Origin of the sequence: Lawsonella sp., from assembly GCF_011525565.1 — a bacterium.
Classification (GTDB): Bacteria; Actinomycetota; Actinomycetes; order Mycobacteriales; family Mycobacteriaceae; genus Lawsonella; species Lawsonella clevelandensis_A.
Genome location: NZ_WVRS01000001.1, coordinates 1 through 57,671 on the forward strand (window position 1 = coordinate 1; position 57,671 = coordinate 57,671).

Here is a 57,671-nt window from a genome sequence, read left to right on the forward strand (position 1 = left end):
GTCGCTGCCGAACTTTAACGTTGTGCTGTGGGGAGTCTCTTTGAGGCTCCCCACAGTTTTTTTATGTAAACTAAAAATCACAAAAGATTACGGATCAAGGAAATATGATGGCAGAGTACGTGAATAATAAAGGGTCCCACAAGGGAAAGCGCTCTTCTAGTACATCATTCCATCATCCTTCTTCTCGAGTTGCTCATTCCCAACGCTCTACTAGAGGAACAAGAGAGTCTGGAGAGCAAAGACAATCTCGTTCTTTCGAAAATAGGAGAAGGAACGATAGAAAAAACTTTAATTCAAGAAATTCTGATGTCAGAAGTTCTGACCATAAATATAAACGGGGTAATCAACACAGTAAATGGGATGACCGTACGGATAGCAACGGTTTTCGTCACCATGATTCTCACAATAAACGGTTGGATAAATCGTCTTCTACGGGGAATGAGCGTCGTTTTCGAGGGGGAAAGAGAAATTCTTACTCTTCAACGAAGAAGCGCTACTCACCGGATCAGAACTATCGTTCACGAGATGAGCGGTCGTCTAAACGGGCTAATAAAGATCCTCAGATTCCTGAATGGGTAGATCCACGCGATCTTCCTAGCGATATACGAAGAGATCTTCACATGCTCTCTAGAGAAAATGCTAACCGAGTTGCAAGCCATATGATTGCCTCGTATGCACTTATTGATGAAGATCCGAAAGAAGCTTTAGCTCACGCGAAGGCAGCTCGCGATCATGCTGGCAGAATTGCAGTAGTACGAGAGCATACGGGCATCATTGCTTATCGTACAGGGCACTGGCAAGAAGCACTTAGTGAGTTACGTACAGCTCGGCGTATAGGTGGAGGGCCAGGCATGCTCAGTTTGATGGCTGATTGTGAACGAGGATTGGGGCGCCCAGAACGCGCAATCGAAATGCTTAACAGTGAATATGTTAAGGATTTAGATGAAACTGCTTTAGCTGAACTCCGCATTGTCGTTGCGGGAGCTCATGAAGATATGGACGAGTATGATGCTGCTATTGCAGTTTTGGAAAAGGGCAATCTTGATCCGTCACAAGTGGGGGATACTGCGGTCAGATATTTTTACGCCTATGCAGACGCACTTTTGGCAGCTGGAGATAAAGATAAAGCTATTGACTGGTTCCAACGTGTTGTAGCAATTGATGATGAGGTTCTTACCGATGCCGTTGATAGGCTTGAAGAACTTGAGAATTAAGGTAATTCCGCTGTGGCACAATCGAGTTATGACTCTTTTCTAGTTGATCTAGACGGTACCGCCAACATCGGTGATTTACCTGTTCCCTACGCTGTTGATGCTCTTAATACATTCGGAGACTGCGTTGTTTATGTAACAAACAATGCTTCACGTTCTCCGGATACGGTGCATCACCGACTTAAGCGTATTGGCTATAACACGGATGTCCAGCATATTGTGACCAGTGCACAGTTAGCGGCACAAGTAATGAAGAAGGACCTTGTATCGGGAGCAGAAGTTCTTGTTCTCGGTACTCCTTATCTTGAACAGGTAGTTCGCGAAAGTGGATTTTCTACAGTCCGAGATAATTCGTGTCAGACGAAGGCAGTTGTACAAGGGCATTCAGATGCCACAGGCTGGAAACAACTGTCTGCTGCAGCGAGGGCTATCAGGAATGGTGCTCGGTATTATGCAACGAACAAAGATACATGCCTCCCCAGTGAACAAGGTCTTAATGTTGGTAACGGTGCGATGGTTGCTGCAGTTGAGGTCTCTACAGGTGTACGTGCTATTACTGCAGGTAAACCGGCTGCACAAAGTATGCAGCAAGCAGCTCATCTCGTAGAGGGACAAAATCCTCTTGTTATTGGCGATAGACTAGATACTGATATTGAGGGGGGTAATAATGCAGGCTACGATACTCTTTGCGTGCTCACCGGAGTAACTAGCATTACAGATATTTGTAATGCTAGTAAGAAACAGAGACCTACATATGTAGTGCCAGATCTGCGGTTCTTAAAGGATCTTGTGTGTTCCCCTAAAGATTTCAATCTTCCTCATTATTCGCGTGCATATGCAAAAGAGATTCTTTTGCTTGACGTTGATTGTAGCGGAGTAGCTACCGTTAGATTTCTGAATAAACATGCTTCCCACGTAGAAAAAATAGCTGCTCTTATTGTGCAAGCATGGGACAATACTCAGTGCGTAAAAGTAGTAAAAGGATTTGATACAACTGATACGGAGGAGCTTGTATCATGGTCGACTCTATGAGCTCAACTAAGTCAATGAGTTCAGCTAGTCCTGCTTCACTTGCCTCCAATGCACAGAAATTTGCTGGTGTTACTCCCGAAATAATCTATCAAGAAGTTGCTCAGTATCTCTCGAAGAGTCTTGAGTGCAATGATGATACTGATAGTGCTATTAGCTTTTTGAATGATGCTCATGATCTACTAACACAGGCATTGGATGCTGTCGAAGACGAATTAGACTAGTGGAAGGATCTACCGATGGTGCACCGTCTCCGTGCCGACGCCGAGCTAGTGCGCCGTAAACTCGCTCGTTCCCGTGAACATGCCGCTGATCTGATTAAAGCTGGGTGCGTTACATGTAACGGCATGCCGGTTAAAAAACCGGCTAGTGTAGTCTCTTCTGATGCCCCACTAGTTGTCGAAGAATTAGAAGAATATAAGTGGGCTAGTAGAGGAGCGCACAAATTATTGGGCGCTCTTGCTGCGTTTGGACCGCAAGGTCTTACCGTAGAGGGAAAACGCTGTCTCGATGCCGGTGCTTCCACTGGTGGTTTTACTGATGTACTGCTCGAAAATGGGGCTTTGCATGTTGTAGGCGTAGATGTCGGATATGGGCAGATGATATGGCGTCTGCAAAATGATCCGCGTGTAACAGTACTTGATCGTACTAATGTGCGTTCCATCGATGCAGCTAGTATTGGTGGTCCTGTAGATCTAGTTGTATCGGATCTTTCATTTATCTCTTTGACTTTAGTGCTCGATGCACTTCTTGCATGTTGTACCGATGACGCACAAATGATGCTTATGGTAAAGCCTCAATTTGAGGTAGGAAAAGATAATGTCGGAGCAGGAGGGGTCGTTCGAGATCCTGCACAACGTCAGAAAGCAATATGCCAAGTAGCCCAAAAAGCGCTTGATCTGGGCATGGGTATTCGGGATATTGCTGCTTCTCCTCTTCCTGGACCATCTGGAAATGTAGAGTATTTTCTCTGGATTGAAGCGTACCCTCACTCGCAGTGCGGTAGTGAAGAGAACGATACTGATTCGCTTACACGGCCATTGTGTATCGTAGGAAATGACGATGAAGCACTATTCCAAATATCTGCTTTAGCAGCTGAAGCAGTAGAAAAAGGACCTCAATAATGTCGAAGATACAACGTTCTGAGCATAATCATGTGGGTTTTACTCCCAAATCTGTGCTCATTGTTGGTTACTCCTATGATGCACCTCAGGTTGCTCATGAGGTTGCTGATTATCTTCGTAGTAGAGGCATCACCAGTAGTATTTTGAGCACAGATCCATGGAATGAACCTCCAGGAGCCTGCTCTGCTTCCGTTATTGATGAGGCCCGCAGTACGGCTTCTTCTAGCGATCTCATAATTGTTTTAGGCGGCGACGGTAGTTTCTTACGAGGTACAGATCTTGCACATGGTGCCGATATACCCATAATTGGTATCAATATGGGGCATGTTGGTTTTCTGGCAGAGCTTGAAGCAGATAACATCTGGAATGCGCTCGATCGACTCATATCAGGAGATTTCACAGTTGAAGATCGCATGACTATTGACGTCGGAGTTGTTTCAGATAATCGTGTTCGTACTGGTAGCTGGGCTATTAACGAACTTAGCTTAGAAAAAGCAACGCATCGAGGAATTCTTGAAGCCACATTAGCAATTGATAATCGGCCGGTCTCTAGTTATGCGTGTGACGGTATGTTTGTCTCGACACCGACAGGTTCTACGGCACATTCCTTTTCTGCGGGAGCACCCGTTGTCTGGCCGCAGATGGCTGCTATGCTCGTTATGCCGAATAATGCACATGGTCTTTTTACACGACCACTTGTTGTCTCTCCAGATTCTTTAGTGACAATTGATATTCACTGTGGGCGTGGTCTCGCGATGGCTTATCTTGACGGATACCGCGGAATTCGTGTGGAAAATGGTGAGCGTATTGAAGTGCGAAAAGGCTCTCGTCCAGTTCGCATGATTCGCCTTGATAACAGTCCTTTTGCTGATAAATTGGTACGGAAATTCCATCTTCCCGTCCAAGGATGGAGGGATGTTTCTCCGCATGCAGCTCCCCACAAAAATGCGTAGATCAGTTAATCTAGCCTTGTGTTAAGCGAACTACGAATTACAAATTTAGGTGTTATCGCGGAAGCGGATCTTGAACTACACCCGGGTTTTACTGTTGTCACTGGTGAAACAGGTGCTGGAAAGACGATGGTAGTCTCATCGCTCCAGCTTCTTACTGGGCAGAGGGCCGATTCATCACAAGTACGTAATACGGCGGATGAGGATATTAGCGAAGCCCGTGTTGAAGGCCGTTTTTATGTAGATGGATTACCTGATGAGTTAGCTCATCAAACAAGCGAGCTGCTTGCCGGGTGCGGTGCTGAAACCGATGACGACGAATCAATTATCGCTTTACGAACGATACGGTCCGATGGACGCTCTCGCGCGCATTTGGGAGGACGAAGCGTTCCTGCCGGTATCCTTGCTGAATTTAGCCGTCCTCTGCTGACTATTCATGGACAGCATGATCAGTTACGGTTGCTGAGTTCGGCACAACAGCGTGAAGCACTCGACCAGTACGGTGGTGATGAGATTAGTGAACTGTACACGGTTTATCGAAAGCTATGGGAGCAGTGGAAAGTATGCTCTCGGGAACTTCGCGAACGCCAAAGTCAGGGCCGCGAACGTGCCCGTGAGGTTGCTCAATTACGAGAATCTGTCGCAGAAATTAATCAGGTAAATCTTTCTTCCGGAGAAGATAGGCAGCTTCAAGAAGAGATTCGCCGGTTGATGGATGTAGACGAACTACGAGATATTGCCAGTCGTGCTTATTTTCTTGTCAGCGGAGATGTTTCCTTCTTGTCAGGGGATGGGCTGAGTTCTCTTCCCGACCATAGCTCTCCGGCGGCTATTAGTTCTTTGGGGGAAAGCCGTGATGTTTTACACGGTAGCAGTGATGCAGTTCTGGAAGAGTCAGCGGAACAGCTTGACGAAGTACTGTCTATTCTTGAAGAACTTTCCTCTGGTCTTCATTCTTATCTTGAAGCTCTTGATGCAGATCCTGTTGTATTAGAAGAAAAATTAGCTCGTCAAGCAAGTATCAAAAACATTATTCGTAAATACGGAGTTGATGCTGATGATGTCTTGCGATGGAAGAATGACGCAGAGAAGCGTATCGCTGAACTTGATACGTCGGAAACGACTCTCGACCAACTCCAAAAAGAAGTTGATCGATTAGCTGGAGAGCTTCATGAGGCGGCTCATACTCTTACCCTTGCTCGTAAAAAATATGCTCGGACTTTACAAAAATTAGTAACGTCTGTTTTACATACATTGGCGATGGATAAAGCAACTTTTACTATTGATATTTCGCCTCTGGACGATGCTGCTACCAGTGATAGTACAGAACATTTTTCAGAATATGGTGCAGATAGTGTCACTTTCCTCCTGGCTGCGAATAACGGTTCCATCCCGCAACCTATTTCAAAAGCAGCTTCTGGAGGTGAACTATCACGAGTGATGTTGGCTTTAGAAGTTGTTCTTGCACAAAAAGACTACGGTCGTACTCTTATCTTTGATGAAGTTGATAGCGGGATTGGTGGTTCAACGGCATTGGAGATAGGGAGGTGTCTTTCCCGTTTATCACGAACTCATCAAGTGTTCGCTGTCACACATCTTCCGCAAGTAGCTGCTTTTGCGGATTCTCACCTTACCGTCACGAAAGATAATTCCACACAGGTAGCAGTAACAACCGTTACTCATCTAGATGACGATGAACGGATACTGGAGCTTTCAAGGATGCTGGCAGGTATAGGAGATACGGAAACAGGTAAAGCACATGCCAAAGAACTATGGGAAACTGCTAAAAAATTAAAAACTGCAGATTAACCGTTATAAACTCGGCGCGCCTCTACTATCCAATTGACATATTCAGAAATAATAACTGGTATGAAGTGGCCTATTTCTCGTTCCGATAGTAACTCTGATCCTGGAATTACCGGGATCGCACGAGTGGATGGTTCTCTCGCGCGTGTGCTTCATCGAGTAAAACCGGGTGATATCGTCGTCATCAATGAGCCAGACCTTACACAAGCCACAGCAGAGGATCTTCTTAAAGCCGGAGTTGTGGGAGTAATTAACGCTGCATCGGCACTGTCGAATAAATATCCCACCTATGGAACCCTTACGTTATTGCAAGCAGGTGTAGCAGTAGTTGATGAAGTAGGGGAGACCATTTTTGATGTTGTTCGAGAAGGTCATCCACTTTCCATGGATACCGGAACTATTTGGGTGAAAGGCGAAGCCGTAGCGCACGGTAACGCACTTACTCTCCCAGAGGTTTCACGGAAGATTGAAGAACGCCGTACGCGTGTTAATGAACAATTAGCTGCTTTTGCGGGTAACACTGCGGAATTTCTTTCAACAGAGTCGCCTCTTTTACTAGAAGGTATCGGTGTGCCCGATGTCGATTGCAATATGGTCGACCGTAAAGTAGTTGTTATTGGGAATAGTAGTGAAAGTGCCGCTCAGCTTCGTTCTATCCGCTGGTTTATTAAAAAGTATAAACCGGTTTTAGTCGGTGTTGATGCAGGTGCCGAGCTCCTCGTAGATGCAGGATATAAGCCTGATTTATTAGTTGGAGACCCCCGCAGTATGACTAATGAAACTCTACAATGTGGAGCCCAATTAGTCCTTCCTGCCTCCCCGGATGGGCATGCAGAAGGTCTAGAGAGAGTACAGGACCAAGGGGTTTCTGCAATTACTTTTCCAGCGGTTGCAGATGCAGAAGAACTTGCACTTCTACTCGTAGATTATGCAGGAGCGTCTCTTGTTGTTGCCGTCGGGCTAACAATGAGTTTGCAGGACTTCTTGGATCCAGATTCTATATGTACTAGTGCCGCGGCCTTTCTTACCCGGTTAAAAGTTGCGCATTGTCTTGTTGATGCGCAAGCTATAAGCTCGCTCCGACCTGACCAAACAGTGAGCTGGTGGGCCGTACTGCTAGTTGTAGTAGCTGTTATTTTTGCTGCTTTTATGGTGTATCTCTATGGTTTTCCAGATGCTCCAGGTGCCTCAACCATTATCGATGGATGGAATAGCTTTGCTACTACTGTCCAAGGCTGGTTCTAGTTGTTCCATGACCGCTATTCCTAGGGAAGATAAAAGATGAAAAAGGGAAACGGAATTGCTCTTACCATTGCTGCAGTGTTTGCTGCACTTGGCATTGGCATTATTACCGGAGGAACACTAGTCTCTTCAGATAATTCAACATCTACTACTGCCACACAGACAGAAGATGTTGTACCAGATGTACCTGTACGGGCTCTTGCTAATAGAAAAGTACTTATTATCGCTACTCCTGCGGCTAATCGTGAGACAATTGCCCAAATTCAGAAGCAAGTGACATCTGCTGCTGGTCGACTAACAGGATTTATCACCCTGACACCAAAATTTGCTGCCACAGAAAATGATGCTGAACTTTCTACCCTTGTTACTAATGCTCTTCCCAAAGGAGTTGAGTTACCAACAGATAGAGATCAGAATTCAGGCCGTTTAACGGGCTCTATTCTGGGATCATTATCTGTACAAGCGGATACTCCAACAGTAGATGCAGCACGTTCTACTTTTATGGATCGGCTGGCAGCTAATGGTTTTGTGACTCCCGATAGTTTTCTCGGGGAAGCTGACTGTGCAATTCTCGTATCCGGAGGAGCCAATAACAGTTCAGCACCTAACTCCGAAGATGGAGTACGAGGGATAACGATAGCGAAAATTGCGGAGGGATTAGCGCAACGAAAAGTTGCTACCGTTGTTACCGGTGCAACAGGTGCTGAACATGTGAATGGTCCTCTTACAGCAGCAAAAACTTTTACGACAAAGAAACTTGCTGTTGTAGGCAAAGCAGATAAGAAATCTGGCCAGGCAAATATTGTGTTACGTCTTGTCGAGTTAACGAAGACAAAGTGACCCCAGCAACACCGCTATGATAATCTGAAATCCCGTAGGAAAAGTGTGCTTTTTTAAAAAATGCACACGAAACATACGGGAGTTTTCGTGCTAAATAGACTAAATAGAACTGATAAGCGCGCGTGTAAACACATTATTGTTACAGGTGGGGTTGTATCATCCCTCGGTAAAGGCCTTTCGGCAGCTAGTCTTGGACAGCTTCTTATTTCCCGTGGTCTTTCCGTCACCATGCAAAAACTGGATCCTTATCTCAACGTTGATCCTGGCACTATGAATCCTTTCCAACATGGTGAAGTGTATGTTACTGAAGATGGAGCGGAGACTGATCTTGATCTCGGCCACTATGAACGATTTTTGAATGTACCCATGTCACAGCGCGGTAACATCACTACTGGGCGCATTTATACCAATGTCATAGCTAAAGAGCGGCGTGGTGGGTATTTAGGGGGAACCGTACAGGTAATACCGCATATTACTGATGCCATTAAAGAAGCTATCCTTGCGATGGAAGAACCCGACGAGAACGGTATCTCACCAGATGTCGTTATCTCTGAAATTGGTGGCACGGTAGGCGATATTGAATCACAGCCTTTCCTAGAAGCTGTTCGACAGCTACGCCATGATGTTGGACGAGAAAATATTTTCTACTTGCACTGCTCATTAGTGCCGTATATTGCCCCATCGGGAGAGTTAAAGACAAAACCAACTCAACACTCTGTGGCGACTTTACGCAGTATCGGTATTGTTCCCGATGCGTTAGTATTGCGAGCTGATCGACCGGTACCGGACGCATTGAAAAACAAGATTGCGCGTATGTGCGATGTTGATGATGAAGGCGTTATTTCTTGTCCCGACGCACCATCCATCTACGATATCCCTAGAGTTATTTATGATGAGGGTCTGGATACCTACGTCATCCGTAAACTTGAGTTGCCGTTCCGCGACGTAGACTGGACCATATGGGGAGATCTTCTTGACCGTGTTCATCACCCCCAGAGTGAAGTTACTATAGCGATTGTTGGCAAATACATTGATTTACCAGACGCATATCTGTCTGTTATTGAAGCAGTTCGTGCAGGTGCTTTTGCCGAATACAGTAAAGCGAATATTAAATGGATATCCGCTGATGAATGCGAGGACCCAGACACTACAGCTGAGCTCTTTGCCGATGTAGACGGTATTGTTGTCCCAGGCGGCTTCGGAATACGAGGAATTGAAGGAAAAATAGGCGCTATTCGCTATGCTCGTGAACATAAAATACCGCTGCTAGGTCTATGTTTAGGCTTGCAATGCATAGTACTAGAAGCTGCTCGTTCGGCGGGTATTGATGATGCGTCATCTACTGAGTTCGACCCCGATACGACACATCCAGTAATTCATACGATGGCTGAGCAAGAAGAGATTGTGGCAGGCAATGCTGATATGGGCGGTACTATGCGACTGGGATCGTACCCTGCAGTGTTGAAAAAAGACTCGCTTGTTGCAGAAATCTACGGTAGAACATCCATTACCGAACGACATCGCCATCGTTTCGAAGTCAATAACGACTATAGGGACGATATGGAAAGTGTCGGACTACATATCTCTGGTACAAGTCCAGACGGTAAATTAGTCGAATTCGTTGAATATGATCGCTCGTTACATCCTTTCCTAGTTGCTACACAAGCACATCCGGAATACAAGTCTCGTCCCACCCAACCACATCCATTGTTCCATCGACTAGTAGTAGAGGCACTGCGTTACCATCACAATAAGAACGCTTGATGGTTATCAAGGAGCACACCATGGTTAACGCACCTAGTACACATGACTTTGAGGTTGTGGATTCAAGGACTCTTTATGAAGGAGCAATTCTTGCGCTGCGTAAAGATCCTGTAAGAATGCCCGGAGGAACTATAGCAACTCGAGAAGTCGTAGAACATTCCGGTGCTGTGGCTATTGTTGCTCTCAATGAAGAGATGAAAGTGCTACTTGAGTATCAATACCGACATCCAACAGGACGACGTTTATGGGAAATACCTGCTGGAATACTAGATATTCCGGGAGAAAAGCCACTTACTGCAGCACAGCGTGAACTCTGTGAGGAAACATCGTATGCAGCTGAAGAATGGCATGCTATTGCAGATACTGTTACTTCTCCAGGATTTGCGGACGAATCTGTGCGAATTTTTTTAGCGCGTGGAATCTATTCCGTCGATCGTCCATCACCAGAGGAGGAAGAGGCTGACATGAGATTACAGTGGATGCCCCTTTCGCAAGCTGTGCAGCATATTTACTCTGGTGAGATTGTTAACAATATTGCGATAGCTGGCATTTTAGGAGCAGCCTATGCTTTAGCAACTAATTCCGTCGGTATGCTCCGCTCAACTGATGCAGACTGGGATACCAAAGCATGGCGTTTTGCGCAGCGGAAAGGATGGCAGAAGTAACACCATAGTACGTGTAAATATGGTGAAATTGACTGCGTGAGTAAAGAAAAGGAAGCCAGTGATGTCAGACTTTACAACACCTGTCGATTCCTATTTTGATTTTCTCGCAGTGGAACGAGCGGCCTCCAACAATACACTGCAGGCATACCGGCGGGATATCGATCGGTATATTTCTTTCCTTACGTGCTATCCAGTGAATTCTTTAGGGGAAGTTACCCAAAACCATCTCGAGGAGTTTCGAGATTCTTTAGTAGCTGGAGATAAAAAGTTAGGATATGCGCCGCTTGCGGCCAGTTCGGCGGCACGCGTCATGGTCTCTGTTCGAGGACTACATAAATTCGCTTTCCGGGAAGGAATAACAGAGAGCGATCCAGCGGCTACAGTACCTCCTCCAAAAATTGCTCAGCGTCTTCCCAAAGCATTACCGGTGAATACTATTTTTAAACTTTTAGAAGGAGCAGGGGATGGGTCCTCTCCCGATCCAGTTCGTGCATTACGCGATCGGGCACTTTTAGAAATGCTTTATACAACTGGCGCACGAATCTCTGAAATTACTGGCCTTAATATTGGCGATATAGACATTGAGAACGCTTCCGTTCTCTTGCATGGTAAAGGGGATAAAGAACGCATAGTGCCAGTGGGAGGACCAGCACTTAAGGCATACCAGGAGTATCTCGTACGTTCGCGTCCTGCATTGTCGAAAGGGAAAACTCATGCAGCTTTTCTTAACTTGCGAGGTAATCGTTTAAGCAGACAAAGTGCCTGGCAGATTATTCAAAATACAGCTGATCAAGCGCATATTACAGAAGACGTCTCTCCCCACACGTTACGACACTCTTTTGCCACACACATGTTAGAAGGCGGCGCAGATGTTCGTGTCGTGCAGGAATTATTAGGACACTCGTCAGTGACTACCACTCAGATCTATACGATGGTGACAGCAGAATCTTTACGCGAGGTTTGGGCAGAGTCACACCCGCGCGCACGGTAGGCTAATAGGGAACAGTGAAAGGAGAACTCCACCATGGCAGTTCGGTTGCAGGATCCAGGAAAAAGTAGCGATCAAAAGAGCGCTACAACTGGTGCTACAAAACTTGGACCTACTGGGCGACCGATTCGTGAGATCCCAACCCCCCAACCAAAGACTAGCCATGGGCCTGCTGTCGTCATCTCCATGTGTAACCAAAAAGGTGGTGTGGGGAAAACTACCTCCTCTATTAATCTGGGCGCTGCACTTGCAGAAACTGGACGTCGTGTACTTCTCGTCGATCTGGATCCGCAGGGAGCGCTTTCTGCTGGTTTAGGCATTCAGAGCTATGAACTGGATACAACGATCTATAATCTCTTAGTTGATACATCTGTCAGCGTTGATGAAGTTATCGTTCATACACACACGGAAAACCTCGACGTTATTCCTGCCAATATTGATCTCTCTGCGGCAGAAATTCAACTGGTATCTGAAGTAGGGCGAGAGCAGGCGCTTTATCGAGCAATTTATCCAGTTATGGATCGTTATGACTACATATTGGTAGATTGTCAGCCATCTCTAGGGTTACTAACGGTGAATGCTTTAGCATGCTCCGATGGAGTCATCATTCCAATGGAATGTGAGTTCTTCTCTATGCGAGGTCTGGCTCTTCTCACTGACACTATGGATAAAGTACGAGCGCGCCTTAATCCCCGTTTGTCTCTTACCGGGATTCTCGTCACCCTTTATGATGGTCGCACTCTGCATGCCCGTGATGTTATGTCGCGGCTTATGGAAGCTTTTGGGGATACTGTTTTTGAAACAGTTATTACTCGAACCGTACGATTTCCAGAAACGTCGGTGGCTGGAGAGCCCATTATTACGTGGGCATCCTCGTCACCAGGCGCACAACAGTATCGCCAGTTAGCTGCTGAAGTTATTGAGCGGATTGAGCATTAAATTGTGAATGAGGACGGTTTCCAACTTCGGCTAAGAAACTTTGAAGGGCCATTTGACCTGCTGTTACAGCTTATTCAAGACCGTAAATTAGACATTACCGAAGTGGCACTTCATGAGGTTACTGATGAGTTTGTAGCCTATACGCGGAGTCTAAGTGAAGAAAAAGGCCTGGATGCTGTCACAGAGTTTCTTGTTGTTGCTGCGACTCTTCTTGATCTTAAAACTGCCCGGCTCCTCCCACAGGGAGATATGGTCGATCCCGCAGATCTTGAATTACTAGAAGCACGGGATCTTCTTTTTGCCCGTCTTTTCCAATACAAGGCTTTTAAAGAGGTTGCGCAACAGTTTGCCCGATGGCAGCAGGAAGCGCCCCATCGATACGCGCGCTCAGTGGCACCTGAAGAACATTATCTTCACCTGCTCCCGCCAGTTGATCTAGGAATGAGTGCAACGGAATTTGCACTACTTGCTGCGGTAGCTTTCCGTCCTAAACCCGTTCCGAGCGTGAGTACTACGCATGTGCATGTTCCCGTCGTCTCAGTTAAACAAGAAGCTCAGTACATTGTGAGAGCACTATCAGGATTACACCGTGGCGAGAGAATGGACTTTGCACAGCTTGTCGCTGACTGTTCGCAAAATATGACAGTTGTTGGTCGATTCCTCAGCTTATTGGAACTGTACAAACTAAAAGCTGTTGATTTCGACCAGGAAGATCCTTTAGGGAATCTCTATGTTGAATGGACTGGTAAAACATTTACCGACGATGAGCTAGAAAGAGCAATGGGGGAATAGCGGATAACTATGGATAAGAACGACATCAACAATACGGAATCTACTCTGCCCGGCACTTTGCGTGGCGCTATTGAAGCGGTTGTGCTTATTGTTGATACCCCTATTACTACCTGCGATTTAGCACGAGCTGTTGATAGTGATGAAGAGACTGTACGAAATATTCTCGTACAGTGGTCCGATGAATTGAATTCTGCCCATAGTGGTATTGATCTACGAGAAATGCCCGATGGGTGGAGGCTTTATACTCGCGCAGAATATGCACCCTATGTTGAAAAAGTATTGCTTGACGGTAGTCGTGGAACATTATCACGGCAAGCTTTAGAGACCTTAGCTGTAGTGGCTTACCGTCAACCAGTTACCCGTTCTCAAGTCTCTGCCGTACGCGGAGTGAATGTCGAAGGGGTAATGCGGACACTGCAAGCGCGCGGACTTATCGTCGAAAATGGTCACGATCCAGAAACTGGAGGAATGCTGTTTTGTACAACATCACTTTTTCTCGAACAACTTGGGTTAACGGATCTTTCCGCACTACCCGATTTAGCACCTCTATTGCCTGATGTAGAACGTATTGATGAAATAGATGATGAGGCACGTCTAAGTTTTGAAGCGCATCGTGCTAAAACCGGACAAACGGATACTAGAGCGGAAGACGAGTTTGGTGATGACAAAGGTGACGGAGCCCCTTCAAAATGAGACAATGGCCACGTTAACCTGATTCATCTCAGCACTAAACATGATGCTGAATATGGTGTAGAAAAGAGAACATTGTGAACCGACCCGCTCGCCGTGATGGCACACCGGCAAGGAAGAGTCCTCGAAAAAATTCTTATTCATCACATTCTTCTGTAGTAAAGAAGAATCTCCCACGTACATCCTCGGCTCGGCCCAGTCGGCATCACATGGTAACGGCGGACAACCCTGTTGACGTTTCCGTATCTTCTTCTCATCCGCCGCAAGAAATGCGGCTACAGAAATATCTGGCGCAAGCAGGTGTCGCCTCACGGCGTGTTTCTGAAGAGCTCATTGCGGCAGGACGCGTACAAGTGAATGGTAAAGTGATCCGTCAGCAGGGTGTAAAAGTTAATCCTGCCAACGCTGTAGTACATGTTGATGGGGAACGTGTTATTGCGAGAGAAGAACATGTTTATCTTCTCCTTAATAAACCCCGTGGTTACCTGTCGGCTATGTCTGATGATCATGGACGTCCGTGCGTAGGCGATATCGTTGCAGACCGTATTCGCGCAGGACAGCGGCTTTTTCATGTAGGTAGGTTGGATCAAGACACAGAAGGACTGTTACTTCTCACCAATGATGGGGAATTAGCTCATCGTCTTATGCATCCCTCCTACGAGGTCCCAAAAACGTATCTCGCTACTGTACGAGGAGTAATGGGACAACGTGAGGCGCGTAAGCTGCGTCAGGGGATTGACCTTGATGATGGTCCAATTAGTGCAGATGAACTACAGATCATCGATAAATTGGATGGAAAAACTCTGGTGAGAGTTGTGGTTCACGAAGGTCGAAACCGAATCGTGCGACGGATGTTGGCTGAAATAGGCTTCCCCGTTATTGAGCTTGTCCGTACACAACTAGGGAGAGTAGCGCTCGGGAATCAGCGTTCTGGTTCTCTCCGTAAGTTATCCAGTAAAGAAATTGCATCACTCTACGAGGCGGTACAACTATGACGTTTTATATTGCTGTAGATGGACCCAGTGGAGCCGGAAAATCCACTGTTTGCCGAGCTGTTGCACAAGAATTGGGTATGGCTTATCTCGATACTGGAGCCATGTACCGCATTATTACCTTGGCTGTTTTACGGGTGGGACTTAGCAGCGATGATACAGCTGCAATTGTGAAGCTCCTTGATGAGACTGATATCAGTGTGTCGTCTGACCCGAATAAAACGTATTTTTATCTCAATGGTGAAGACGTTACTGCGGAAATTCGTGAGGCGGATGTGACCGCACACGTATCTGCAGTGTCTGCTATCCCTGAAGTACGTGAAAAGCTGGTTGAATTCCAACGTAAACTAGCGTGTAGTGGATGTGGTGCCATCGTTGATGGGCGTGATATTGGAACTGTTGTATTGCCCGATGCACCTCTCAAGATTTTCCTTACTGCGTCTCCTGAAGAACGCGCACGTCGTCGATTAGAACAGGATCTTGCAGAAGGGCGGACAACAACCTTTGATGAGGTACTGTCTTCTGTCCTCGCTCGTGATAAAGCTGATTCCACTCGGGCTGTATCGCCCTTACGGCAAGCAGAAGATGCCATTGTGGTGGATTCTACTGGTAATGAATTTTCGCAGACCGTTTCCATCATTGCTCAGTTAGCTCGTGAAAAACAGGCTGCTGAAGGAGACTGCGGGGATGAAAATGTTGAGTCGAATGACTCTTCCTATGATGCTGATTTGGGGGAGTATGACGCATCTACTGAAGAAGCATGGGAGCGTTTAGCAGCTGATTACCTCACTGATGAGGATATTGACCACACACAAGAAAAAGAGCTACTTCCGGTAGTCGCTGTGGTGGGGCGCCCCAATGTAGGGAAATCTACGCTAGTTAATCGTTTTATTGGCCGTCGTGAAGCCATTGTGGAAGATTTTCCTGGTGTTACCCGTGACCGTAACTCCTATGAAGCGCTGTGGAATGGACGGCGTTTTATGGTGACGGATACCGGTGGGTGGGAACCAGACGCAAAAGGTATGAATAAGGAAATCGCCAAGCAAGCAGAATCTGCCATGCAAACAGCAGATATTATTGTACTCGTTGTCGATTCCACAGTAGGCGTCACTATCACGGATGAAATTGCCGCTCGGAGTCTGCTGCGCTCAGATATTCCGGTTCTTGTTGCTGCGAATAAGTCTGATTCTCCTAACGCTGATGGGGATGCAGCTGACTTTTGGTCGTTGGGTCTGGGAGAGCCACATCCAATTTCAGGGCTGCATGGGCGTGGTGCTGCCGATCTTCTGGATGAAATTGTTACGTTGCTACCAGAACACCCGCGTCGTGGTGAAACGGCGCTTACAGGAGTACGGCGTGTGGCACTTGTTGGAAAGCCCAATGTCGGTAAAAGTTCGTTACTCAATAAACTGTCTGGGGAAAATCGTTCAGTGGTGGATGATGCATCGGGCACTACTGTTGACCCAGTTGATTCACTTGTTGAATTAGATGGTCAGCTCTGGCACTTTGTTGATACTGCTGGGTTACGCAAGCGTGTAGGCCAAGCACAAGGCCACGAATACTACGCATCATTGCGGACGAAAGCAGCTATTGAGACGGCAGAAGTTGTCATTATGCTTATTGATGCTTCACAGCCCATCACTGAACAAGATCAGCGCGTTGTTAATATGGTTCTGGAAGCTGGCCGTGCTGTTGTTCTTGCCTATAATAAGTGGGATCTTGTCGATGAAGAGCGACAACGCGAATTAGAACGAGAAATTGAACGCGATCTACAACAGTTGAGTTGGGCTAAGCGTATTAATATTTCTGCCGCGACTGGTCGATCCTTGCAGAAACTTGTACCCGCTATTGAAGAAGCACTGGAGAGCTGGGACAAACGTATTCCAACAGGACAGCTCAACCAGTGGCTAAAGGAAGTTGTGGCGGCTACTCCGCCCCCGATGCGTGGTGGCAGACTTCCACGTGTTCTTTTTGCGACACAAGCAGCTACTCGCCCTCCTACATTTGCTCTGTTTACGACGCGTTTCTTGGAAGCTGGATATCGGCGTTTCCTGGAACGTAAGTTACGTGAAAGTTTTGGATTTAGTGGTTCTCCTATCCGTATTAGCGTACGAGTAAGGGAGAAGCGTCGTTAGTAGAATAACGAAAATCCATAGTGATTATTTCTATGGAAATAACTGTCTTGCAGGCGATTGGGAAAATCTATACTTCTCGTTATAGAGTAGAGAAGCTGTCACAGACAGTGGACGGGCTATGGCGCAGTTTGGTAGCGCACTTGACTGGGGGTCAAGGGGTCGTGGGTTCAAATCCCGCTAGCCCGACAAAGATAGATATTAGACGGCGGCCTACGCATGTAGGTCGCCGTCTAATATTTGTTATGCGTCTCAGGTATCCATGCCATGCTCAAGCATTCATACCCACTACTGAGACTGTTGTTGTGGTGTTGTAAAAATTCTTGTTTTTAGTCAAAAGCCATGCGTGGCTCAATTTTCGCAAAGAATAACTCTAAAACTTTCTTAGAAATGTCGTTTTGTCTTCCCTATAGCTAAACTGATTCTGTAGGCTGGCAAAGTCAGCATAGCTCAGCATTCAGCTGTGGCGAATACGTCGTTAGCTAAGCGACAGAGGAGGAGTTCCTGTGAAAGGTTTCGGAAAGTTCTGGAAACTTCTGGGAGCTTCGACCTCAAAAAACCGGGAAGAAGCGGAATCTGCTGTTTCCCTTTCGCAAAAATATGATGAATGGGCGTCTTCTCTCAAAGATGATGAATTCGCTGATGCCGCGCACGCACTGGATCTTCTGTCTGATGATGCCCCGGAGTATCCACGGTTTTTAGCTTTAATTCGCGAAGCGGCGGATCGTAGTCTCGGATTGAGGCCCTTTGATGTTCAGCTAGAAGGCGCCTTGCGTTTGCTAGATGGCGATGTCATCGAGATGGCGACGGGTGAAGGTAAAACACTTTCTGGAGCTATCGCAGCCGTGGGATACGCGCTCAGTGGACACGCTGTTCACGTTATCTCGGTGAATGACTATCTAGCCCGACGCGACTCCATGTGGATGGAGCCGCTTTTTAATATCGTTGGTTTACGTTCTGGCTGGATCAATGAATCCTCTACGCGGGAAGAGCGTGAAGCAGCTTATGCCTGCGATATTACGTATGCTCCGGTAAATGAGATTGGTTTTGACGTTCTCCGAGATCAGCTTGTTACACGTGCAGATGATCTTCTTGCCCCCAAGGCGGATGTCGCCATTGTTGATGAGGCTGACTCAGTACTAGTCGATGAAGCACTCGTTCCTTTGGTGCTTGCGGGTTCCACAGCAGGAGAGATTCCTTCAGAAGATGTTGTGGACATTGTTAAGCAGCTGCAGTCACATCGGCATTACAAGACAGATGCAGAAAAGCGCAATATCTATCTCACGGATGAAGGATCGCGCTTTGTAGAAAAGCAACTAGGTGGTATTAGCCTCTATGACGATGAGCATGTAGGCACCACTCTTGTACAGGTTAATGTTGCTCTACATGCACATGTACTGCTGCAACGAGACGTACACTACATTGTTCGTAACAATGAAGTGAAGCTTATTGATGCTGCACGTGGTCGTGTTGCAGAGCTACAGCGTTGGCCGGATGGTTTGCAAGCGGCAGTTGAGGCAAAAGAAGGACTCCCCATCTCGGAAGCTGGGGAAGTGCTCGACACCATCACTATTCAGGCTCTTATTGGTCGTTATCCAACAGTATGCGGCATGACAGGAACAGCACTTGCTGCGGGTGAGCAGTTCCGACGCTTCTATAATCTAGAAGTTTCTCCCATTGAACCGAATAAGCCATGTATTCGTGTTGATGAAAAAGATCGTGTTTACGATACTGCAGGTAATAAGCAAGCAGCTATTGTGACGTTCATTAAGAACGTGCACGAAAAAGGCCAACCTATTCTTGTCGGTACGCAGAATGTGGCAGAGTCAGAAGATCTGGCTGATCAGTTGCGTGCTGAAGGACTGCACTGCAACGTATTGAACGCTAAAAACGATGCTGCGGAGGCAAAAGTCGTCGCGGAAGCAGGCGCCTATGGAGCTATTACTGTTTCCACGCAGATGGCTGGTCGTGGTACTGATATTCGCCTGGGTGGCTCCGATGAAGTCGACCGTTCCAAGGTTGTTGATGCCGGGGGATTGTGTGTGATTGGCACTTCTCGCTACCGCACAGAACGGCTTGATAACCAGTTGCGAGGGCGCTCTGGTAGGCAGGGTGATCCGGGCATGAGCGTGTTCTTCATCTCTATGGAGGATGAGCTTATTGCTGCTGGTGCTCCGGATGCTAAATGGCCGGGGGCAACTGATCGTGACGGTCTTTTTACAACGCCAAAGGCTCTTCGTCTTGTTAACCATGCACAGCGTGTCACTGAGGGGCAGATGCTGGATATTCATGCATACACATGGCGTTATTCACGCCTAGTTGCAGATCAGCGTGCCATTGTCTCTGAGCAGCGTGACCGTATCCTGACCACAAATGTGGCCTCTGAATACTTTGCCTCACATAACACTGACAAGTGGAGTGAGGTAATGGCCAAGTTCTCTGCTGAGGATGCAGATCAACTTGCGCGAAATATCATGCTCTTCCACCTTGACCGTGGATGGGCTGATCATCTGGCATACCTTGATGACGTGCGGGAGAGTATTCACCTGCGCGCTTTGGGGCGCCAGAATCCTCTGGATGAATACCATCGTATTGCGATTGAGGCCTTTGAAGACTTCATCGAACGCGCTGAGAAGCGCGCCGAGGAAGCATTCAATAAGCTAGACCTATCCAACGGTCTTCCTGACCTCGATCTAGCTGGCATGGTACGCCCATCTACCACATGGACGTACATGGTACACAGCAATCCGCTTGCACAAGACGGTGATACTGGGTTCTCCAGTTTAGGCGGTGTATTCCGCTGACACAAGTGATGGTCTTTCGAGTCTCATCACACAACACACAACACGAAAGGCACTCTCATGCCAAGTACTCGGCTACAGGAAGTCTATTCTAACCTGGTTGCTAACAACCCTGGAGAAAAAGAATTCCACCAGGCTGCGAAGGAGATTCTTGAATCGCTTGAGCCGGTCATCAAGGAACGTCCTGAATATACTGACCGGGCACTCCTGGACCGTATTGTTGAGCCGGAACGCCAGATAATGTTCCGTGTCCCTTGGATGGATGACAAGGGAGAATACCACGTCAACCGCGGTTACCGTGTTGAATTCTCCAGTGTTTTGGGTCCATATAAGGGCGGTCTACGTTTCCACCCCTCTGTTAACCTCGGCATCATCAAGTTCCTAGGTTTTGAACAGATCTTTAAGAACTCCCTCACTGGCCTCGCTATTGGTGGCGGCAAAGGTGGTTCTAACTTTGATCCCAAGGGAAAGTCTGACGACGAAATCATGCGTTTCTGCCAGTCATTCATGACTGAGCTGCAGCGCCACATCGGTGAGAATGTTGACGTTCCTGCTGGAGACATCGGTGTTGGTGGCCGCGAGATTGGCTACCTCTATGGACAGTACAAGCGCATCCGCAACAGCTTTGATGCTGGTGTTCTTACTGGTAAGGGTCTCAATTGGGGAGGATCGCTGGTTCGTACCGAGGCAACTGGATACGGACTTGTGTACTTTGCCGAAGAAATGTTGAAGGATGCGGGTACCAGTTTCGATGGTAAGACCGTTGTTGTTTCTGGTGCCGGTAACGTTGCTACTTACGCAATTGAAAAAGCTGAGAAGCTCGGAGCTAAGGTTGTCACTGCATCGGACTCTTCCGGTTACGTCTATGATCCTGAGGGTATTGACGTTGAGCTCCTCAAGCAGATCAAAGAAGTTGAGCGCGGTCGTATTAATGAGTATGCAGACCGTCGTTCCAGCGCCACTTTTGTTGCTAATGGTTCTATCTGGGATGTTAAGTGCGATGTAGCACTACCGTGCGCTACTCAGAATGAGCTTGACGGCGATGCTGCTGCCACACTTGTGAAGAATGGCACAAAGTTTGTGGCGGAAGGAGCAAATATGCCCTGCTCACCTGAAGCTATCGAGACCTTCAGCCAGGCTGGTATTCATTACGCTCCTGGTAAAGCCTCCAATGCCGGCGGCGTAGCCACTTCAGGTCTGGAGATGGAGCAGAATGCTTCCCGCAGCCACTGGTCATTTGAACAGGCTGACGAGCGTTTGCACTCGATTATGGTAGGCATCCACGATACTGCAGTTGCCACTGCAGAGGAGTTTGGATTCCCCGGTAACTACATGGTTGGCGCTAATATTGCCGGCTTTGTTAAGGTTGCAGATTCCATGATTGATATGGGTGTCATCTGAATAATAGGGGAGTAACTTCCTATCATTGATAATGGGCGGTGTATGGTGCTTACGTGCGTCATACACCGCCCATTGGAAGTCTATTGTTAAGAAGAGAAACAGGAAGATGTCTGCTGTGACAGCTGCACATAAACATAATGAGGGTTCCAGACAGAATACTGAATATGTTGCGCATAAGAGAACATCTGAAGATAGCGCTGCAGCAAAGACATCTTCATCATTGGGTATATTCACTGTTCCTAATTTCATTAGTTTCTTACGATTGTGCCTAGTCCCTGTTTTTATCTGGTTATTGGTGAGGAAACACAACTATGTAGCTGCTTTCGTTCTTCTTATGATTATCGGCATCAGTGATTGGGCGGATGGGAAGATTGCCCGTTATTGGCATATTGAGTCCAAGATAGGAGCATATCTTGACCCCGCCGCAGATCGGTTAATGACAATTGCTGTACCAATTTCAATGGCAGTTGTGCACTTTGTTCCGTGGTGGATGGTTATTGTTCTTATCTGTCGCGATGTTATTCTCGCGGGAATATTTTTTATCTACCAAAATCGTGGCCTTCGTATGTCAGTGATTTATCTAGGAAAAGTTGCGACAGCAAGTCTCATGGTTGCTTTCCCCACGATAATTTTTGCTAACCTTCCTTATTCAGGTTGTAAATGGGCAATACCACTTGGGTGGGCAGTATTCATTTGGGCGTTTGTTCTCTATGTATGGACAGGGCTGCTTTATATATATCGGGGATATTTACTGGCTAAAAAAGTTCCAGTATTGACTCCGGAAGAGAAAGCTCAATGGAGAAAAAATAAAAATATTCTTAACTAGAGAATCGTTAATCTCATTGCGATTTAGAATCATAAAGAGGATGCCGAAGCTGTCTTTGCAGAGTATCCTTGAACCTGGAATTGAGTGTTTCACACATGTTTACTCTGTGTGCCATGGAAAGGAAGACTAGTGAGCGAGAATCCTGTCGGTTACCCATTCCAGGAACCAAGTACAGAGACCACTTCTGTTTTCCGGGCTAAATTACTGAAGGAAAGTGATTTAGCCGCAACTGAGCCTGTGGTGGCAAAAGCTACCTCAGTTGAGGGCCTCCCAGAAAATTCAGCATTACTCGTTGTCAAACGAGGACCTAATGCTGGTTCTCGATTCCTTCTTGATCGGGATGTTGTCACTGCTGGGCGTCACCCTGAATCAGATATTTTTCTTGATGATGTGACAGTATCGCGTCGACATGCAGAATTTCGACGTAATGGTGATACTTTCAGCGTCTCCGATGTGGGCAGTTTGAACGGAACGTATGTGAACCGTGAACCCACTGATTCTGTTGTCCTTAATAATGGGGATGAAGTTCAGATTGGCAAATTCCGGTTAGTATTTCTTACTGGTCCACGCCGGAGTGCATAAATGTCGGCTTTGCCACTGAGATCTTCTAGTGCAACTATGTCCATCGGCGCTGTCGTTGATCTTCTTGCACAAGAATTCGATGATATTTCTCTTTCTAAAGTTCGTTTTCTTGAAGCCACGGGTCTAATTTGTCCTGCGCGAACAGCGTCTGGCTATAGACGATATACACGTGACGATATAGAGCGATTGCGTTTTATTCTTAGTGCTCAAAGGGATCGTTTTCTTCCTAACAAAGTTATTGGAGAGCAGTTAGAGCGAGTTGACGCAGGTGAAGTGACTTTAGAGGAACTACAGCGTCAATCTAATACGGTGCAGCCTGTACCGTCTGAGCAGAAAGAGAATTTTTCTTGTGTTAGCCAGGTTCGACTTACTGAGCGGACGTTGTGTCTAAAAACAGGTATTGACCCGGAATTTTTAGATACTCTTATTGATGCGGATCTCTTACGTGTGACTGGTGCCGGATTTTACGTTGAAGACGATATCACCATTGTGAAGGTATGCAAGGCGTTATGCGATGCTGGTATCGATATAAGACACTTACGTACATTTCGTACTTCGATTGATCGTATGGCGAATCTTATCCGTCAAGCATCTGGTGCCAGTAGAGCGTTACAATCTGCTGATGATAAAAAATGTAGTGTTGAAAGAACTAGAGAGCTCGCCAATGATGTGAGCGATTTGACTGCTGGACTTCTTAAACAGCGTCTCCGCGATGTTTTGGATTACTAATGAGAATTCCTGTTCGTATTGTAGGTATACAATCTGATACTCCTGAAGATGATCCGATCGTTATACTGCACGAATGTGTAGGAGACCGGGTACTTGGAATGTGGATAGGGGAGCAGGAGGCGGCTCTGCTTACCTTTGCTATGACCAAAACTGAGATTCCTCGCCCATTTACGCACACTACGCTGTGGAGAGCTATTCAAGCTGCTGGTGCGGAAGTGCAGTCTGTATGTATTACGGCGCAGAGAGACGGAATTTTTTGGGCAGAAATTGTGCTTGATAATTCCAAGACGGTTGATAGCCGTCCCTCTGATGCTCTCATTCTTGCTGCGACGTGTGGTTGCGAGATCACCGTTGAAGAGTCTGTTCTAAACGAGTTCGGAGTACCCGATCCGCATAACGGTAAAATGCCTTCCCAACAGGTAGGTACTGGCAATTATTCAGATGAATTACCGGAAGAATACAATGTCGAGATTGATAAGTTTCGAGAAATGCTTGAGCATTTGTCGATGGATGATTTTCTCGATGGTCCGGACGATGAGGAATAAAAGTCTCAAGTAATACTTGAACCTTTGGGCGTGTCCAGTTGCTCTGGGATTTCCTAGCAAATATTCTTTGTTCACGTAGGGTAAAAGAAGTCACATTAGTAACATTAGTAATTTAGTTACCATAAGTAACTTTGTGTTACTGCGTTGAGCTACTATTAGCACTGGTGGTCTAGCGATGTGACATGTGCAAGGTGGAATAATGGATAACGTCAGTTCTCACGGCGACAAACATAGCGAACAACCGGGACTATTCCCCGACCGTTCTATTCCAGATGACCAGACAGGCTATCGAGGTCCTACAGCCTGCCAGATTGCTGGTATCACATATCGTCAGCTTGATTACTGGGCACGCACAGGCCTTGTAAAACCGTCCATTCGAGGAGCCAAAGGATCTGGTTCCCAGCGTCTTTATTCTTTTAAAGACATTCTTACGCTAAAAATTGTGAAGCGTCTGCTTGACACCGGAATTTCTCTACAAAATATTCGTATTGCGGTTGACCATTTACGTGACCGCGGTGTTTCTGAACTATCTAACATTACGCTTGTGTCTGATGGATCATCAGTTTATGAGTGCACTTCTCCGGAAGAAATGTTTGACCTCATCCAAGGAGGCCAAGGAGTATTCGGTATTGCTGTATCGGGCACTATGAAAGAGCTCACTGGCTCGATCACGCATTTCCCTGCCGAGCATATTGATAATTCTTCTGTTACTGAAGTCCCTCTAGTTGATGAACTAGCGGATATGAGACGTCGACGTGAACGTCGTATCGGATAATGTAAACAGTACTAACACTTAAAATGGGGATTCTCTTAGTAACAAAAGAATCCCCGTTTATTTACTCGCTAATGATTTTGCGTTGCCGCTTCTCTAGACTGTCGTATTACCTTTTAGCTGGAGATGGTTTTAAAAGAGTATTCGCTTTTTTCGAAGAGGTACTTTCGGTGAACTGTAATTCATGCTGCTGAATATATGCATTCACGTCTACAGATGCTTGTGTCGCCTCAGAAGTATGTTCGGCAGTAGTGTCGTCTAGGTTCGTGGGATCATTTTGAGAGAGATCCAAACTGATGGAATAAAAGGATGTTCCCTGCAACTTTTTAGGTTTGGTTACCACCAGTGAAGGATGAACCTTTTCTACTTTCTTCATATCGGATAGGGAACCTATCCATACTCCAGGAATATAAGGTTTCTGGTTCTTAAGTTCCTTTGCAGCTTCAGACGAGGACTGCGTAGATAGTGAGAAAGATGAGCATAAACCGCCATTAGACGGTAGTGATGATTGATATGCAGTAATAAGTTCCGTAAGAGAATCTTGTATACCAGCAGGAGCCCATATATCAATGTTGAGATATCCTGCTGAACAATCCTGAACAGCATCGAGATTACGATTATTATCGATGTTTTTATGAGCAACCGTCCAGCCTACGGCACTGCCAATAACTACAAGTAAGACAACTATGGCTGTAATTATCCAGCCGGCGAGTAACTTATGTGGCCGGTTACCTGATCGATGGTGAGAACTCTCGATAGCCATGTCAATGAACTTACTCCGGAATCTTATGAGTGGAATCGCGAACGGTACCTACGAATTCTTCCATAAGGTCTTCTAGTGCCACGAAACCAATAATTTTATCCGTTTCGGGGTCTGTCACTAATGCTAAATGAGAATGTAGGCGACGCATACGAGCAGAGACAGAATCAATAGTTGAATCTGCCGGAAAAGTAATGAGTGGGCGAATAAGATTTGCGGGAATAGGTTTTCCTCTTAAGTCTTCGGAATAGAGGTAGCTAAGAACGTCTTTAATGTGCAGAAATCCTAAATAATGCCCAGTGGCATTCCGCACGGGATAACGTGAGTAACCAGTTTCCTGGACGAGTTTTTGTAAGGCATCTAGTGTTATCTGGCCCTCGTGAAGTTCAATAGTACGCATACGATCCACCGGTATCATGATTGAGCGTACTGGTTGATCGGATGCTTCTAAAGCACGGTCAAGACGATGCGTTTCCTCGTCATCAATTAAACCTTCTCCACTGGATTCGTTAATCATTGCTTTGAGCTGTGTAGAAGTAACTTTGCGCTCTAATTCATTTTTTGGCTGAACGTGTAGTAGTCGAAGACTGCCGTTTGCTAAAGCGTTAAAGAAACGAATAAGGGGTTTCGATGCCAGCATTAATACCCGCATAGGAGGGACAACAATAAGAGCAGTTTTTTCGGGAGAAGAAATAGTGAAATTCTTGGGAACCATTTCTCCAAACAAAATATGCAGGTAGGAAACAATAACGAGGGCGATAATGAACGCAGCGGTATGCAAGCCGAAGCCGGAAACGCCGATGAGACTAAAAGGTTTTTCGATAAGTCGAGTAATAGCTGGCTCTGCGATCTTACCAATGAGAACTGACGCGATAGTGATACCGAGCTGACAGGTAGCGAGCATCATTGAAAGATGTTCTGAAGCGTCAATGACTTTATAGGCACGTGTATGCCCAGCAGCAGCCATTGCCTCTAAACGATCATGTCGAGAAGACACTAAGGCAAACTCTGTGGTTACGAAATACGCATTGATAATAAGAAGAAGAATCAGTAAAAGAATAGCCGGCAATATACTCATTGCTTTTCCTCACTAGAGGAAGAAGAAACAGGGTGTCGCGGGGTAAGAAGAACTCGATCTATACGTCGACCATCCATATGTGTTATGCGGCAGTGCCACTGTATATCGGGTGAGTCCTCCAACATTTGTGTTTCGCAAGGAAGATCTAATTCATCGCCTTCTTCCGGAATGCGTCCCAACTTCCACATGATGAGTCCACCAAGAGTATCAAATGACTGATTATCTGGGAAGAGATATGTTGTGGCAGAGACCACTTCATCTCGACGAAGCTGACCAGAGCAGTCCCAACTACTACCGCGTTTAAGAACATCTAGCATACTGGCATCGTGTTCATCTCGTACGTCGCCGAGGATTTCCTCAATAATGTCTTCCACGGTGATGAGACCTGCTGCACCTCCGTATTCATCAATAACGAGTGCAGATTGTTGGCCGCTCGCACGGATAGTTGTTAGCACCGTATCGGCATCAAGACTGTCAGGGAGGCGGGGGAGAGGTTTCATAAGGTCACGCATAGTGACCGTAGAAAGTTTATCTAGTGGTACTGGAAAAGCGTCTTTTACATGGACAATTCCCAGAGTGCTGTCAAGATCTCCAGATACTACGGGGAAACGTGATATACCAGTTTCTTCCGCTCGTTCAAGAAGCTCACGTGCTACTGCATCCGCCGAGATGGTCTCGATACGCGATCTAGGCGTCATAATGTCTTCTGCGGAGAGATTCCCGAATTGAAGGGATCTTTGCACAACTTGCGCAGTATGAGCCGGGAGATGGCCATCTAGAGCCGATTCTTGGACTATTCTGTCTAACTCCTGCGGTGATCGTGCAGAGGCGAGTTCATCAACGGGTTGAGCCCCTAGATGGCGAACAATCGCATTAGCGGAACTATTGAGACTGTTAATGAGAGGCCGAAAGAATGCTGAAAAACCCATAAGAAAGGGTGCTGACGCTTTAGCGATTCGCATTGATTCACTAATTGCCCAGTTTTTGGGAACAAGCTCCCCGTATGTCATAGAAAGTATCGTCGCGATAATAAGAGCGAGTGCGAGGGAAATTTTATCGACAGAAGAATCGGATAACTGGGGAATCTTGTGCAGTAGGGGTCGTAAAAATTGCGCCAATACTGGTTCGGCGAGATAACCGGTAATAAGTGTGGTAAGGGTAATACCTACTTGGCATCCGGAAAGCGCAAAAGAGAGATGTTCATGCGCATGTTTCAGCTTCTGTCCACGCTTACTGCCAGTAGCCGCTTCTCTATCAATCGCAGACTTCTCGAGAGCCGTCAGAGAGAATTCCGCGGCAACAAAAATTGCCGTTATGTTAGTAATTGCCACAAACCCAATTAATGACAGTATTTGTGTAGCGATTCCCATAACTGTGCTGGTTTTCCCTCCTAATTCGTATGTTTTTTATTATACTTAAATGCGTGTGTTCTAGCCCTCAGACTCGTCTCAGGTCGCTTTATTATGGCTCAATATTTCTTAGTATTTTGATAAAAGGCCGCAGTTGTAGAACAATTCCTTTTCAAATGCAGGGCATCTTCAATGAAAGAGAAAGTTTTCAGTAAATGCTCGATTTTTACGCTAAAGAAGTACTCCGTGAAATTGCGGACATGGGCGGAAGTCTATGCGAAGAGGAGCCACATTTGTATTCCGTAGCAGATATTGAAGAATGTCCTCATCGTCGGTGGATAACCATTACAGATGTGATCAAGAACAAGTACCTAGAAGACTATTACCACTCAGTTGTCGACTCGAGTTCGAATAAGAACCAGGCTATTGAGGACGTATGTAGCCGCATGATCCACCTCGTCCTAGGTGGAGTAGTAACAAGTTACATGCTCAGTGGCCGTGTATGGGAAGTATGTCCGGGAAATATTCTGCTTCGTACACATGTGCTTGGTGGTTTTGATCGATATGGCGCTGTGCGTGCCCGCGTCCGTGTGTTAAAGGATGATCCGTATGTTACGCAGTTGCAGTCATATCTCGTTATACCGACTGAAGAGGATATGGCTGATTGGACAATGGTACAGGCGCAGGAAAGTCTCATCCCCATTATGGAGGAGATAAGCCGTCTTAGCGGTCTTTCTGAATCGATATGTTGGGGGCCTTTGCATGGTCTTATCAACGGTTATGCCAAACTTGCTATGCATCGCTATCCCAGAAAACAAGAGCAAGTAGAGCGACGAATGCACTGTATCTACGAGAGTTGTGAACGCCTCGGTCTGCCTCTTAAACGAAGGGTGAGTAGACTCTAGCTATCACTGTGATACAAGGAGCTACTGGTGCGAGATCTTATAAAGCTTTACGCCCCGTATATAGGGCGCACCCTTAATAAAAGAGAATTGGATGAAGCTCGAAAAGTTCTCGAATGTGAAGGCTTTTCTCGCACACTTGGCATTGTCTATGATGAGATTTCACCCGATAGAGTAGTAGCTCATCTGGATGTAGGGCCTCAGTTCTGCCAGCCTATGGGAATTGTGCATGGCGGTATTTATGCGTCTCTCGTTGAAGATGTGGGGTCTCTAGCTGCATGGTGGTGGCTTGGTGGACGGAAACTAGCAGTCGGTTCGTCTAATGATACAGATTTTCTGCGTCCGGTAACGGAAGGACGTTTAACTGCAACAGCGACACCTTTACATCGCGGACGGACTCAGCAAATTTGGATTGTTGATATTGTTCGTGACGATGGCAAACAAGCTGCTCAGGGAAAACTACATCTTGCTAATCTTTCTTTAGATTCATTGCCGGATAGGTAGTAATTTAGGCGTGGCATAAGCTTCGTTAGCAATGTGGATACGTGCGTCTGTAGTTTCTCGATAAAAGGTGGCGTGAACAGCGATGACGTTATTAGATCTTTCAGCGTGGCCACGTTTGGCGCCTCCTACACATTCGCATTTTCGTATACGTAAATACCATCTTCGAGAACAGTTGCCTCAGTTTACATGGCTCACTGTAGAAGGAGAGTGTCCGGAACTAGTACCGGGGAGATTGCCTCTCGAGGATTCTGACTCTGCTCGTACTGTCAAACTTTACGATGAAGCTGCAGTAGACGAGCGTTTTATGGACAATGGTTGGCTTGGTCTAGCAGAAAGTTTCATGGCAGGGGAGTGGGATGCACAAGACCCCTCATACCTGTGGGTGGACGCCATGTCTTTGAAGGGAGCTCTTCCCCGCAAAGAGAGAGCAGAACGTCGTAAACCTTTGGTTTCTGCTCCACGTAAGCGTACTTTTGAATTTTTCTCAACATGCCTCGATGACACTTTCAATATTGGAGCAGCCGATTTTATTAACGGTCCACGTTCCACGGTAGTGGAAAAAGGAGTAGCGGAGATCTATCTCGATGATCCGTCACCTTTGCCGCTTCGAAAAGATCTTTTTGGGGCGCAGCGTCGACGAGTTGCTCGAATGCTCATGGATGCGGGTCTGAGACGGCGCGATAATGTTCTTTTTGTAGGAGCGGAGTGGGGAGAAGCGGCTTTAGAAGCAGCATCATTCGGCTGTGATGTAACAGTACTGTGTGAGAATCCTCAAGTGGAGAAAATTCTTACGGAGCGCGCTAACGAAGCAAAACGGGGGAGAATTCGCCTTATCCCGTGGTTATACCGTAATACGGGGGTATATGACGTTCTTATATCAGTGTCCTCGTTGCCGCATGACAATATTTACGACGTACTACCTCAGCTGGTTGCTGATGATGTTGCTCCACGAGGTCGTATTGTCGTGGAACGTCCTTGGCGGGGTCATACTCGGCAGGAGATGCCGCTATCGTGGTGGTGGTCATATATTGATGCAGATAGCCAACTTCGTTCCCGCAGTGAGTGTGTTGCTGCGCTAGAGGCGGTAGGAGCTCAGTTAACTCAAGCCACGCATTGTGGACATCACTATATTCGTTCGTTGGAACTATGGGATGAGAGTTTTCGTGCACATGTAGCTGAGGCTGGAGCGTTAGGTTACGACGCTGTGTACCGTCGCCTTTGGCGTACTGCTTTAGCTATTTCGCGAGCAGCTGTGCGGACGGGTGCACTTGAGTATCAGCGGTTAGTTTTTACTAAACGATAGTTAGACAGATTCAGCGGTGAATCGGTAGTAGAGGGTAGTAGTCCGAAGACAGTATGAACAGTACGAGAGTGTAACTCCTAACAGTTAAAATGACATAATGTAGATTATCGGATAATTACTGTTAGTGATGACGTAGGAATAAATGTAGGGATATATGTACTGATTAAAAAGTAAAGGACCTACTACTCGCAGTTGTATTCATATGTGTGACTACAGTGTGCATATTAAATAGTTAGCACAATAATAAATTGATGCCATGTGCTGTTTGTAATTGCCATGACATCTGCCTGTATGTGTAGTTACCTGCACTTCTGTTGGTCATGAAGAATATAGAGCTGCACGTACTAATTTCGTCACAGTGACAAAATTAGTACGGCTTTCCGGTCGTGATCAGACAAAGGGTATGAACACTATTCCTGCTAATTAACGGATACGCTCAGCTTCACGACTCAAGGCCACTACTTCAGTAGCGATCTCCTGAAGTTCTTCTGATGTTGCTCCCTCTGAAATTGCGGTAAGAAGATCTTCAGCTGCACAACGAGCCTGGAAAATTCTGTCAATAATGGCGTCGGTGTCGGATTGTGTTAAAACAACGCAATCTGGAGACAGACCTTGTTGTATAAGATTATGTCGTGCTTCATAGGTTCGTTGACGACATGATTGTGAGCAGTATTTTCGTTTACGTCCGCGATTGTTTGTGGAAATGTCACGACCACACCATGCACAATGAGCATCCTCGTGCTTATTCGTGTACTGTGACATTGGTTAGCTCCCCTTCGTATCTTTTTACATAAATCGGTAGACTGATAAGTAACTATATGGTGTGGTGTACTTTATTAAAATAAATCACATTTATTCGGTGATGGTAGAAATGAGGATTCATGGCTGATCGTGTATTACGAGGTAGTCGGCTTGGCGCCGTTAGTTACGAAACTGATCGTAACCATGATTTAGCACCTCGGCAGATGATTACATACCGCTGCAGTAACGGTGAAGAATTCGTCGTTCCATTTTCCCACGATGCGGAAATTCCACAAACATGGATATGCAAGAATGGGATGGAGGGAACCCGAGTCGATGGCAAAGAAGAAAAAGACAAGCAAGTAAAACCTCCTCGCACCCACTGGGATATGCTCCTTGAACGACGCAGTGAAGAGGAACTACAGGAACTTCTTCAAGAACGTCTCGAAGTTCTTAAGAAGCGTCGCCGTCGTCTCCCTAGCAGCAACTCTTAGAGTTGCTAATTCTTAGCATATAAGTAATGAAGACCCCCGCTTATGCGGGGGTCTTCATTGAATTTAGATGCTATTTATCGAGGTTAAGAAGCTTACGAAGCTTTTCAAAACGAGATTTCATTCCCCACAGGAAAACACGACCGAAGGCTTCAGTAATGATATTTCCGCTCATTTTGGATTCACCGATCTCGCGCTCAGTGAACGTAATAGGAACTTCTACTACAGTGAAGCCAGCTTGAATAGCACGCCAAGCTAGATCAATCTGGAAGCAGTAGCCCACTGAACCGACAGCATCAAGATCAATAGTTTCGAGTACTTCTCGACGATATGCACGGTACCCGCCGGTGATGTCATTCAGTTTTACACCGAGCACAATGCGTGTATAGATATTTCCACCACGAGAGAGAATTTCGCGCTTCTTAGGCCAGTTAACAACAGTACCGCCAGGAATATAGCGGGAACCAAGAACCATATCTGCGCCTTCATCAATTTTGTCGAGAAGTCTGCAGAGCTGTTCGGGAGCATGGGAACCGTCTGCATCCATTTCACACAGAACGGTGTAACCATGGTCTAGACCCCAGTGGAAACCAGCGATGTAGGCGCCGCCCAGTCCCCCTTTGCCTTCGCGGTGCATAACAAAAATTTTGTCACTGTCGGCTGCAAACTTATCAGCGAGGTCGCCAGTACCATCGGGACTGTTGTCATCCACGATAAGAATATGGACATCGGGTTGTGTAGTGCGGACACGATCTACAATGAGCGGTAAATTTTCTTTCTCATTATAGGTAGGGATGATGACGAGTGTATGCGCACTCGGCTTCAAAGTTTTTGCAGACATGTTTTTCCTTATATACGCACTCTCATGGTTAGAAACCGTAAGGTGTGTTTGAAATAGTACAGCTAGAGAGGGATTTTACGCTTTTTCCAGGAGATAATCGATCCAATGCACACGAGAATTCCCAGAGTACAGAAAATTCTATCCAACCATGGCTGAAGATAAGTTGCAGCAGTTCGTATTCCATAAAGAGATATAGAGCGCACTGCGTAATGCTGTTCATAGAGAGGTGTCTCGTCCCAGATAGTGCCATCTGGGGAAATAAACGCACTTGCGCCAGAAGTGGATGCTACAACAACCCACCGGTGTAATTCGCGTGCACGAAATTGGCTGATAGCAAGTTGCTGGTATGTCTCATTGGAAAAACCGAACGTAGCATTATTCGTTGGTACTGCTAACCAGTTAGCAGCATGGTGAACAGCCTGCCGGCCACTATCATCAAAGATAATTTCAAAACAGGTAGCAACACCTGCACGAGTTCCATCAACAGGAATAACACCATCGTCATTGCCCGGCTGAAAATTACCTGCCCACATGGCATAAGGAGATATTTTTTCCACTAAACGACGTAGTGGGAGATATTCTCCAAATGGTTGAATATGGCGTTTGACATGTCGTATTCCCTGGTACCCCTTGCCGGTCCACAATAATATGGCATTAAGTTGAGGGCTATGCGACTCACGTCCTAATACTGACCCCACCAAAATAGGTGCATGAATAGCCTGAGCAGCGCGAGTAATAAGAAAATTGGCGTCAGGATTACCAATCGGATCAATATCAGCCGAGTTTTCAGGCCACACAACAATATCCGGTTGTGGCTGAAGTCCTCTTTTTACTTCATCGGCAAGCTTAAACGTTGCTTGAACATGATTGTGCAGTACTTCCATACGAACAGTATTGAAGCTGAGACCGGACGTAGAAACGTTCCCTTGGATAAAAGCGATGCGGCGCTCCCCCAACGACTCCGCGTGAGCTCGCTCATACTGATCGTACGTGAAAGACCCAGCAGTACCTATAGTTCCCATAAGAACTAGCGCACAGCATGTAATACATGCGTATCTCAAATGGAAGGACGTAAAGTGTCTGGTAGACGGAAGCCCCTCCCCTATTCTGTGATGTTCACGCCTATACGAAACCCCACATAGTACAGCCCATACCAAGACGAAGAGGGTGTAAGACCATACCACTATAAGGAAATTAGTACCTGCTGTGGATCCCCATAGCGCGGCAGACATGAGAGGGCCTGTTGTCTGGGCATAGGCAGGACTTCCCCATGGAAATCCCCCAAAAGGGAAATGCGCTCGTGCTACTTCAACAACAGTCCACCATAACGCAGCGGCTAAGGCACTTTTTAGACAGATTACTCCCCACAGTCGTATGAAATGGGCGATAGGTATTGTGACCAGTACTGAAAATAACGAAAGGACAAGACAAAGAATAATCCACGGCAGATTTCCGACGAAAGTCTTAATCCACTGGAAAAGAGGGATGTAGAGTGTCATTGCCCACACAAAACCAGCAATAGCGGCATACCAGTACGGATGCGACGAAAGCTTTTCTACAATAAGAGCAATATCAGCTAGGAGAACTGCGATACCGATAAGTTCTAGTGGCCATAAACTATGCGGTGCAAAGCTGTAGTACGTTAAAGTACCACCCACAACCGGAATGATGAATAACAGTACGATAAGCCTGCTGATAGTCCGCACTTTATCGGTATTTTGAGAATGAGAAGAAGGACCGTGGCTAAGACTATGGCGAGAGTAGTTGTGGCTAGAGCTGTGGTTAGAGCAGTGAGATGATGATTCGCCACCATCGGATAGGGGGAGCACTGAGGCGCGCACAAGAACCTTCTTACCGTGACGATAACTCTCTCAGGAACTCTCTCATGGTATCAGGAGTCTATAAGACGAAGTCTCATTATTGATGCCAGTGCAGTAGGCTGTGGATAAGAATGATACAGTGTCACTACTCGTAAGAATACCCATTAGAGAATAGTGACAGATGCGCTGTACTAGGTATTGCTTCTTGCTGCATACGTACAGTGATGACAGGCGGCCAGCTCCAAACGTATATGGCTGTGCCGTTACGATGAGGAGATGTAGTGGAAGATAAGCCTGTCAAACCACGTATCGTATGGGTTGATATTGCAAAAGGTATTTCAATCCTTACGGTCGTGTTCCTCCACCTATCCACATGTGGCATAGATGCGGGAAGTTCTCCAGGTCAGTGGTACCAGATTTCTTCCTATCTCGTGCATTTGCGGATGCCGCTCTTTTTCATGGTGTCAGGTTTATTCGCTGCTAAAATCCGCCGCTTTACTTTTGCGGAGTTATTCGTCAAGCGTACATGGCTGTGGGGAGTCCCCTTCGTTATATGGGGTGCAGTTGTCCTCATCTCCTCACATTTTGTCAGAGGTACTTCTCTCGACGGTTTCTGGGAGGAATGGGGACGCGGAATCATCTTCCCTGAGAATGGTATTTGGTTCCTCATGGCCCTCCTCGTCTTTACCTTCCTTATCTGGGTATGTAGAAAAGTTCGTGGCCGCTACATGCTCATAGCTTCAATACTATTAACACTGGTAGCGTCATTTATCGGAGGTACAAGCGTACAAGCCGGACCATTATGGTCGTGGAAGCGTCTTGCAATGTACTTCTCTTCTTATTGCATTGGCCTCTACGGACGGCAGCTAGTACTTCGATTTGCATCCCGAATTCGTTGGTACTGGGCAGTTCTTTTAGTCGTTCTCCTCTTTGTAATGGAAAGAGGCTATCAGCACATTACTAACGAGTTTGCCAGTGCATGTGCCAATATTTTCCTTATCGGTTACGGGCTTATCGCGGGAGTCGCTGTAGCAGTAGCTTTTGATGGCACGCATATAGGTAAGCTACTTTCCTACCTTGGCCGCCACACCTTGGAAATATATCTTCTTAACGAAATATTGGTATGGATTTTTTACAAAGATATCTTCCCTCACATTGACACCAACACTGGTACAGATATGCGAACGTGGAAGGAGTGGGAACTCTTCATTCACCCACAAGGTGTTCTCAGTTCGATGAAATTCTGGTCACCAATAATTGGACTTGTCTTTGTTACGGGTTGCGCACTTTTTATTCGTTTTATGATTAAGGGATCTCGTCTTGACTATATTTTCACGCCACCCACATTTAAATGGATGAATAAGTGGATTGACAATAGTCTGCAGAAAAGAGAGAAAGCTCAAGCACAAAAGTGTGTACAAGAATCCAATGGGAAAGAAAAGTGCACCATAATTGAGGACAATACGCTACCGCGCTCTTCCCTACTACCAAAAGCTCGGTAATACCTTATTACCGAGGCATTCTCCGCCATAGTGAATTAGGTACAAAAGGCATAATACTGGCTAGTAAGCGCAATCTATTAGGCACCCATACCCGATGCTTACCTGAACAAATTGCCTGGTAAACGCTGGCTGCAACCTTTTCTGCTGTTGACGCCATAATGGCAGGCTCCATACCTGCTGTCATACGGCCAATGACGAATCCAGGACGCGCCATGACGACATTAACCTTTTCCTTGTGAGTGGCATCGATAAGCCCGGAAAGGAAACCATCCAGGCCGGCTTTAGCAGAACCATACACGTAATTTCCACGACGTACTCGCCATCCTGCAATTGATGAAAATGCCACGAGGAGACCATGAGTGTGCTTGCGGAGATACTCAATTGCAGCAGTAATAGTAACAACTTGAGCGGTGTAGTCAGTGTGAGCGATGCGGAAGACTTCTGCAGGATCATGCTCAGCTTTCTGCTGATCACCAAGTATGCCGAAAGCCACGATGACCGTACTGATAGGTATTCCGCAGGTCTTTTCAGCGTTCTCGTAAATAGAAACGAGGTCATCATTGTTGAGGGCATCCCATTGGAGGGTATAAACCTGCTGTGCTCCTCCTCGTAAAAGTGCCTCAACTGCACCGACATCCTTATTGGAAGGACGTTGTGCAAGAACGACCGGTCGGCCGTTACACAGACGGCTTGCTAGCGCAATGCCAATTTCAGAGCGTCCTCCTAATACGAGAATTCCGCCTTCTGCAGGCTGCAGAGATTTCACAAGAACACCTTTCCTTTACAGCGATTCCGCCACAATGCCGCGCTGTATGGCATTTTTTGCTTGGTAAGAACAGTCTACGAGGTGTTGATACTCGTCGGTATTTAATTTTATGAACTGTGAAAGAAGATCAATGATTTGCCGGATATGACGGACAAAATCCCCCGGAGTAATACTTAAACCAAACATTTTTGCGAGGGTAAGACATTCTTCCAAGGTAGCGCCATTAGCCCATTGGAAAACTGCTGTTGTCAGTCCACCATAGAGAGGCCGAGAAAGTAGTAACTCGTGATCATTTTCTAAGTGATGGATATCGCGTGCAATTCGCTGAGTATCCGTATATGTATCCGCCAATACCTCTGTTTGCGCAGGGGGCCAGTAATGGTCAGTATCTTTCCGAGATTCTCCAGTAATTGCTGACGCAACAGCGGCCAACTCCGCAGGAGTAAGGCCATCCCACGCATGTTCACGAATAGCTTCGGCACAAATAAGATCTGTTTCACAGTATATTGACCGTAAAAGAGTTCCTGCAGAAGTTAATTCATACGTGGATGTAAGATAACCAGCTGACTGGAGAACGTCGCACACATGGGTAAAATCTGTTGCTAGGGTTCCCGCATCATGCTCGATACGGTGCTGAAGGTTTTCCTGTCGATTGAGGAGATGTGCCCTCTCACGGTTAAGAGCAGTAATTTCAGCATGGTTAAGGTGCCCATGTAGCGGGTGGTGTCGTAATTCCCGACGTAGCTGCTGGAGATGTGCAGGTGGCCGTATATTCTTCTCGTGTCGAGCATCCTTAGGAATACGTATATTACTGTGAGTGAGTTCGCGGCGTGCCAGTTTTACTGTATGCGCGTTATCAGGAGCTCCCCTTTTCTCTAAGTGGAAGTGCCCCAGTGCTTCTCCATTATGGCGAATAGTAGAAAGATGAGCAGTTCCAACCCAGTTCGACGTCGCTACGAGAATTTTATTCTTGCGTGGTCGTTCAAGAACTACCGCAAGAATAGGTTTTTTACGGATACTAAGACAGATAACATCACCGCGACGTAATTTTGCTAATGCACCTTTTGTGGGACGCGGATATTCCTTATTTTTTCTTTTCTCCCACGCCTTTGTCTCATTATTAAGTTGAGTAATAAGAGTGAGATAGTCCAGCATTTGTGGAGAAATAGTGGACTCTATATCATGAAGTTCTTTTTCCACTTGGTTAAGCTCGCGCTGTGCAAGAACAACTGCCGCATCATTTTGGTACTGTCCAAACGATTGACGGAGGAGAACAAGCGCTTCATCGTAGCTATGGTGTGCAAGTAGATTAACAACCATGTTGTAACCCACTTTAAAGCTAGATTGAAGTGGAGACGGTTCAGCTCGATAAAGCGCTGCTAGATTGTCTAGATCAACATCCGGGGTGTAATAAACAATGGCGTGCCCGGTGGAGTCAATGCCGCGTCTTCCAGCACGACCAATAAGCTGAGCAAATTGGCTGCTGGTAAGTTCTTCATGGCTAACACCATTGAATTTAGTAAGTTTTTCAAGAACAACAGCACGTGCTGGCATATTAATGCCTAACGATAGAGTTGATGTTGCAAAAACTACTTTGATAAGTCCCCTACTGAAGAGTTCTTCAACAACCTGCTTAAATAGTGGCAGCATGCCCGCATGATGGGTAGCAAAGCCACGTCCTAAGCTGGAGCGCCACTGTGTATAGTGCAGAGTTTGCCTATCGGCCTCTGAAAGAAGTCGGCAGTGTTCATCTACGTACTGGAAGATATGCTGACGTTCCTTTTTGGTCGTGAGAGTAAGACGAGAACGCGCACATTGCGATAAAGCTGAATCGCACCCTGTACGAGAGAAAATAAAGTCGATGGCCGGAAGTAAGTTTTCACGTTCTAGCGTCTCTACAATCCGCACACGATTAGGGAAGCGTTCGTGATGTGACGGAGTATGAAGTATCCGATCGACACGATTGTGCAGATGGCGAGAAACATCATTTCCACTTTTGTTCAGCAATGGATAAATAGTGGAGTTCACCAGCACATTTGCTGTCAGTGGAACTGGACGGAAGTCTGTAGTAACAACACTTGTTGGCCCCACTACTGCAGAAATCCAATTCGCAAACTCTGTGGTATTGCCAATAGTGGCAGAAAGCGCAATAAGCTGAACAGTGTTGGGGAGAGAAAGAATGACTTCTTCCCAAACTGCACCACGGAAAGCATCCGACAGGTAATGCACTTCATCCATAACAACGTAACGAAGCTTATGAAGAGTGGGACTTTCCGCATAGAGCATGTTGCGGAGAACTTCAGTTGTCACGACGACAACGGGAGCATCACCATTGATGGACTGATCTCCGGTAAGAAGTCCAACATTATCTTTCCCCCATCGTGCACAGAAGTCACGATACTTTTGATTCGATAATGCTTTGATGGGAGTCGTGTAAAAAAGTTTATCCGCTTGGTGTAAGGCAAGAACTGCTGCCGCTTCAGCAATAACTGTTTTCCCAGCACCCGTAGGGGCACTGACAATAACATTGCGTCCCTCCGCAATGTGCCCAATTGCGCGCTGCTGAAATTCGTCGAGGGTAAAGGGACGACGCGCCATAAAAGCGTCAAGAATTTCTTGTCTAGTGTGAAGCGTTATTGGATCCATTATCTGAAGGTTCCTCGTCATCTACATCGATGTCGGTCCATTCGGAGGTCTGTATATCGGTCGATAAAAGCGGTTGATTATCTGGTAGAGAGGTCGGAGCAGCAAGCGGTGAAGGCGTCACCTCCTCCCCCTCAGTAGTAGCTCCATCAGAAGTTATTGCATCTGGACTCTCCAACGGGGATGCAGCAGCGTCATCAGTTGCGAGCCAATCCGGACGTTCTTTTTTCTTACGTTTGTCATGCACACGACAGATCTGAATCGCTATTTCCTGCAGCACTGTTAGTGTCAGAGCCAAAGCCGTCATAGAAATAGGGTCGCCACCAGGGGTGACGAAGGCCGCAAAACAGAATAATGCCAGAATAGCAACGCGACGCCATTTCTTAAGCTGTTCATAGCTGACAACTCCCATAATGTTGAGAGTCACAATGAGCAGAGGAAGTTCGAAACTTATTCCGAAAATGGCGATAAGGGCGATAATGAAGTTGAAATATTGGGTACCAGAAAGTGCCGTAATCTGGACGTTATTGCCCATATTGAGAAGGAAGTCCAGAGCTTTGGCCACAATGAAGTAGGCCAGTACAGCACCACAGATAAAGAGCAAAGATGCGACGCCCACATACAGGAGCGCGAACTTCTTCTCTTTTTTATAGAGACCTGGCGCGATAAAAGCCCACACTTGATATAGCCAGAAAGGGCTTGTGAAGACGATACCGGCAACGGAACCAACTTTGAGGCGCAGCATGAACTGCTCAAAGGGGCCAGTCGCAAGGAGCCGGCAGGTATTATCATCGCCTAGCTGAAGACGACCCTCTGGAGGGATGGCGCAGTAGGGCCCTCTAAGAATTTCACCGAGGCTAGGAATATTACCAATACGAAGGTCGTACCAGATAAAGCCAAGTATCATCGACAGGAAAAGAATCCCGACAATAATAATGACGCGTTTCCTGAGCTCCCGTAAATGTTCCGACAACGCCATTTTTTCTTCTGGCGTGCGGATGCGTTGCTTTTTCGGTGCCAAGAATATTTCTTCGTGCTACGTGAATAGAGAAATCTATTTCGACTTGGGCGTAGGATCCGCCGCTGGTTTGTCAGTAGTATCAGCAGCCTTAGTGCTATCTGATTCTACAATGATGGCATCTGTCTGCACGATAGTATCAGCTTGGATCTGATCATCTTTTTTAGACTTATGAGATCCCTTGTCCGATTTGTCGTTTCCGTTTTCATTCTTCATTTCCTTCATTTCGGATTTGAAGATGCGCATAGAGCGGCCCATTGAACGAGCTAACTCAGGAAGTTTGGCGGCTCCAAAGAGGACGATAACGACGAGCAGGATAATAAGGATTTCCATCCAACCGATATTCACGGTGCCCTCCAATAAATGTGGTAACAAGTATCACTGTATCGCCAGTCTAGCGTGCTAAAGCCTTACTAGCTCTATCGACCACAATCTTTTCTATTTGTTCAGGTTTACGTACCACTAAGTAATCTGCATACTGTTGTGCAGTTTGAAGAAGCCAAGTATCTGAAAAGTACGGTAACGTGCCACACAGTCCTTCGGATGTACTACCCGTAATAGAAATACCTAGTAATTCTACTAACCACACTGCATCAGTACGTAACAGTATATACGCTTTGTGGGGAGCAGCTTTATTCTCGATAAATAGCTGAATATCTGTAGAAGTAACCGGGCTCTTTCCAGTCCATGGAGAACCTTCAGAAAAGTCAAGAATCCTATCTAACCGGAATTGTCGAAGTTCCGAAGCCTCAGTGGACCATGCAATAAGATAGGCGTAACCATGCTGAATATTAATTTTGTATGGCACAATTTGACGGTTCATAGTGCGCTCGCCAGTGCCATTCACGTAGTCAATGATGAGAATTCTCTGCTCGGCAATAGCAGTAGTGATAGCGTCAGCCAGTCCCGGAAGAGTAGAAGGACTACCACTGATGTCAGCAGGAGCTGCTGTATCGTAATTCTCTCCTAATTTGGCAAGAACACTCTCCACTGCCGAATTATTAAGAAGGCCTGGTACTTTCTCTACCTGGCGTAACGCAAGAGTAAGCGCGGCACGTTCTGCAGGAGTAAAACGTAGCGGCTTCTCTAGCCCTTGCGCGGTGTAAACGTAGATGTTATTGCCCCAGATATCAATATCGATAAGATCCCCGCCATAGTATCCAGGGACGCCACAGCACACCGCAGTTTCTAAAATTGAGGTAAGTTCGCGCGGCGTAATACCAAAATGATGCGCTGCTTCCTCTCTAGTAATGCCATTATGGTCGACCAGATAAGGAATGATATCGAGAGCGAGCGCTATCTTTTCCGAAGATTTCATCACCTTCACCTATTCCGCGTGGGACCCACGGTTCACAATACGAACAAGACAAGCATGAACATCATCAGCTAAGTCTTGCGGAGACAGAACAGAAACATGAGGAGTATTGGCGAGAATCATATCTCTCAGCCATTGATAATTGACGTTTGTGAAATGAAGAATATTCTGTCTTTCCTCCCCTTCTGTGGCTCCCTCTGTGTTCCTCGCTACAGAAGTCTCTATATGATCAGCTGCCAGACTCAGTTCTTCACTGATATCACTATCTGTAGCAATTTCTGCCGAGATGTAACGGCGTACCGATGACAATTGTTGACGGAGTAGCTCGCGGGCGCATATACGGGGACGTTCAGAGTGTGCAGGTTCATCCCTATCAACAACAGGACCTGTCATACGGGAAAGCCGAAAAACCCGCATCGCTTCCCTCTTGCGATCGAATCCTAAGCAATACCATTGTCCATTGTCAGCCACAACACCCCAGGGCTCAACGATACGGCGTTCCGGCGTTATATTTGTAGCCGTGTGGTAGAGGAAATCAACAGTACTGTGCTGTGATGCTGCCTCCGACAACGTGGTGAGCTTGTCTAGTTCCTCTCTATCAGTACCGATAACACTATTGCGTGATGCGGATCCTGATTCTGTAACGTCATGCTGTAATTTATCGAAACCACGCTGCAAGACGTCGTATTTTTTATCCCTATACAGCTGCATAGCAAAGTTGATAGCAGTGCGTTCTGCGGAGGTAAACGACATGGGTTCTAACTGATAGTCGGATTTATGAATACGGTAGCCGGGGACACCGTATTTTTCCTCAGTAGTAACAACACTAATGGGAATACCAAGCTCTTTAAGAACTTGTTTATCCCGCTCAAACATTTGTCGACCGGCTTCCCCATTATGCGCATCGTAGCCCGCTACGGATTGCCGTATCTCTTCCGCCGTAAGATAGGTAGAGGTATTGAGAAGAGCGATGACGAGATTGAGCTGCCGCTCTGTGGGCGAAATTTTCGAGGTAGGCACACCTTGATAGTAATTCATCCACTATGTGAAATGAATGACTTTATCTCGGATGTCATGGACTCAAAAGGATCATTTAGCTCTACTTCAGTGGACGGGGAGGAAGCATACTTAAGATGTGTCCAGTCCGCAGAAAAAGAAACTCCTGAGTCCAAACAATGGGTAACGAACTGTCCGCGTATATTAGCGCGAGTTGTTGCAGGTGGTACCGTACGAGCTTTTTCTACCTCGGTAGGGTCCGTCAGTCGGTTAATCAGTCCACGTGACTCCAGTAATGGGAAAATGCCACGTCCAGGGCGAATGTCATGGTAGATAAGATCCAGTTTGGCGCAACGCGGATCCGCATAATCAACGCCATAACGCTCTCTCTGCCGGTCCAGAAGAGATTTCTTAATGACCCAGTCAATATCGCGAGAAATAGGGGTGAGATCACCCGACTCTACTGCGTCAAGAGTACGGTTCCATAGATTAATGGTCCACCGATATCGTGGCGTTTGTTCATCTGTTGGGCGAGTTTCAAGATAGTGTGCGGCAGCTGTGCAGAACACCCGCTGAACCTCAAGTGCGGTACTTGTTCCACCTGCCTTCAACAAGAAAGGCGCTTGCCCATCTAACCCGCGCGATACGATGCGGATAGCATCAATAGGATCCTGCGGGTAAAAGTCTGAAACCTCTATCCCCTCTTCCAGCATTTCTAGTATGAGGAGGGTAGATCCTAGTTTGAGTGCAGTGGTGGGTTCCGCCATAGAGGAATCGCCCACAATAACGTGCATGCGGCGATAACGAGAAGAATCCGCAAGCGGCTCATCGCGCGTATTAATAATGGGACGAGAACGCGTAGTAGCCGATGACACACCATCAAAAACATGCTCTGCGCGTTGGGAGAGGCGATAGGACGTTTGCCCCGTGTGCGGATCGCGCAGGACTTTACCAGCGCCACAAATAAGTTGGCGGGTAACGAGAAAAGGAATAAGTGCCTGGGATATTCGGAAAAAATCGTCGGTTCGTTCAATGAGGTAGTTTTCATGCGAACCGAAAGAATGACCGGAAGCATCAGTATTATTTTTGAAAATATAGACGTCACCACTGCCAGCCGTGCGGGCAAGATTCTCTTCAGCACAGATAGCGAGACTATTCATCTCTTCATCGCCGGCACGAATATAGGTCAGCAGTTGGTCAACGGAGTCGCATTCACAGGTGGCGTATTCAGGATGAGATCCCACATCTAGATAGAGACGAGAACCATTGCGTGTAAAAACATTCGATGAATGGTAAGTCTCAATAACCGGAGTGAAAAAGCGATGCGCAATGTCATCGGCAGTAAGACACTGCTTACCATTCGATAAACATGCAATACCGTACTCAGTTTCTACTCCTGCAATGCGACGACGCATGCGTTACTCTCCGCCTTTTTGAATAAAAGACATGACGAACTCTTCCGCGTTGGTATCAAGCATGCTGTCAATCTCGTCGAGAAGATCATCTGTGTCATCTACTGATGCTTGTAGATGAGTTTGACCGCCACCGAACTCATCATCCTCTCCCCCATTACCATGACCACCAAAAACCTGAGCTTGTGGCATTATGATGCTCCTTCCATGATCTCTTGAGACACTCGATGAAGAATTGTCCCTGGATTACTCTCATTGTCCACGATAGGAGCACAATTAGCAGCTCCCACAGCAAGTGGATCCCCTATATGAAGAGTAAAGATTGTCCCATCCGGTTCCACAACAGACAGGCTATCCCAGGAAGCAGCCATAATAGCGGAACCAAATTTCTGTACAAGAGTACCCCGTAACCATGCGCGAGTACTGCACGGAGGCTGTGAAATAGCGTGTTGTACAGCAGATTCTTCCACGAGCCGAGACATTCTCCCCTTCGCAACAAGAGTGTTATAAATACCAGCGGGACGTATATCGCTATAGGAGAAGTCGAAAGCGCTGAGGCGAGGATCCTCCCAACCACAGTGATAACGTTCCCGCAGTTGTGTAAGAAGGGAGAGTTTCGCCGTCCAATCCAGATAACTAGCAGTGCTAAGAGGATCTGTACGCAGATCAGCTAATACTTTCTCCCACCACGCCATAAGATCAGCAGTTCTCTCCATAGAGAAACAACTGGAGTGCTTCACAACAGTCGTTGAGGTGGGTGCTTGGTCGCCATAAAAATAGGTGAGCACTCGTTGTCGATACTGCTCTTGAATATCCATGGCTGTCATAGCGCCACCACCGGCAAGCGTGAGTGGTGTGCGTAGGGTGAGATCACGCGAAACACTCTTTATTGCCTGTACTGGATCTGCAAGGGCAAGATCGGAGAAATCTACCCCATTCTCAATAGCAATAATGACAAGCATAGTGAGACCCACTTTGAGGTACGTGGCCACTTCTGCCATATTCGCGTTTCCCACAATGACATGCAGACGACGCCACTTCTGCTCATCAGCATGCGGTTCATCGCGGGTATTGATAATGCCCCGGTTCAAAGTGGTCTCTAGACTAATATCCGTTTCGATGTAATCCGCGCGCTGTGAAATCTGAAAACCAGGTATCTGGCTTGCGGTACCAATACCGACACGACCCGCTCCGGTATATATACAGCGGGTGACGAAAAATGGGATAAGGTGCTGTGCTAGCGTCTCAAAATCAAGTGACCGCTGCACTAAATAATTCTCGTGGCAGCCATAAGAAGCACCTTTGCCGTCAACATTATTCTTATACAGCACAACCGGGTAGGAATTCGGCAGTGACGCAAGTGCCTGTGTTGCGTTATAGGCAATGCGTTCGCCTGCTTTATCCCAGAGAACTACCTCAAGCGGATCGGTAACTTCCGGCGTGGAAAACTCGGGGTGCGCATGGTCAACATAGAAGCGTCCCCCATTGGGCAGAATAAGGTTCGCTAAACCTGGTGCATTGGGGTTAACACTGTGGCTAGGGCGGGCACGTCCAAGATCGTAACCGCGGGCATCGCGGAGTGGATGTTCGGGGGAAAAATCCCAGCGAGTGCGGGTATCAGCGGCCATTCCGAGGGAATGTGCATACGCCAGGACAATATCAGTAGAACTGGAGATGGGGCTAAGACGTGGATCGCAGGGTGTAATAATGCCAAATTCCACCTCTGTTCCCAGTGAGCGTGCGTTTTTACCGACAGTTTGAGGATTGTGAAAGTAATCGAATGTCAATGATTCGTTCGCCTCGCTTCCCAGAAACACGAGCCCACTCATCCGGGCGATGAACGTTGGGTAAGTCCTCGTTTTGTGAATACTCCAGGGCTACCGCATCCATCATCATCTGTTCGGTAATACCAGCTGGTTGACCATCAAGTTTGGCTTTAATAGCGGATTTTTTAGCGCGGTCAACAATGTTGTGCAGCATTGCGCCAGAGACAAAATCTTTGAAGTAGAGGATTTCCGTAGAGTGATCCTGATAAGTAACTTCGATGAACTCATTGGCAGGAATCTCTGCATACATGCGTTCCACAGTTCGATTAATAAGTTCCCGGTATGCTGTATCGCTATCTCCTCCTCCTAGCTCTGCCATAGTGGTAGCGGAGAGAGGAACAGCCTGAGTAAGGTACTTCGCAAGGATATCGCGTGCACCTGCTTCATCCGGTCGTCGGATAGAAATCTTCACGTCTAGTCGACCGGGGCGAAGAATTGCTGGGTCGATCATATCTTCACGGTTGGTGGCGCCAATGACGATAACGTTTTCCAGGCTTTCGACACCATCAATTTCGGCTAATAGTTGTGGCACAACAGTATTTTCCATATCGGAAGAAATGCCGGAACCGCGTGTCCGGAAAACAGCGTCCATCTCATCAAAAAAGATGATCATGGGTGTGCCGTTGCTTGCCTTATCGCGAGCCTGCTGGAAGATAAGACGAATCTGACGTTCCGTCTCCCCTACATATTTATTGAGTAGCTCGGGACCTTTGACGTTGAGGAAGAACGATTCTGCACGTATATGGGAGAGGCTCTCACCTGTGTTTTTCGCATTTTGTTCAGCGATTTGCTGCGCGAGCGAATGTGCAACCGCTTTCGCAATAAGCGTTTTACCACAGCCAGGGGGGCCGTACAGGAGCACTCCTTTGGGTGGCCGTAAATCATATTCAGCGTAAAGATCACGATGCAGGAAAGGAAGTTCTACAGTGTCTTTAATCTGCTGAATTTGTGGGGCTAAACCGCCGATATCAGCGTAGGAGACATCTGGGACTTCCTCCAAGATGAGCTGCTCTACCTCATCTCTCTCCACATGATGGTGGGCGATATTCGTGTGGTCATCAACGATGAGAGAGTCCCCTATACGAACTTTTCGTCTCCCCTGATCAGTGCTAATCCCCTCTACTAAATCATGTGCTAGGAGAACAACGCGCTCTTCATTGGTATGGTTTGCGACAAGTGCATGGGTAGTGTCTACCATTTCCTGCACTTTGAAAATCTGCCCTACTGCGGGGGTATCCACAACCTCGACAACGACAAGTGCGTCATTTAGCCGTACTGTAGTGCCGACCTGAATATCAGCAATCTGTACGGTAGGACTAAGTATTACACGCATAGGACGGTTGCTTGTAAAGACGTCAATAGCGCGAGCTGCAGTAGTATCAAGTCCCATATTTTCCTGCCGACGGGGGTTAAGCACTACCCCAAAAGCAGTTGGCGGTGTCGCCAATGAGTCCAGCTCATCTTTGAGCTCAATAAGCTGCTCGCGGGAGGCTTTAAGAAGCTCAGCAAGTTTAATGTTGCGTGTCTCAAGACTGTGCAACTTTGTTTTCAGATCATCAACTTCAGTCATATTCAACAACTACATACGTTGTGGTGGATAAGGACTACGATCCTAACGAGATACCAGCATGTATATCTATTATCTTCTAGGGTAATTCAGAAGGTATTAAGAGCGGCGTGCTTTTCGGCGTGGCGGAAGAGGCTTTGTACCATCAGCGAGCCGCCTGGTGGAAATAAGGAAAGCAGTATGCGCCTGCATACGGTGCTCCGGACGAACTGCGAGCTCAACAACATGCCATTCCCGCACAAAACTTTCCCAAGCGCGGGGTTCCGTCCAGCACTGTTGCGCACGAAGAGCCTCAATAAAACGCGACAGTTGTGTCACTGTGGTGACGTAGCAGATAAGTACACCACCTGGATTAATAAGGTCTTTAACAGCTGGTAGGCACTCTTCCGGATTCAACATATCGAGAATAATTCGATCCACACCATCAGATATGTCATCTCTGGTAACTTGCGCTAAACCGCCTTCTCGGAGAGTCCAAGAATCGGGGTGCTCTCCATAGAAATCGACAACATTGCGTTCCGCTACCTGTAGGTGGTCAGCACGGATCTCATAGGAGTACAGGTGGCCGGTAGGACCGATAGCACGGAGCAGAGAACATGTGAGAGCACCAGAACCAGCGCCGGCTTCTAATACACGAGCACCGGGGAAGATATCTCCCTCCATAAGAATCTGCGCAGCATCCTTTGGATACACTACAGCCGCACTGCGAGGCATAGACAGTGTGTAGTCGACGAGAAGATGCCGAAGTGCAAGATAATGGCCACCAGCAGAAGACTCAATAGAGGATCCCTCCGGCTGACCAATAATGTCATCATGAGAGATGAAACCTTGATGAGTATGGTAGCGCTCCCCTGCTTGTAGCGTCAGCGTAATATGACGGCTCTTCGAGTCTGTGAGCTGGACACGGTCACCTTCTGCGAAAGGGCCTTGAGAACGCATTATTCTCCTCTACTACAATTGCGGAAAAGGGCTATGTTGCACTAACCGTGTACGCTGCCAATTATGACGAACGAACAGACAAGTGAGACTGCTACCCAGGAAACTCCAAAAATTTCCCAACTCCCTAAGCCTACTGCATTAAAGCCCCTTGCTTTATCTGCCTCCCGTGCTAATGATTTTCGGCAGTGCCCGCTACTCTACCGTTTTCGTTCTATTGATCGTTTTCCCGAGCCAACAACAGAAGCACAGTTCAAAGGAACTGTTGTACATGCTGTATTCGAACGGCTCTTTGATCTCCCACTAGCAGAGCGTATCCCTTCCGCTGCGATTGATCTTCTTCCCACAATCTTTAGAGAGCTGCACGCGAAAGAGGACACGTCGGTAATCCCACAAGAAGAAGAGCGTCGTTTCCTCAACGATTGCGCCGCCCTTATTTTTAATTATTACCGAGTGGAAGACCCTTGCCGGTTCGATCCTGCCGGGCGAGAAAAATACGTTCACGTTATGCTGCCGGACAATACACCCGTACGTGGGTTTATTGATCGGTTGGATATTGCTCCCACGGGTGAAGTACGCATTGTGGACTATAAAACGGGGAAGAAACCTCTCCCTCGCTATGCTGGATCAGTTAAATTCCAGATGCGGCTTTACAGTCTGATGTACTGGCGTATCTACGGAGCTTTACCTGATCAGATGAAACTTATTTATCTGAAAACTGGTGAAACGATGATAAGCCAGCCTTCTATCCCAGATCTTATTGATACAGAAAAAGAAGTCGTCGACCTGTGGAACCGCGTAAGAAAGTGTGGAGTAAACGGGGATTTTCCCACACAAAAATCTAAACTCTGCGGCTGGTGCGCATTCCAACAGTATTGCCCAGAGTTTGGCGGTGACACTCCGGACTATCCAGGATGGCCAGGAGAGGCACAACATTAGTGCTTAGTGTTATGTCTGTGACATCTAAAGACGGCATGTGCGCAAGTCTGATGCGAGAATTGCGCTAGCACCAAGTTCGTGGAGCTCATCCATAAGAGCATTGATACCGTGATGCGGCACCATAGCGCGAACAGCCACCCAGCCATCATTCGATAGTGGCGAAACAGTTGGAGACTGTATACCGGGGCTTAGCTCGATAGCCTTATCGAGGAGCTCACGCGGGCAGTCATAGTCCAGCATGAGGTATTTCTTCGCATACGATACACCCTGTATGCGGCCCGTTAGTGTATCTTTAGCACGAGTTAATTCAGAAGTATCCGCGCCGCCGTCACGCTCAATAAGAACTGCCTCAGATTCGCACAGCGGCTCGCCAAATGGTGCCAGACCATGCGCACGCAAGGTACGACCCGATTCCACAATGTCAGCGATGCAATCGGCGACACCCAACTGAATGGAAATTTCGACAGCTCCGTCGAGGCGGATAACACGAGCGTCCATACCCCGGTTTTTAAGATCTGACCGGGTGAGATTGGGGTAAGCAGAAGCAATAGTTTTACCGGCAATCTTATCGACAGTCCACTCTTCGTTAGCGGGGGCAGCATACCGGAATTTAGATGCGCCAAAACCTAAACCAAGGCGTTCACGGACAGGAGCCTGCGATTCGATGGCGAGATCACGGCCGGTAATGCCAAGATCAAGCTGCCCATTACCAACATAGATAGCAATGTCTTTGGGGCGAAGATAGAAAAATTCAACTCCATTGGAGGAGTCCACTACGGTGAGATCTTTATGATCTGAGCGGGAACGGTATCCCGCTTCTTTCAGCATCTCCTGAGCAGGCTCAGAAAGGGCGCCTTTATTCGGAATGGCAATACGCAGCACGGCAGCTACCTTTCAGCGTCGATTAGAGGAATTTGTATATATCGTCCGGGGTGAGACCACGCTTCACCATAATGACCTGAAGCCAATAGATAAGCTGAGAGATCTCTTCTGAGAGTTCATCATCGGACTGGTATTCAGCCGCCAGCCATACCTCCCCAGCCTCTTCCGCGACCTTCTTCCCCAAAGAATGAATACCACCATCCAATGCTGCAACAGTGCCGGAGCCCGCAGGACGGTTAACGGATTTATCAAGAAGTTCGGTGAATAGGTCTTCGAAATTTTTCACAATTCCTATTATTCCACTTTTCTGACGTGCCTAGTTACTTATATTGCTGTGTAAGTCAGATAGACATATAACGACGGAGATCCTGCACGCTAACACCGAGCAGAGAATCCCAGATTTCGTAATCTTCACCTGAATCAAGTCTGTTGTCAGTATGTATTCCCAGTACATGACAGCCAGCAGCCAATCCAGCAGAAATACCCGTCATACTGTCCTCGATAACTAAACAGGATTCTGGTGGAAGGCATAGCATAGTAGCAGCCTTTACATAAGGATCTGCAGCAGGTTTCCCCGCCGGGACCTCGTCACCACAAACACTTACAGCAAAGTTCTCACTGCCGATAGTCTGTAGAGCCACGCGCGTAAGAACCCGTTTTGTATTAGTGACAAGTGCTTGTGGAATACCTGCTGCGTGTAATTCATTAACGAGTTCTTGGGCGCCCGGCTGCCAGTGCATCTCCGTTGTATAGAGTCTGCTCATAGCAGTAAGAATCTTGTCATTAATGGTGCGTACCAGTGTCTCATCGGTGCTCCCCGCAAAACCAGCAAGAGTGCGCAGCAGATTATCCATACTCATTCCCACCGTACGGGCGCGCTGTGCGAGAGTGAGTGGAGATCCTATCTCCTCCATTGCGCCGTAAATAGCTTTATCCCAAAGAATCTCAGTATCGACGAGAGTCCCATCCATATCCCACAGGACTGCACTGAGAGTGCTCATGAATCACAATCCGTTCTCTATACCGTGTATTTAACAAGTATGCTCTGTCGTTTTCTTTACCGCGACGACACGTAAGGGTTTTCTCATAGAAAGATACAGATCTTATAATCTGCTGGGCTATACGTGTTTTCTTCAGTGTATATGCGTAGCCTTTACATTGTTTGATGCGGTTAAAGGTAGATTGTTCGTGTTTAAAGAAATCCGCGATCTCAGACCGATGAGTCTCTCAGTTCTCATCATGACGCTCATTGCCTCGTGGATGCTCACATTATCGTTAGGAATAACGATTGTTGGTGCGCAAGCCTCCGATACAGAAGCTGGAGAACAGTTTTCCTCACTAGGTGGGCTACAAATAGCATTAACATGTATCTCCATCTTTATGTGTCTCCCATCCGTTGTGAAGCTCGCTATTCGGAGAGATTCCCGACGTATTGCACTCTGGCAAGTTATTGGAGCATCCCCTGCTAGTGCGAAGGCTCGTTACACAGGAATAGCATCTATAAGTGCTTTGGTGGGTGCCGTCCTGGGTGGCATATTCGCTTATCTGACGTGGCCTTCCTTCACAGATCTAGTGAAAAACACAGGATTACTCGCACTCCCCTCACTTTCTGACCCACTCACCGTCTGGGCATGGACTTTTGGCCCTGGTACAGCATTCCTTGTACTCCTCTTATCACTGGTGTTGGGGGCACGAAGCATTACCAGAATTGAACCTGTTGTTGCCCTATCAGAAGCCCCGGAGAAAGCTCCCGCTAACAGCGTTACAAAAATTATTTTCTCCGTCCTTATCGTGGCGGGCATTATTGTGGGGTATATAGCCATTGGGAAAACACACCCCATTGGGCAAGCACAGCCCATTTATGATTCAGAAAAACTGAGCGGCATAGTATCCGCATACTGGGGTACAGGGCTGGGGCTTCTCTTGGCCTATGGGCTATCTGACCGAATTATTATTCAGCCCGTTGTGCGATTGATTGGGGCTATTCTGCCTTTGAATTTTTTAGATAGTTGGCTCCTTGCGGAAACCTCTGCCCGTCGTCGATCTGTTGTGTCAACATCAGTCATTACCCCATTAGTGGTGGCGGCATCAGCTGTGGGCTGCATTTTCGGAATGGTAAACCAAACGAAAAATGTGACAATCGCTTTGGGAGCAAGCGAAGCAGATCTTCAGGTCAGCCCCACAAGCCAAATTATTCTTGTCTTTGGTGCCCCCGTTATCGTTGCAGCTTTCGCCGGCGTGCTAGCTGTGTATCTCACAAACGAATGGAGAAAACACGATATTGCTCTCCTCCAAACACTAGGAGCAACCACTACCTCTATCCGCTGGGCAGCAGTATTCGAATGTCTCATCTATTTTGCTGCCGCTGTCGTAATCTCCACAGTGATCCTCGGAATTAATGCACTAGCAATGGGAACTGCACTCCACAATGGCCCTGTACCAGGAGCATCCCCTGTATGGATAGGAAATGAAACCTACTACCTCCTAGCCGTGGGATTCGCACTCCTAGCCATTACCATTGTCATCCCCACCCTGCGGGAATCACACACTCTTCGACTAACTGCCATCGTCCGATAAAGGAACGCCATAATGACCACCACCGTAAATAACACAGTGAATAGCGCAGCGGCTAGAACAATGAACACCATCATTGAGGCGACAGCCTTAACAAAGTCCTTCCCCATTACGAAAAGAGAAAAAGAACTCATCCTCAAAGGAATTGATTTTTCCGTCCGCCCCCAGGAATTCGTGTCCATCGTGGGACCTTCCGGATCCGGTAAATCCACATTCCTTTACTGCATTTCCGGATTAGAAAAACCAGATTCTGGTACCTGCGTACTATGCGGTAAGGACTTAGCTACCGCATCTAACCGTGTAAGAAGTAACGTACGACGCAAAAACGCAAGTTTCATTTTTCAAGACTACAACCTTGTTGATTCCATGACCGCCTTAGAAAACGTCAAGTTAGGGCTGCGTTTTGTGGGTAAGAAAATGTCGAGAAAAGAACTCGATGCACTCTTTGAAAAATTTGGATTAGCAGGAAGAAAAAATTATTACCCAGCACAACTATCCGGTGGACAGCGGCAACGCGTTGCCATTATCAGAGCACTTGCAGTAAAACCACAAGTATTGTTCGCTGACGAACCAACAGGCGCCTTAGATTCTGCCTCCGGTGCACTTGTTATCCGAGAACTCTCCGAGCTCAACCGCAATGGCACAACCATTGTCATGGTGACGCACGATCTTGAGATTGCCGCAAGTGCAGAACGAGCAATTGTTCTCTCCGACGGAAAAATCGTTGATGATATAGCCTCGCCTACTGCAGAAAATCTCTTCGCATCATTTAACCATCACCGTACTACCTCTCCCCTAGCGGTCACTACCCCTAATAATTAATAGAGAGTAACGCCCAAAAGACTATCGATAAGAGTACGCATAGTTGTGGGGGCAGTAGCGTCGTCCCCTAATCCTCGTAATGTCTCATCTGCCCACACATCAATGAGTGCCAGTGCACGAGGCGTGTCGAGATCATCTGAAAGCGCTTCGCGAACGCGCTGAACAGTAGTCACGGCAGGAACACCACTGTTGCGTTCACAAGCCTGCTGCCAACGCTTCTGACGCTCAACAGCTGTTGCGAGAACTTCATCCGACCAGTCTCTATCCGTGGCATAGTGGCCCGCATAAATACCCAGACGGATAGCCCCAGGGTGAACACCCTGAGCACGCAGTTTAGAGACAAAGACAAGATTCCCCAAGGATTTAGACATCTTTACGCCATCGAGGGCAATCATTCCAGTGTGGACATAATGGCGAGCCATGTGGTGACATCCAGTTGCCGCTTCCACATGCGCGGCGGAAAACTCATGATGAGGAAAAATTAGATCGGAGCCGCCCCCCTGAATATCAAAGGAGGTTCCCAAACGGTTAAGAGCAATGGCCGCACACTCAATATGCCAACCGGGGCGCCCCGCCCCCCAGGGTGAATCCCATGCAGGTTCACCAGGTCGCTGCTGACGCCACAATAAAGCATCAAGCGGATGCTTCTTTCCGGGACGTTCCGGATCACCGCCACGTTCTGCAAAGAAGTGCTCCATCGTAGGACGATCATAGCCAGATTCATAGCCGAACTGTTGTGTAGCCGTCACCGGGAAGTACACATCTTGGTAATCTGGATCGTCTTCAGCAGAAATCTGGTATGCGGCGCCTTTATCGAATAGCTTTTGAACAAACTCGATAACCTCGTCAATGGCTTCTGTGGCACCGACATAATGGTCGGGTGGAATAACGCGGAGAGCTTCCATATCGCTGCGGAATAGATCGGTTTGCTCATTGCCTAATTCGCGCCAATCTACGCCGTCGCGTTCTGCGCGTTCGAACAGTGGGTCATCAACATCAGTGACGTTTTGGACGTAAAGAACGTTGTGGCCATTATCTCTAAGAATGCGATTAATGAGGTCGAAAGTAACATAGGTCGCGGCGTGACCAAGATGTGTTGCGTCATAAGGGGTAATGCCGCACACGTACATTCCTGCAGTTTCCCCAGGAGTGACGGCTGTTAGCTCTCCTGCGGAGGTGTCGTAAAGGCGAAGTGGAATCGAGATACCGGGAAGAGTTGGGACAGAAACCTTTGGCCATGCATACATGGACACCAGTTTACTGGCATGCAATGTATGTCGAAGATTAGCCACAGGTGATTCTTTAAGGGCTTATCCTCTCCACCCCTATAGTCAGTCATCTATAACCAGCTACTAGGGGGACAGTGGCACTTTAACGCTGATAATCAGTTAGTCGGTCAATAATCTCACCAAGATCACGGCGATAACCGTTCAAACGAACACAAATGTGTCCTTCTGGATCCATCGGTTCACCGCATAGTGGGCACAATGGTCGGCCAGCTGCATAAACAATTTTAGTTCGATGCGCGAACTGCCGAGCAAAATGAGGACTGAGCATAATGCGTACGGTATCTGGTCCTTCTTCAGCATCATCGGAAAGGATGAGATTCTCATCAAATTCGCCATTGGTGAAAGAAAGAAGTTCAAGAAGAATAGCTGATTTTTCTTCACTCCACGCCAAACCGATCGTCCCCGCCAGGAACTCTGAGTCAAGTGGCAGATCCAGCGGAGAAAGATCATCAACGTGTCTAGCACGACGCGGTAACCGCAAGTTGTAGTAGTCGGCAACATCGTCTAAAAGCTGGTCAATACGTTTAGCGATAAGCCGCAGCTGCATAGCATCAAGTTCTACAGAAACTAATTGGCCATCTTGAACAACTTGCAGATAGTAGCTTTGATCAGGATATTCCCCAATAGCGCCAATAATGCAGCGTGACGGATGGTCGAAAATAAAAAGCCGACGAGACACTAGGCGGTAAGCACCCCGGTTCCAAGGAGAATAAGGACTATTACACCAACGATAACGCGGTAACCCGCAAACCAGTTAAGAGAATGCTTTTCTACAAACTTTAATAGCCATGCGATAGAGATATATCCCAGAATAAAAGCAATAACAACACCCACACCTAGCTGAGAACTAGTTGCTGCCTGACCATGTGTGGGGTTAAAAGCATCTGGTAGGGAGAAAATGCCGGAAGCTAACACTGCTGGAATAGCCAGAAGAAAACTATAGCGGGTGGCTACTGAGCGTTTAAGACCAATAAAAAGTCCTGCAGAGATAGTTCCACCGGAACGTGATACGCCAGGAATGAGTGCCAGGCATTGCGCACAGCCCATAATGATGGAATCTTTCATTGTGAGCTGGTCGAAGTCGCGTTTCCGCGATCCCCATTTCTCTGCTGCCATAAAAACAAAAGAGAACACAACAAGCACACTGGCCGTTACCCAGAGACTGCGGAGATTGTCCCGAATAGCATCCTTTGCCAAAAATCCGATAAGACCGATTGGGATAGTACCAACAATGACGTACCACCCCATCTTGTAGTCAAGATTGTCCCTACGATCCTTGTGGAATAGGCCAATAAACCACGCTTTGATAATGCGGACAATATCTTTAGCAAAAAAGACCAGGACTGCCAGTTCCGTACCAAGTTGTATGACAGCAGTGAAGGAAGCTCCAGCATCTGCTCCCCAGCAGAGACGCGAAACGATATTAAGGTGTCCAGAAGATGATACTGGGAGGAATTCAGTTAGTCCCTGCACGATAGAGAGCACAATTGTTTGTGCCCAACTCATAGTCCCCACACTTGCTCCTTGTTATGGTGCTGCATTCGCCTGTCACTAAGCCTAGCGAAAAGAGTCTGCTAATTGCTTTTCCTCCTGCATGGTCAGCAGTTTATCCTAAAGGGTGGCAAGATAGACATGACAGTCCTCAACCCAGCAGGTAGGTAACCAGTGTTATATGAAGTCGTGAAGCGCACAATGTTCCTTCTTCCCCCCGAGAAGATCCACACTTTTGTGTTCGGCATGATAAAAACACTTCACCTGGTACCTGCGTTAGGGCAATTAGCTAGCTCCGTTTTTAACTACGAGGACGATATTCTTGCCCAAGATCTTTTTGGTGTGCATTTTCCTGCACCATTGGGTCTAGCCGCCGGTTTCGATAAAAATGCAGCAGCATCCGATGCATGGGGACCCATGGGATTCGGCTATGCGGAAATGGGGACAGTGACGGCTGCTGGCCAACCTGGTAACCCGCAGCCACGTTTGTTCCGTCTTCCTGAGGATCGCGCATTGCTCAACCGGATGGGCTTTAATAACCATGGTGCTGGGTATGCCGCAAATAATTTACGTCGCCGCCGCGGTACCACTATTACTGGCATCAACATTGGCAAGACCAAAGTAGTACCCCCGGAGGAAGCAGTGGCGGATTACCGTACATCTGCTCGTTTGGTGAGTGCGCTGGCAGATTATCTTGTTGTGAATGTGTCCTCCCCCAACACTCCAGGCTTGCGTGATTTGCAAGCTGTAGAATCTCTGCGTCCTATTCTGGAGGGAGTGCAGGCAGTATCTGAGGTGCCGGTGCTGGTAAAAATTGCTCCAGATCTTTCTAATGAAGATATTGATGCGATTACAGATTTAGCATTGGATCTTAAACTGGCTGGCATTATTGCCACTAATACAACAATTTCTCGAGAGGGTCTCCGTACAGATGCCGCCAAGGTGGCTGCAATGGGTTCTGGTGGAATTTCTGGGCAGCCGGAGAAAAAACGTTCCCTTGAGGTGCTAGATCGGATCTATGCGAAAACACAGGGACGTATTGTGCTGATTGGATGCGGTGGTATTGAAACTGTTGATGATGCAT

General features: G+C 47.1%; 55 protein-coding genes and 1 tRNA gene (1 of these 56 running past the window's edge). 33 read left to right on the top strand and 23 right to left on the bottom strand.

Annotated elements, in window-relative coordinates; translation table 11 throughout:
* Positions 1 to 659 precede the first annotated feature (659 nt).
* The 24 genes from QZV76_RS00005 to QZV76_RS00120 all read left to right on the top strand — a co-directional run bounded on the left by QZV76_RS00005 (position 660) and on the right by QZV76_RS00120 (position 24,823).
* On the top strand, positions 660 to 1,214 hold the full coding sequence (locus QZV76_RS00005; RefSeq protein ID WP_290595185.1) for a tetratricopeptide repeat protein: 555 nt from the start codon (positions 660 to 662) through the stop codon (positions 1,212 to 1,214).
* A gap of 12 nt (positions 1,215 to 1,226) precedes the next feature.
* Positions 1,227 to 2,243: an HAD-IIA family hydrolase gene (locus tag QZV76_RS00010; protein ID WP_290595186.1), complete on the top strand. Its 1,017-nt coding sequence runs from the start codon at positions 1,227 to 1,229 to the stop codon at positions 2,241 to 2,243.
* A gap of 14 nt (positions 2,244 to 2,257) precedes the next feature.
* Entirely contained in the window at positions 2,258 to 2,464 is a 207-nt protein-coding gene (locus QZV76_RS00015) for a hypothetical protein (protein WP_290595188.1), read from the top strand.
* Positions 2,465 to 2,479: 15 nt separating this feature from the next.
* Positions 2,480 to 3,364 carry a TlyA family RNA methyltransferase gene (locus tag QZV76_RS00020; RefSeq protein ID WP_290595190.1) on the top strand — a complete coding sequence of 295 codons (885 nt, stop codon included), beginning with the start codon at positions 2,480 to 2,482 and terminating at the stop codon, positions 3,362 to 3,364.
* Positions 3,364 to 4,317, top strand: a complete 954-nt coding sequence (locus QZV76_RS00025; protein ID WP_290595192.1) for an NAD kinase — start codon at positions 3,364 to 3,366, stop codon at positions 4,315 to 4,317. Before QZV76_RS00020 ends, QZV76_RS00025 begins: the two co-directional genes overlap by 1 nt.
* 18 nt (positions 4,318 to 4,335) lie before the next feature.
* Entirely contained in the window at positions 4,336 to 6,123 is a 1,788-nt protein-coding gene (gene recN, locus QZV76_RS00030; protein WP_290595194.1) for a DNA repair protein RecN, read from the top strand.
* Positions 6,124 to 6,183: 60 nt separating this feature from the next.
* Positions 6,184 to 7,365, top strand: coding sequence for a putative cytokinetic ring protein SteA (gene steA / locus QZV76_RS00035; RefSeq protein WP_290595196.1), 1,182 nt, complete (start codon positions 6,184 to 6,186; stop codon positions 7,363 to 7,365).
* 36 nt (positions 7,366 to 7,401) lie between these two features.
* Positions 7,402 to 8,202: a copper transporter gene (locus tag QZV76_RS00040; RefSeq protein ID WP_290595198.1), complete on the top strand. Its 801-nt coding sequence runs from the start codon at positions 7,402 to 7,404 to the stop codon at positions 8,200 to 8,202.
* Positions 8,203 to 8,262: 60 nt separating this feature from the next.
* The gene (locus QZV76_RS00045; protein WP_290595200.1) at positions 8,263 to 9,966 is read left to right on the top strand and encodes a CTP synthase; all 1,704 of its coding nucleotides are present in this window, start codon (positions 8,263 to 8,265) and stop codon (positions 9,964 to 9,966) included.
* A 20-nt stretch (positions 9,967 to 9,986) separates the two neighbouring features.
* Complete coding sequence (locus tag QZV76_RS00050; protein ID WP_290595201.1) at positions 9,987 to 10,631, top strand: NUDIX hydrolase; 645 nt, start codon at positions 9,987 to 9,989, stop codon at positions 10,629 to 10,631.
* Between the two features lie 61 nt (positions 10,632 to 10,692).
* Entirely contained in the window at positions 10,693 to 11,622 is a 930-nt protein-coding gene (gene xerD, locus QZV76_RS00055; RefSeq protein WP_290595202.1) for a site-specific tyrosine recombinase XerD, read from the top strand.
* A gap of 33 nt (positions 11,623 to 11,655) precedes the next feature.
* Positions 11,656 to 12,558 (top strand): ParA family protein, encoded by a 903-nt coding sequence (locus QZV76_RS00060; protein ID WP_290595203.1) that lies wholly within the window; start codon positions 11,656 to 11,658, stop codon positions 12,556 to 12,558.
* A gap of 3 nt (positions 12,559 to 12,561) precedes the next feature.
* Positions 12,562 to 13,350, top strand: a complete 789-nt coding sequence (locus QZV76_RS00065; RefSeq protein WP_290595204.1) for a segregation/condensation protein A — start codon at positions 12,562 to 12,564, stop codon at positions 13,348 to 13,350.
* Positions 13,351 to 13,359: 9 nt separating this feature from the next.
* Positions 13,360 to 14,043 (top strand): SMC-Scp complex subunit ScpB, encoded by a 684-nt coding sequence (gene scpB, locus QZV76_RS00070; protein ID WP_290595205.1) that lies wholly within the window; start codon positions 13,360 to 13,362, stop codon positions 14,041 to 14,043.
* 74 nt (positions 14,044 to 14,117) lie between these two features.
* Positions 14,118 to 15,035, top strand: a complete 918-nt coding sequence (locus QZV76_RS00075) for a pseudouridine synthase (protein WP_366664338.1) — start codon at positions 14,118 to 14,120, stop codon at positions 15,033 to 15,035.
* Positions 15,032 to 17,167 (top strand): bifunctional cytidylate kinase/GTPase Der, encoded by a 2,136-nt coding sequence (gene der / locus QZV76_RS00080; protein ID WP_290595207.1) that lies wholly within the window; start codon positions 15,032 to 15,034, stop codon positions 17,165 to 17,167. Before QZV76_RS00075 ends, der begins: the two co-directional genes overlap by 4 nt.
* Positions 17,168 to 17,279: 112 nt before the next feature.
* Positions 17,280 to 17,353 (top strand) — tRNA-Pro (locus QZV76_RS00085).
* 317 nt (positions 17,354 to 17,670) lie between these two features.
* Positions 17,671 to 19,968 carry an accessory Sec system translocase SecA2 gene (secA2, locus tag QZV76_RS00090; protein WP_290595208.1) on the top strand — a complete coding sequence of 766 codons (2,298 nt, stop codon included), beginning with the start codon at positions 17,671 to 17,673 and terminating at the stop codon, positions 19,966 to 19,968.
* A 57-nt stretch (positions 19,969 to 20,025) separates the two neighbouring features.
* Entirely contained in the window at positions 20,026 to 21,366 is a 1,341-nt protein-coding gene (gene gdhA / locus QZV76_RS00095; RefSeq protein WP_290595209.1) for an NADP-specific glutamate dehydrogenase, read from the top strand.
* Positions 21,367 to 21,481: 115 nt separating this feature from the next.
* On the top strand, positions 21,482 to 22,192 hold the full coding sequence (locus tag QZV76_RS00100) for a CDP-alcohol phosphatidyltransferase family protein (protein WP_290595210.1): 711 nt from the start codon (positions 21,482 to 21,484) through the stop codon (positions 22,190 to 22,192).
* Positions 22,193 to 22,321: 129 nt separating this feature from the next.
* Positions 22,322 to 22,774 carry an FHA domain-containing protein gene (locus QZV76_RS00105; RefSeq protein ID WP_290595211.1) on the top strand — a complete coding sequence of 151 codons (453 nt, stop codon included), beginning with the start codon at positions 22,322 to 22,324 and terminating at the stop codon, positions 22,772 to 22,774.
* Positions 22,775 to 22,783: 9 nt separating this feature from the next.
* A complete protein-coding gene (locus QZV76_RS00110; protein ID WP_290595212.1) occupies positions 22,784 to 23,503 on the top strand; it encodes a MerR family transcriptional regulator in 720 nt (239 codons plus the stop codon).
* The gene (locus tag QZV76_RS00115; protein ID WP_290595213.1) at positions 23,503 to 24,048 is read left to right on the top strand and encodes a bifunctional nuclease family protein; all 546 of its coding nucleotides are present in this window, start codon (positions 23,503 to 23,505) and stop codon (positions 24,046 to 24,048) included. The genes QZV76_RS00110 and QZV76_RS00115 overlap by 1 nt, the downstream gene beginning before the upstream one ends.
* Before the next feature lie 199 nt (positions 24,049 to 24,247).
* Positions 24,248 to 24,823 carry a MerR family transcriptional regulator gene (locus tag QZV76_RS00120; RefSeq protein ID WP_290595214.1) on the top strand — a complete coding sequence of 192 codons (576 nt, stop codon included), beginning with the start codon at positions 24,248 to 24,250 and terminating at the stop codon, positions 24,821 to 24,823.
* 106 nt (positions 24,824 to 24,929) lie between these two features.
* Here QZV76_RS00120 and QZV76_RS00125 read toward each other — a convergent pair whose 3' ends face one another.
* The 3 genes from QZV76_RS00125 to QZV76_RS00135 are packed head-to-tail and all read right to left on the bottom strand — an operon-like array spanning position 24,930 to position 28,028.
* Positions 24,930 to 25,583 (bottom strand): hypothetical protein, encoded by a 654-nt coding sequence (locus tag QZV76_RS00125; RefSeq protein WP_290595215.1) that lies wholly within the window; start codon positions 25,581 to 25,583, stop codon positions 24,930 to 24,932.
* Positions 25,584 to 25,593: 10 nt separating this feature from the next.
* Positions 25,594 to 26,658, bottom strand: coding sequence for a hemolysin family protein (locus QZV76_RS00130; protein ID WP_290595216.1), 1,065 nt, complete (start codon positions 26,656 to 26,658; stop codon positions 25,594 to 25,596).
* Positions 26,655 to 28,028: a hemolysin family protein gene (locus QZV76_RS00135; protein ID WP_290595217.1), complete on the bottom strand. Its 1,374-nt coding sequence runs from the start codon at positions 28,026 to 28,028 to the stop codon at positions 26,655 to 26,657. The genes QZV76_RS00130 and QZV76_RS00135 overlap by 4 nt, the downstream gene beginning before the upstream one ends.
* Before the next feature lie 194 nt (positions 28,029 to 28,222).
* Between QZV76_RS00135 and QZV76_RS00140 the strand changes: the two genes are divergently transcribed.
* The 3 genes from QZV76_RS00140 (at position 28,223) to QZV76_RS00150 (ending at position 30,716) form a co-directional block, all read left to right on the top strand.
* Positions 28,223 to 28,912: a hypothetical protein gene (locus QZV76_RS00140; RefSeq protein WP_290595218.1), complete on the top strand. Its 690-nt coding sequence runs from the start codon at positions 28,223 to 28,225 to the stop codon at positions 28,910 to 28,912.
* A 27-nt stretch (positions 28,913 to 28,939) separates the two neighbouring features.
* Positions 28,940 to 29,413, top strand: coding sequence for a PaaI family thioesterase (locus QZV76_RS00145; protein WP_290595219.1), 474 nt, complete (start codon positions 28,940 to 28,942; stop codon positions 29,411 to 29,413).
* Between the two features lie 232 nt (positions 29,414 to 29,645).
* The gene (locus tag QZV76_RS00150) at positions 29,646 to 30,716 is read left to right on the top strand and encodes a class I SAM-dependent methyltransferase (RefSeq protein ID WP_290595220.1); all 1,071 of its coding nucleotides are present in this window, start codon (positions 29,646 to 29,648) and stop codon (positions 30,714 to 30,716) included.
* Positions 30,717 to 31,139: 423 nt separating this feature from the next.
* Here QZV76_RS00150 and QZV76_RS00155 read toward each other — a convergent pair whose 3' ends face one another.
* On the bottom strand, positions 31,140 to 31,478 hold the full coding sequence (locus tag QZV76_RS00155) for a hypothetical protein (protein ID WP_290595221.1): 339 nt from the start codon (positions 31,476 to 31,478) through the stop codon (positions 31,140 to 31,142).
* Positions 31,479 to 31,597: 119 nt separating this feature from the next.
* Here QZV76_RS00155 and QZV76_RS00160 point away from each other — a divergent pair, with 119 nt between their 5' ends.
* Positions 31,598 to 31,951 carry an RNA polymerase-binding protein RbpA gene (locus QZV76_RS00160; RefSeq protein ID WP_290595222.1) on the top strand — a complete coding sequence of 118 codons (354 nt, stop codon included), beginning with the start codon at positions 31,598 to 31,600 and terminating at the stop codon, positions 31,949 to 31,951.
* Positions 31,952 to 32,021: 70 nt separating this feature from the next.
* Here QZV76_RS00160 and QZV76_RS00165 read toward each other — a convergent pair whose 3' ends face one another.
* Positions 32,022 to 32,789 (bottom strand): polyprenol monophosphomannose synthase, encoded by a 768-nt coding sequence (locus QZV76_RS00165; protein ID WP_290595223.1) that lies wholly within the window; start codon positions 32,787 to 32,789, stop codon positions 32,022 to 32,024.
* A gap of 62 nt (positions 32,790 to 32,851) precedes the next feature.
* A complete protein-coding gene (lnt, locus tag QZV76_RS00170; RefSeq protein WP_304161438.1) occupies positions 32,852 to 34,630 on the bottom strand; it encodes an apolipoprotein N-acyltransferase in 1,779 nt (592 codons plus the stop codon).
* A 260-nt stretch (positions 34,631 to 34,890) separates the two neighbouring features.
* Here lnt and QZV76_RS00175 point away from each other — a divergent pair, with 260 nt between their 5' ends.
* A complete protein-coding gene (locus tag QZV76_RS00175; protein WP_290595224.1) occupies positions 34,891 to 36,111 on the top strand; it encodes an acyltransferase family protein in 1,221 nt (406 codons plus the stop codon).
* Positions 36,112 to 36,118: 7 nt separating this feature from the next.
* On the opposite strand, the gene QZV76_RS00180 is transcribed toward QZV76_RS00175, so the two are convergent.
* From QZV76_RS00180 to QZV76_RS00230, 11 genes are all read right to left on the bottom strand, one after another.
* A complete protein-coding gene (locus QZV76_RS00180) occupies positions 36,119 to 36,877 on the bottom strand; it encodes an SDR family NAD(P)-dependent oxidoreductase (RefSeq protein WP_290595225.1) in 759 nt (252 codons plus the stop codon).
* Between the two features lie 15 nt (positions 36,878 to 36,892).
* Positions 36,893 to 39,523 (bottom strand): DEAD/DEAH box helicase, encoded by a 2,631-nt coding sequence (locus QZV76_RS00185; protein WP_290595226.1) that lies wholly within the window; start codon positions 39,521 to 39,523, stop codon positions 36,893 to 36,895.
* Positions 39,498 to 40,541 (bottom strand): twin-arginine translocase subunit TatC, encoded by a 1,044-nt coding sequence (tatC, locus tag QZV76_RS00190; protein ID WP_290595227.1) that lies wholly within the window; start codon positions 40,539 to 40,541, stop codon positions 39,498 to 39,500. The genes QZV76_RS00185 and tatC overlap by 26 nt, the downstream gene beginning before the upstream one ends.
* 33 nt (positions 40,542 to 40,574) lie before the next feature.
* The gene (gene tatA, locus QZV76_RS00195) at positions 40,575 to 40,871 is read right to left on the bottom strand and encodes a Sec-independent protein translocase subunit TatA (RefSeq protein ID WP_290595633.1); all 297 of its coding nucleotides are present in this window, start codon (positions 40,869 to 40,871) and stop codon (positions 40,575 to 40,577) included.
* 61 nt (positions 40,872 to 40,932) lie between these two features.
* The gene (locus QZV76_RS00200) at positions 40,933 to 41,856 is read right to left on the bottom strand and encodes a WYL domain-containing protein (protein ID WP_290595228.1); all 924 of its coding nucleotides are present in this window, start codon (positions 41,854 to 41,856) and stop codon (positions 40,933 to 40,935) included.
* Between the two features lie 9 nt (positions 41,857 to 41,865).
* Positions 41,866 to 42,873, bottom strand: a complete 1,008-nt coding sequence (locus tag QZV76_RS00205) for a WYL domain-containing protein (protein ID WP_290595229.1) — start codon at positions 42,871 to 42,873, stop codon at positions 41,866 to 41,868.
* Between the two features lie 14 nt (positions 42,874 to 42,887).
* Complete coding sequence (gene pafA, locus QZV76_RS00210) at positions 42,888 to 44,264, bottom strand: Pup--protein ligase (protein WP_290595230.1); 1,377 nt, start codon at positions 44,262 to 44,264, stop codon at positions 42,888 to 42,890.
* 3 nt (positions 44,265 to 44,267) lie between these two features.
* The gene (locus QZV76_RS00215; RefSeq protein ID WP_290595231.1) at positions 44,268 to 44,453 is read right to left on the bottom strand and encodes a ubiquitin-like protein Pup; all 186 of its coding nucleotides are present in this window, start codon (positions 44,451 to 44,453) and stop codon (positions 44,268 to 44,270) included.
* Positions 44,453 to 46,048, bottom strand: coding sequence for a depupylase/deamidase Dop (gene dop, locus QZV76_RS00220; protein WP_290595232.1), 1,596 nt, complete (start codon positions 46,046 to 46,048; stop codon positions 44,453 to 44,455). The genes QZV76_RS00215 and dop overlap by 1 nt, the downstream gene beginning before the upstream one ends.
* Positions 46,008 to 47,657, bottom strand: a complete 1,650-nt coding sequence (arc, locus tag QZV76_RS00225) for a proteasome ATPase (RefSeq protein ID WP_290595233.1) — start codon at positions 47,655 to 47,657, stop codon at positions 46,008 to 46,010. Before arc ends, dop begins: the two co-directional genes overlap by 41 nt.
* Positions 47,658 to 47,753: 96 nt before the next feature.
* Positions 47,754 to 48,593, bottom strand: a complete 840-nt coding sequence (locus tag QZV76_RS00230) for a tRNA (adenine-N1)-methyltransferase (RefSeq protein WP_290595234.1) — start codon at positions 48,591 to 48,593, stop codon at positions 47,754 to 47,756.
* Positions 48,594 to 48,656: 63 nt separating this feature from the next.
* Here QZV76_RS00230 and QZV76_RS00235 point away from each other — a divergent pair, with 63 nt between their 5' ends.
* Positions 48,657 to 49,529 carry a RecB family exonuclease gene (locus QZV76_RS00235; protein WP_290595235.1) on the top strand — a complete coding sequence of 291 codons (873 nt, stop codon included), beginning with the start codon at positions 48,657 to 48,659 and terminating at the stop codon, positions 49,527 to 49,529.
* A 24-nt stretch (positions 49,530 to 49,553) separates the two neighbouring features.
* On the opposite strand, the gene hisG is transcribed toward QZV76_RS00235, so the two are convergent.
* From hisG to QZV76_RS00250, 3 genes are read right to left on the bottom strand one after another with little or no spacing between them, the layout of a single operon-like run.
* On the bottom strand, positions 49,554 to 50,411 hold the full coding sequence (gene hisG / locus QZV76_RS00240; RefSeq protein WP_290595236.1) for an ATP phosphoribosyltransferase: 858 nt from the start codon (positions 50,409 to 50,411) through the stop codon (positions 49,554 to 49,556).
* A 22-nt stretch (positions 50,412 to 50,433) separates the two neighbouring features.
* Positions 50,434 to 50,697, bottom strand: coding sequence for a phosphoribosyl-ATP diphosphatase (locus QZV76_RS00245; protein WP_290595237.1), 264 nt, complete (start codon positions 50,695 to 50,697; stop codon positions 50,434 to 50,436).
* A 55-nt stretch (positions 50,698 to 50,752) separates the two neighbouring features.
* Positions 50,753 to 51,412, bottom strand: a complete 660-nt coding sequence (locus QZV76_RS00250) for an HAD family phosphatase (protein ID WP_290595238.1) — start codon at positions 51,410 to 51,412, stop codon at positions 50,753 to 50,755.
* A 217-nt stretch (positions 51,413 to 51,629) separates the two neighbouring features.
* Between QZV76_RS00250 and QZV76_RS00255 the strand changes: the two genes are divergently transcribed.
* Together QZV76_RS00255 and QZV76_RS00260 are read left to right on the top strand one after the other, a co-directional pair.
* The gene (locus QZV76_RS00255; RefSeq protein WP_290595239.1) at positions 51,630 to 52,988 is read left to right on the top strand and encodes an ABC transporter permease; all 1,359 of its coding nucleotides are present in this window, start codon (positions 51,630 to 51,632) and stop codon (positions 52,986 to 52,988) included.
* A 12-nt stretch (positions 52,989 to 53,000) separates the two neighbouring features.
* Positions 53,001 to 53,807: an ABC transporter ATP-binding protein gene (locus QZV76_RS00260; protein WP_290595240.1), complete on the top strand. Its 807-nt coding sequence runs from the start codon at positions 53,001 to 53,003 to the stop codon at positions 53,805 to 53,807.
* On the opposite strand, the gene mshC is transcribed toward QZV76_RS00260, so the two are convergent.
* The 3 genes from mshC to QZV76_RS00275 all read right to left on the bottom strand — a co-directional run bounded on the left by mshC (position 53,804) and on the right by QZV76_RS00275 (position 56,602).
* Positions 53,804 to 55,054 carry a cysteine--1-D-myo-inosityl 2-amino-2-deoxy-alpha-D-glucopyranoside ligase gene (gene mshC / locus QZV76_RS00265; protein ID WP_290595635.1) on the bottom strand — a complete coding sequence of 417 codons (1,251 nt, stop codon included), beginning with the start codon at positions 55,052 to 55,054 and terminating at the stop codon, positions 53,804 to 53,806. The two genes, QZV76_RS00260 and mshC, sit on opposite strands and share 4 nt — an antisense overlap.
* Positions 55,055 to 55,178: 124 nt before the next feature.
* On the bottom strand, positions 55,179 to 55,775 hold the full coding sequence (locus QZV76_RS00270) for a DUF3090 family protein (protein WP_290595241.1): 597 nt from the start codon (positions 55,773 to 55,775) through the stop codon (positions 55,179 to 55,181).
* A complete protein-coding gene (locus QZV76_RS00275) occupies positions 55,775 to 56,602 on the bottom strand; it encodes an undecaprenyl-diphosphate phosphatase (RefSeq protein WP_290595242.1) in 828 nt (275 codons plus the stop codon). Before QZV76_RS00275 ends, QZV76_RS00270 begins: the two co-directional genes overlap by 1 nt.
* A gap of 174 nt (positions 56,603 to 56,776) precedes the next feature.
* Between QZV76_RS00275 and QZV76_RS00280 the strand changes: the two genes are divergently transcribed.
* A protein-coding gene (locus QZV76_RS00280) for a quinone-dependent dihydroorotate dehydrogenase (protein WP_290595243.1) crosses the window boundary here: on the top strand, positions 56,777 to 57,671 show its 5' portion. 161 nt of this gene lie beyond the right edge of the window; only the first 895 of its 1,056 coding nucleotides appear in the window; it begins with the start codon at positions 56,777 to 56,779; the stop codon falls past the right edge of the window.

Bases quoted from the DNA above. Each gene is read 5' to 3' on its own strand.
- QZV76_RS00005 (WP_290595185.1), top strand. From the start codon at position 660: ATGATTGCCTCGTATGCACTTATTGATGAAGATCCGAAAGAAGCTTTA.
- QZV76_RS00015 (WP_290595188.1), top strand. From the start codon at position 2,258: ATGAGTTCAGCTAGTCCTGCTTCACTTGCCTCCAATGCACAGAAATTT.
- QZV76_RS00020 (WP_290595190.1), top strand. From the start codon at position 2,480: ATGGTGCACCGTCTCCGTGCCGACGCCGAGCTAGTGCGCCGTAAACTC.
- QZV76_RS00025 (WP_290595192.1), top strand. From the start codon at position 3,364: ATGTCGAAGATACAACGTTCTGAGCATAATCATGTGGGTTTTACTCCC.
- steA (WP_290595196.1), top strand. From the start codon at position 6,184: ATGAAGTGGCCTATTTCTCGTTCCGATAGTAACTCTGATCCTGGAATT.
- QZV76_RS00040 (WP_290595198.1), top strand. From the start codon at position 7,402: ATGAAAAAGGGAAACGGAATTGCTCTTACCATTGCTGCAGTGTTTGCT.
- QZV76_RS00045 (WP_290595200.1), top strand. From the start codon at position 8,263: ATGCACACGAAACATACGGGAGTTTTCGTGCTAAATAGACTAAATAGA.
- QZV76_RS00050 (WP_290595201.1), top strand. From the start codon at position 9,987: ATGGTTAACGCACCTAGTACACATGACTTTGAGGTTGTGGATTCAAGG.
- xerD (WP_290595202.1), top strand. From the start codon at position 10,693: ATGTCAGACTTTACAACACCTGTCGATTCCTATTTTGATTTTCTCGCA.
- QZV76_RS00060 (WP_290595203.1), top strand. From the start codon at position 11,656: ATGGCAGTTCGGTTGCAGGATCCAGGAAAAAGTAGCGATCAAAAGAGC.
- scpB (WP_290595205.1), top strand. From the start codon at position 13,360: ATGGATAAGAACGACATCAACAATACGGAATCTACTCTGCCCGGCACT.
- der (WP_290595207.1), top strand. From the start codon at position 15,032: ATGACGTTTTATATTGCTGTAGATGGACCCAGTGGAGCCGGAAAATCC.
- gdhA (WP_290595209.1), top strand. From the start codon at position 20,026: ATGCCAAGTACTCGGCTACAGGAAGTCTATTCTAACCTGGTTGCTAAC.
- QZV76_RS00115 (WP_290595213.1), top strand. From the start codon at position 23,503: ATGAGAATTCCTGTTCGTATTGTAGGTATACAATCTGATACTCCTGAA.
- QZV76_RS00120 (WP_290595214.1), top strand. From the start codon at position 24,248: ATGGATAACGTCAGTTCTCACGGCGACAAACATAGCGAACAACCGGGA.
- QZV76_RS00125 (WP_290595215.1), bottom strand. From the start codon at position 25,583: ATGGCTATCGAGAGTTCTCACCATCGATCAGGTAACCGGCCACATAAG.
- QZV76_RS00130 (WP_290595216.1), bottom strand. From the start codon at position 26,658: ATGAGTATATTGCCGGCTATTCTTTTACTGATTCTTCTTCTTATTATC.
- QZV76_RS00135 (WP_290595217.1), bottom strand. From the start codon at position 28,028: ATGGGAATCGCTACACAAATACTGTCATTAATTGGGTTTGTGGCAATT.
- QZV76_RS00140 (WP_290595218.1), top strand. From the start codon at position 28,223: ATGCTCGATTTTTACGCTAAAGAAGTACTCCGTGAAATTGCGGACATG.
- QZV76_RS00155 (WP_290595221.1), bottom strand. From the start codon at position 31,478: ATGTCACAGTACACGAATAAGCACGAGGATGCTCATTGTGCATGGTGT.
- QZV76_RS00160 (WP_290595222.1), top strand. From the start codon at position 31,598: ATGGCTGATCGTGTATTACGAGGTAGTCGGCTTGGCGCCGTTAGTTAC.
- QZV76_RS00165 (WP_290595223.1), bottom strand. From the start codon at position 32,789: ATGTCTGCAAAAACTTTGAAGCCGAGTGCGCATACACTCGTCATCATC.
- QZV76_RS00185 (WP_290595226.1), bottom strand. From the start codon at position 39,523: ATGGATCCAATAACGCTTCACACTAGACAAGAAATTCTTGACGCTTTT.
- tatA (WP_290595633.1), bottom strand. From the start codon at position 40,871: ATGGAAATCCTTATTATCCTGCTCGTCGTTATCGTCCTCTTTGGAGCC.
- QZV76_RS00200 (WP_290595228.1), bottom strand. From the start codon at position 41,856: ATGAAATCTTCGGAAAAGATAGCGCTCGCTCTCGATATCATTCCTTAT.
- pafA (WP_290595230.1), bottom strand. From the start codon at position 44,264: ATGCGTCGTCGCATTGCAGGAGTAGAAACTGAGTACGGTATTGCATGT.
- QZV76_RS00215 (WP_290595231.1), bottom strand. From the start codon at position 44,453: ATGCCACAAGCTCAGGTTTTTGGTGGTCATGGTAATGGGGGAGAGGAT.
- arc (WP_290595233.1), bottom strand. From the start codon at position 47,657: ATGACTGAAGTTGATGATCTGAAAACAAAGTTGCACAGTCTTGAGACA.
- QZV76_RS00230 (WP_290595234.1), bottom strand. From the start codon at position 48,593: ATGCGTTCTCAAGGCCCTTTCGCAGAAGGTGACCGTGTCCAGCTCACA.
- QZV76_RS00235 (WP_290595235.1), top strand. From the start codon at position 48,657: ATGACGAACGAACAGACAAGTGAGACTGCTACCCAGGAAACTCCAAAA.
- QZV76_RS00250 (WP_290595238.1), bottom strand. From the start codon at position 51,412: ATGAGCACTCTCAGTGCAGTCCTGTGGGATATGGATGGGACTCTCGTC.
- QZV76_RS00255 (WP_290595239.1), top strand. From the start codon at position 51,630: ATGAGTCTCTCAGTTCTCATCATGACGCTCATTGCCTCGTGGATGCTC.
- QZV76_RS00260 (WP_290595240.1), top strand. From the start codon at position 53,001: ATGACCACCACCGTAAATAACACAGTGAATAGCGCAGCGGCTAGAACA.
- mshC (WP_290595635.1), bottom strand. From the start codon at position 55,054: ATGTATGCATGGCCAAAGGTTTCTGTCCCAACTCTTCCCGGTATCTCG.
- QZV76_RS00275 (WP_290595242.1), bottom strand. From the start codon at position 56,602: ATGAGTTGGGCACAAACAATTGTGCTCTCTATCGTGCAGGGACTAACT.